Below are 57,671 nucleotides of genomic sequence, written 5' to 3'. Positions count from 1 at the left end.
ACCCCGGCCACCAGGATCGCCGGCCAGATCTCCAGCATCTTGCGCCAGCCGGCAAAGGCCCAGATCAGCCAGAACGGCACCAGCACCGAGAAGAAGGGCAACTGCCGACCGACCATCATCGACAGCTCCATCTCATCCAGCCCGGTGACCTTGGCCAGGGTGATGATCGGCGTGCCAAGGGCGCCGAATGCCACCGGCGCGGTGTTGGCGATCAGCGCCAGCCCCGAGGCGGCAAGCGGAGAGAAGCCGAGCCCGATGAGAATCGCCCCGGTCACTGCCACCGGCGTACCGAAACCGGCCGCGCCTTCGAAAAACGCACCGAAGCAGAAGGCGATCAGGAGCAATTGCAGACGCCGGTCATCGGTGATGCGCGCCAGGGAGTCCTGCAGCACCTTGAACGAACCGTTCTCGGTGGTCAGGCGGTGCAGGAAGATGATGTTCAACACGATCCAGCCAATCGGCAGCAAACCGTTGGCTGCACCGAACAGCGCCGCGGAACCGGCCATGTTCGCCGGCATGCCGAAGGCGAAGATCGAGATCAGCAAGGCCGAGACCAGGGCGAGCAGCGCCGCCAGGTGCGCCTTGATATGGAAAAACGCGAGGGACGCCAGCATCACCACCACCGGCACAGCCGCCATGAGCGTTGAAAGCACCGGGTTACCGAACGGATCGTAGACTTGCTGCCAGACCATGTTCCACCTCTGCTTTTTATTGTTGGACGTGCAGATCCCCTGGAGGGGAGGTGGCCTTGAGTATAGGAGGCATTGCGCCGCTGTCAGGGCCGGCCTTCGGTCCTGCCAATCGGCGAACTCCAGAGGGCTGGGCTAGCATGGCCAGTAGGGTTCGAATCCAGTCAAGGGAGCAAAGCAGTCATGACCGAGCGCCATATAGAGCACAAGGAGACTTTATCGAACGGATGCAAAATCAAAGTCACCGCCGAGATATTGAAAGACGGTTCGTTGGGCATGTTTATCGGTGTCTACAAGCCGGACGGCTCGGTCATCGACGAAAACCACGACCCACGGCCGCACATGCTGGACATGGAGGCGGCGATGGATTGGGGAATCGATATTGCGAGGGGCACTGGCAATAGCCAGCGAACGTTGTGAGCGGTTGTGCTGACGTCATCCTTGTGTCTGCGGAAAAGATCGCAGCCTGCGGCAGCTCCTACAGGGTGTACGGCGCTCTTTGTAGGAGCTGCCGAAGGCTGCGATCTTTTCGCTGTTAATGCTTGAACATCACATGCCGCACGACGGTGTAGTCCTCCAGCCCGTACATGGACATGTCCTTGCCATACCCGGACAACTTCTGACCGCCATGAGGCATTTCGCTGACCAGCATGAAGTGCGTGTTGACCCAGGTGCAGCCGTACTGCAAGCGGGCCGACAGGCGATGGGCGCGGCCGACGTCGGCGGTCCACACTGAAGAGGCCAGGCCGTAGTCCGAGTCGTTGGCCCAGCCCAGCACCTGCGCTTCATCGCTGAACCTGGTCACCGACACCACCGGCCCGAACACTTCGCGCCGCACGATTTCGTCATCCTGCTGGGCGTCGGCCAGCACCGTTGGTTCGAAGAAGAAACCATTGCCGTCCACCGCTTTACCGCCGGTGATCAGGCGAATGTGCGGCTGGGCGATGGCGCGTTCGACGAAACCGGCGACGCGGTCGCGGTGTTGTGCGGTGATCAGCGGGCCGAGTTCGGTCGACGGATCGTCCTGCAAGCCGTACTTGATGCTGCTGACGGCGGCGCCGAGTTTTTCGACGAATTTCTCGTAGATGCCTTCCTGCGCGTAGATGCGGCAGGCGGCGGTGCAGTCCTGGCCGGCGTTGTAGAAACCGAAGGTGCGAATGCCTTCGACAGCGGCGTCGATGTCGGCGTCGTCGAAGATGATCACCGGGGCCTTGCCGCCCAGTTCCATGTGCATGCGTTTGACGCTGTCGGCGGTGCTGGAAATGATGTTCGAGCCGGTGGCGATCGAACCGGTCAGCGACACCATGCGCACTTTCGGGTGGGTGACCAGTGGGCTGCCGACGCTAGGACCACGGCCGAACACCAGGTTGAGCACGCCGGCCGGGAAGATGTCCGACGCCAGTTCGGCCAGGCGCAGGGCGGTCAGCGGGGTTTGTTCCGACGGTTTGAGCACCACGGTATTACCGGCGGCCAGGGCCGGGGCGATTTTCCAGGCGACCATCATCAGCGGGTAGTTCCACGGCGCGATGGAGGCGATCACGCCCACCGGGTCGCGGCGGATCATCGAAGTGTGGCCGGGCAGGTATTCGCCACCGGCCGAACCGCTCATGCAACGGCTGGCGCCGGCGAAGAAACGGAACACGTCGGCAATCGCCGGGATCTCGTCGTTCAGCGCGGCGCTGTAAGGCTTGCCGCAGTTGTCCGATTCCAGTTTGGCCAGTTCTTCGCCGTGGGCCTCGATGGCATCGGCGAGTTTGAGCAGCAGCAGCGAACGCTCTTTCGGCGGGGTCTGCGACCAGCTGTCGAAGGCGGCGTCGGCGGCACGCACGGCGGCATCGACCTGGGCTTCGCTGGCTTCGTTGATTTCCGTCAGTACACGACCCAGCGCGGGGTTGAACACCGGTTGGGCGGGGCCTTCGCCGACTTGCAGTTGGCCGTTGATCAAGAGTTTGGTTTGCATGGCGTTGTCCTCTTCGGAACTGTTGTTTTTTCTCTGTGGAAACCGGCCAAAATGTGGGAGCGGGCTTGCTCGCGAAAGCGGTTTATCAGTCGCCATCATTGTTGAATGTGATGGCCTCTTCGCGAGCAAGCCCGCTCCCACAGGACTCGGTTTCCATATTGGAGATTGAGATGTCAGTCAGGTGTCACGGCTGTTGCAGCGACGCGCCGGAAACCTTGGCCGCCTTGGTGTTCGGCCTGGAAAACTTCCACGCATCGCCCGCCGGCGCCGTGCCTTTGTCGTAAGGCTTGCCCAGCAGCATGTAGACCAGGCCGGCACCCATCACCACCAGGGTGGTCAGGATCATCGAATAGTTGATGTACCACGGTGCGTCCGGCGAACGCGGCCAGACCATATTGATGATGGCGCACACGCCATAGACCAGCGCGGCGAGGTTCACCCACAGGCCCCAGGCACCGAGGGTGAACTGGCCGTTCGGGCGCCAGCCCTTGGCGCGGGCGATCAGGGCCGCCACCACGATCAACTGGAACGCCACATAGATACCAATCGCTGCGAAGCCGACGATGGTCGCCACGGCATCGGCCATGAATATTCCCAGGCAGACGATGGCGGCGGGCACCAGGCCGCTGACCACCAAGGCAAACGACGGCACATGGTTAGCCGAGAGGCGTTTGAACAGCGAACTGCCAACGATCATTTCGTCCCGGGCATAGGCGAACAACAGTCGGCTGGCCGCCGCTTGCAGGCTCAACACGCAGGAAATGAACGAGACCATCACCACGGCCATGACCAGGCGCGAGCCCACCGGGCCGAACGCGTTGGCGAGGATGGTGGCGACCGGATCGGTGTCTTCACCGGCCAGCACCTTGGCCATGTCCGGCACCGAGAGAATCAGTGCCAGGCAGGCGAACATCGCTGCCGCGCCACCGATGTAGATGGTCATGCGCATGGCCTTGGGAATGCGCTTGCCCGGGTTCGGGGTTTCCTCGGCCACATCGCCGCAGGCCTCGAAGCCGTAGTACTGGAACAGACCCGCCAGGGACGCCGCGAGGAACGCTGGCAGGTACGAACCGTTGACTTGCAGGTTGAAGGTGTCGAACAGCACGCTGAACGGCTGGTGGCGCTCGAAAATCAACAGGTAGCCGCCCACCAGAATTGCGCCGACCAGTTCGCAGAGGAAACCGAACATCGCCACCCGGGCCAGCAGCTTGGTGCCCACCAGGTTGAGCGCGGTCGAAAGCAGGATGATGCCCAGGGCAATATAGATATTCGCCTCGGGTCCGGGGTGGAAGCCCATCATGATTGCCAGGTACGGTCCGGCACCCACGGCGACGCCGGCGATGGTCGCGCACAGCGCCCAGGCATATACCCAGCCAACCATCCACGCCCAGCGCTTGCCCACCAGGCGACGGGCCCAAGGGTAAACACCACCGGAAATCGGGAACTGCGAAACCACTTCCCCGAAGATCAGGCACACCAGCATTTGCCCGGCGCCGATCAACAGGTACGACCAGAACATCGGCGGGCCGCCGGCAGCCAGGCACAGGCCGAACAGGGTGTAGACGCCGACCACCGGCGACAGGTAGGTAAAGCCCAGGGAGAAGTTCTCCCACAGGCTCATGCTGCGATTGAAATCCGAGCTGTAGCCGAGGGCGCGCAGTTGTTCGGCGTCTTGATCGGCGCCGCTGCTTGCACGCGTGTTGGATGAGCCACTCATGTTATTTCCTCATTATCAATGGCAGTGGATGGCAAGGTGGGCGGGTTGAATCGCCCGTGCCCGTTTCGGGCTTTTTGTTGTAGGTACTGCGCAGATCCAGTGTGTGAGCGAGCGGGCTCGCTCCCACAAAAGCGTGCACTCAAGCCTGTTTGCGCGGCTCGCTGTCACGCCCGTCGTCATACTGCGAAAGCCACGCCACCGCCGCATCGCGGTAGCGGCTGAAGCCCTTGTAGTCGACCAATTGCTGATTCAGGTCGCGCAACACCCGGTGCATGCGCCGGGCCCATGCCGGGTTGGTGGCGATGTCTTCAAGGCTGAGCAGGTAGGTGCGGATCGGGAATACGATCGCGTTGCTGCGGGGCAAGCGGTGCAGCGGTTGTAGCTCGATGCGCAGGTACACCAGCTTGCCGGCGTTTTCGGCGGTCACGAGGGTACGGTCCGGTGCCCATTCCGGCAGGCTTTCGGCCGAGACTTCAAGGCGCGGGTTGACGGTCAGCGACCAGTTCAGGCGACGCACCGGGTGGCCGGTGCGCAGGCGCAGAAGGAACTTGAGGGCACGGTCGAGCATGCCGATTTCCTTCACCAGCGGCACCGGGCCGTGGAATTCTTCCCAGCTCATGCCGAGGTTGAAGCGCAGCGAATAATCGGCGCGCTGGGTGGCGATGCCTGCGCCCCAGTAGAGGGTGCCGTCGCGTTCTTCCTGTAACACCCAGTCGCCCTGGGCCTGGCGGGTCACGTACTCCATCGGCTCATAGGGCAGGGTCACCGTGTCGCCGAAGGTGAAGTGGTCGTCGATGTTCAGCAGCCGGTTGGTCCAGTGCCACTGCCGGCCTTCACGGGCCAGGCTGAAGTACTGCGGATAGTCGCGGGCGTAGGACTCCATGATCAGTTCGAGCAGGTCCCACTGCGCCTCCATCATGTGCGGCGCCGAGACGTAGTGCATGCCCGGGTCCTTCTCCAGGGTGATGGCGCGATCACGGCATTCGCTGATGTAGTGCTCGTCGATGTCGAACGCGGCACGGAACGCGCCGTCGCCCACCGAGACATGCGGCTCGAGGTTCATCGAGTACATGTAGTCGTCATCGGGAAACGGGAAGGGCGCGCGGGCGATGGTTTCCGGGCGGTTGGCGAAGGTGTAGTCGTCGCGATAGGTTTCGTCGCGGTTGAAGGTGATTGTCATTGTTATGTCTTCCGTCGATCAGAGGTCGATGACCAGGCGATTGCATTGGGCGCGGGATACGCAGGGCATGATTTTCTTGCCGCTGGCCTTGTCTTCGTCGGACAGCCAGTCGTCGGTGTGGAGCAACTCGCCGTCCAGTTCCAGGACGGTGGTTTCGCAGTGGCCACAAGCGCCGCCGCGGCACAGGTAAGGCATGCTGAAACCGGCGGCTTCCACCGCTTCGAGCATGGTCTGGTCAGGCGAGACTTCGATGGTCGTGCCGCTACGGCCGAGGGTGAAGCTGAAGGCCTCGCCGCCGCTGCTTTGCTCAAGGAAACGCTCGTAGTGCACGTGGCTTTCGGTCCAGCCCAGATCGCGGGCACAGGCCAGGGTGGCGTCGATCATGCTGTCCGGGCCACACACGTAGACATGGCTGCCCAGCGGGCGGTCAGCGAGAATCCGGCCGATCTCCATGCGCGATTCCACGCCTTTGCGGTACAGGTGGACCTGCTCGCCATAGGTCGCCTGCAGCTCCTTGCCCAGTTGCGCATGTTCTTCACCGCGCACGGCGTAATGCAGTTCGAACGGCACGTTGCTCAGGCGCAGTTCTTCCAGTTGGGAAATCACCGGCGTGATACCGACACCGCCGGCAATGAACAGGTGCAGGCGCGCTTGCTTGATCAGCGGGAACAGGTTGACCGGTGGCGTGACCTCGATCAGGTCGCCTTCGTTGACGTTGTCGTGCAGCGCCACCGAACCTCCGCGACCGCTGTCGACGCGGCGCACGGCAATCTGATAACTGCTGGTGTCGTAGGGCGAACTGAGCAGCGAATAGGGGTTGCGCAAGGTCTTGTCAGGATTGGCGACCAACACCACCACATGGCTGCCACCGGAGAATGCCGGCAGGTGTTCGCCGCTCGGCGAGACCAGGGTGAAGCGCTTGATTTCCGGGGTTACCGATTCGATGCGGGTCACGCGCAGGTTCAGGGTTCCGTTGTTCTGGCTCATGTATCGAGCTCCTCGGCTGGCGGCAATTCTCCCGGTACTTCGGCGTCGGCCTTGACCGCCTGAAACGCCGCCAATCGCCGGGAATAGTGATCGCGCACCACCAGCGTCAGGCTGCAACCGGGGCAGTCATAGACGCGTTGGGTGACGTTTTCGGTGTAGGTGTCGCAGTGCACGCACCACACTCGCCGCACCAGCGTGCCGGAGTGCTCGCGCAGCACTTCATCGCGATTGAGGTCGAAGCGGGTGGCCACTTGCATGGCGCTGCCCAGGAAACTTTCGGAGCCTGCGAGGTACAGTCGGGTGCCCATGTGCGCAGCAGACAGCAGGTCGTTCAGGTCATCGATCAATGCCTGGTTGCTGGCATACGGACGCAGCTCGTGGTCCGGGTAGCGCTGCAGGTCGGTCAGAAAGTCCTGGCCGGAAAACGACTCTTTGGAGTACAGCAAGGTGATGGGGCCATCCAGCCCGGTCATCTCGTCCAGCAAGCGCAACATGGCGCGACCGCCACTGCCTTGACCGGCGATGATGTGCCGCCTGCCTCCCGGCAAGGGTTGCAGCCGGTCATAGACTGGCCGGCTTTTGATCCCGGTGATCAACATTATTATTTTTCCTCCTGGCTACCGGCGCGGCGAATGAACGTCGGCCTTGATGCAAAAGCCCAATAACGATGGGTTGCCGATAGCAGGAGCACAGGTCGTGCCAGTTATTCAACTTGTTGAATTAAAAGGATTTATTTTGGTTTGTTGGTTGGAAGATAGGCAAGAGTAGCCAGGTGTGTAGGCGTTTTTGCAGCAGTCAGGCGAAATCGAACAACCCACAATCCTTGTGGGAGCGAGCCTGCTCGCGAAAGCGCCAGACCTGACGACGCGATGCCGACTGACACTGCCTCTTCGCGAGCAGGCCCGCTCCCACAGGTTTTCCCACAGGGCTGAATGCCGGGCGTATCAATCGCGCTGCAACTTACGGATCAGCGTGCCGATGTCGATTCCCAGATGCTGAGCGGCCTTGCGCTTGCTGCCGCACAAGCCGACCGCCTGGAGGATGACCTGGCGCTCGAACTGTTGAACCTGAAGTTTGAGATTCTGCTCGGGGTTGTCTGGCGTGCTGTCGTCGATGACCGACGGTTGCGACCTCTGTGGCGGGCGAGGTGCCTCGAGCAGTTCCGGCGGCAGATGATGTTCCTGCGCTTCATCGTCGGCGAGCACCGCCAGCCGTTCGAAGATGTTCACCAGTTCGCGAATGTTGCCCGGGAAGTCGTAGCTCAGCAGGCGTCGGCGGCAACCGGCGGACAGGCTCAGCGAGGGCTCGCGATCACCGTTGATGCGGCTCAGCAGGATATCGATGAGGAAGGGTAAATCATCGCGATGCTGGCGCAGCGGAGGAATTTCCACCGGCAGCACCGCCAGGCGATAGTAAAGGTCGGCGCGGAATTCGCCGGTGCTCACCAGGTGTCGCAAGTCCTTGTTGGTGGCGGCAATGACCTGCACCTGTACGGTTTTGCTCAGGGGCGAGCCGACCGACTGGATCGTGCTGTCTTCGAGAAACTTCAACAGCTTGGCCTGCACGTGCAAGGGAATCTCGCCGATCTCGTCGAGAAACAAGGTGCCGCCCGAAGCCGCCTCGATGTAGCCCTGTTTGCCACCCTGCAACGCACCGGTAAAGGCGCCGCGCTCGTAGCCGAACATCTCCGACTCGAACAGGCTCTCGGGAATGCTGCCACAGTTGACGTGAATGAATGGCCTGTCACCCCAGCCCGCGGCGCGATGGATATGCCGGGCGATGGCGGTCTTGCCGACGCCGGGTTCACCCAGCAACAGCAACCGCGCGCGTCGGCGGAAAGCACGCACGCCGGTATCGGCGATGTTCGACAGCTGGGGTGACAAATGCAGGGCATTGTCCTGTGGGTCTCGCAGCCCCTGGGGCTCCGGCGGACGACTGCCCAGTGTCGGACGTCGTTGTGGCTGAGTGCCGTCGAAGTCTTTCTGGGTGAGCATCCTGAAGGGCTTTTCATAGGCTCCGGTGGGTATGGCGTGGGTGCTGCTGAGCAGCACCCGACCTTCCCGGGAGCGGGTCAGGGCACTGTTGCCGCCGCGATTGAGCGCTGTTTGCAGATCGTCGTAGTTCAAGGCCGAGCGCTGGAAAAACTCGCTTTCGGCCAAGCCTGTCGCTTGCTGTCTGGACAGCCGGTTGACGCGCTCGGCCGCCAGGTTGAGAAAGCGCACCCGGCCTTCGCTATCGGTGACGATCAGCGCCTCGCTGAAGCTGTCGAGCAGGGCGTGCAATGCCGGAGTCTCCAATAAGGCGCTGAGCACTTCGCTACTGACATTGACCGACGAGCGCATGCCCATCTGCATCGTCGGGGGCAGGTTCTTGTCTTTCATGGATGCAGCTCTTCGACGCGGCGCACACCCTGGCGGCTTTCGCGCAGCACGGCGACGCGCCAGGCCACGCCTTCGCGAATCAGGATGCGCGAACAATGCACATTGAAGCTGCGTTCACGACCGCTCAGGTCCGGCAGCGGCAGCGTATGCCAGGTGCGCTCAGGTAGCCCGTTGTCCAGCAACAGGCGTGCGATACCGGCGCCATGGGTGATGCCAAAGGTTTCCTCGAACGCTGCGTTGCGCCATTGCGGTTGCAAGTGTTCATCGATCACCAGCACCGCATCCGGCACGGCGTCGAACACGCGGCGCAAGGCATCGATGCGCTGCTCTGCATCATGCTGCATGCGCAGTTCCTGACTGACGTCGCGGATGCTGCCCCACATGCGCAGCAGGTGACCATTGACGATGGTCGCCCGCACATCGTTCTCGACGTAGGCCGGCGAGCCGTCGTGGCGGCGATCCACCGACAGTGCGCAGTCGACATGGAAGCCGGCCTCGATCAATCGCCTCACGAACTCTTCATTGGCGGGGCTGCGAGGCCAATACAGGCGAACCGGTTGCTGGTTGAAATCGACGTCCGATGGCATCTCGTAGACGTCGGCCATGGCACGGTTGCACAAGCGCCAGTGGGAGTCGTTTTCGAACACCTGGCGGACAATCTCGTCCGGTGAATAGTTGATGTCCACCGCCTCGGCGAACTCGATGCACCAGTACGCGACCTTGGCGCTTTGCAGCATCTGGCTCATCACTTCGTTGGCGTTGTGCATTTCCCGCAATCGATGACCCAGGGCGCCTAGCGGAACCTTCAGCAAATGCAAGCGCGCCGGCTGTACCGAGCGCCATTCCAGCAGGCCACAAGCAACCACGTGCAGCAGACCGCCGTTGTGGCGAATCAGGGTCAATTCCAGGCTGGGTACCTGCTCGTCCGCCGGTGGGTTGGCGAACAACGCCTGCAAGGTACGAACGGAATCGACGTTGAAAATGCGTTCAATCGGTTGATTGAGCAGTTCTTCGGCTGCGTAGCCCAACTGATCGCTGAGGCTGGCTGACAAGTGGACAAGGTGCCCGTCCATGCTCAGGGTGCTGGTCAAGGGGTGCGCTTTATGGGCCAGTAAATTCAGGATGTCCATCGGTCGATCGGCTCGATTTGGCTTAAGGGCGAATACAGGCACTGGCATATCGCGTGCCAACAAAAAAGCCTTCAAACAGTGATGTTTGAAGGCTTCTGGATATTAGATGCTGTGAGAATGCAGCAAAGTGTGCGTTTTTGCAGCGTATGGACAAGCTTAGTTCGTGCGCAGCGACGCGGGCTTACCGGTGGTCGCCGTCAGAATCCGAAGACGCGGGCCGAGCTTTTTGCCAGCTCGACATCCAGCAAATGCTCGGCCAGCACGTCATTCAAAAAGCGGAACTGATCATTGAGCCCGACCACTTCGTTACTGAAGTGATGATCGGCTGAAGGGATCAACAGCGCTTCGAACTTCTCGTCGAACAGCAGAGTCAATTCTTTACGTGACTCGAATTTCTGCGCGTAGAAATTGTTGCCGAACAGCGGAAAACGCACGGCGAGGGAGACGGTGTGCATCATGAAGTTTGCTCCTCGCTCAGGACGTACCAGGCAAACACACTCAATGTGAACGCCGTCAGGGCCAGGCAGGTCAGCAGATGGATCAGCATGAGGTTTCCCTCCGATTCGGGGTTTCGTGTTGGCTTGGGATCGATCCTACGCTGACGGCGTTCAAGCGGAAGGCAATCGCGGCGATGGTGAATATCGACGCAAGTGATGGTGGTTTTTGTGCTGTCTGCTCTGGCCCCTTCGCGAGCAAGCCCGCTCCCACAATGTTTTGTGCTTGCCACATGATCCGGGCACGACACGCAACCTGTGGGAGAGGGCTTGCCCGCGAAGAGGCCCCCAAAAGTGCCGCCGGTTGTCGGCCATGCACATGCCGCGACCTATACTTGAATCATGGTTTTCGAGTGCTGGACATCCCGCCCGGTGCACACTTCAGGAAGCCGCCATCTTGAACCTGCGTTCACTGATCATTGCCGTGCTGGTGGTGCTGGCAGGGTGCGCCACGCCGCCCCGTGCGCCAGTGGAAGTGGCGCCGGTCATCGTTCCCGCCAGCACCTGGCAACAGGTGGACCGGGAGATCGTCGCCGCGTCGCAGTCGGCCACCGAACAGACCCGAATCTATGCCCGTGGCGCCATGGAATACTGGCGTACGCGGGTCTATGAACTGACCGAAGAAAATTTCATTCCGTGGTTCAGCAGCTACTGGACCCAGGAATGGCTGTCGATGAAGGTCAGCTGGTACAACATCAGCGCCAAGGGTGAGCAGGATGCCTCGGCCAAGCGCCTGGCGGCGTATCTGCTCGAAGCTTATCAGGAGAAGGTCCTGGCCCCGGTGGCGGCGGAAATCGATCCCGATGCGATTCTTGGCCTGGCAGCGGCGTTCTACGTCGACATCCTCAAGGAAGAGCTGCAGAAAATCTCCACCCGCCACGGCGTGCCTATGGCCCAGCTCAACGGGCGCATCCAGAAAATCCCGGCCATTGCCCTCGGGCCACCGCCGGCGCGGGACGCCTCGTTGTACCAGATCGTGCACACCGAATCGTTGACCACATTGCCGGCTTACGCTGCGTTGCTCGACAAAATCCACAAGGCCGGCGGTGACAAGGGCGTGGGTTCGACCGACACCGCGATGGCTCCGGTGGCCAAGCGCGCCAGCCAGCGCATGGAAGCCGAGATGGCCCCGCGCGGGGCCGCCAGTGCCGTGGCCGCCGCGGCCGGGAGACTCGCCGGCGGCTTGATCACCGTCGGTGTGGCGGCCATTCGCGCGATGATTCAGGCCAATGACAGGCCCGACAGCGAGGCGCTGATCCGCAGCAGCCTGGGCAACACCTTCGACAAGGCCTGGATCAAGCTGGTGCAGAACCCGACCACCGGCGTCATGGCCGGCACGCTTTACATGGCGGGGCAGATCGAAGGGAGTCTGGGCGGCGGTGCACAACCGCCGGTCGGTTTGAGTGCCGGCACTGTCGATTGGACGCCGGCGCAAACGACTACCCGGCAGAACACCCCATGATCCAAGGAGAAACACTCATGTCTTATGTCGATGGTTTTATCGCTGCCGTACCCACCGCCAACCGTGGGCAATACCTCAAGCACGCGGAAATCGCCGCCTCGATCTTCAAGAAAAACGGTGCCTTGAGCGTGGTCGAATGCTGGGGCGAGGATGTGCCGGAAGGCAAGGTCACCTCGTTCCCGATGTCGGTGAAGCTCAAGGAGGGCGAAACCGTTGCCTTCGGCTGGATCATCTGGCCGGACAAGGCCACCCGCAATGCCGGGATGGACAAGATGATGCAGGACCCGCGCATGAAGCCGGAGGTCAATCCGATGCCCTTCGATGGCCAGCGCATGGTGTACGGCGGGTTTGAAGTACTCCTCACGGCTTGATGCCGGACGCGGGATCACTCCGGCGTCGGGGTGATCCTGCAACTCTTGCGCTCGCGGATCTCGTCATCCGTCGGCCGCTCGCGGATGAACTCGAAGCGCGGCTCACCTTCGCTGTAATGCACCAGCCAGCCCCATTCCAGCTGGAGTTCATCCTGGCCTGGCGTGGGCGGTCTGGCCCACCATGGCTCTTTGCTGATGATCTGTCGCATGGTCCCCCCCTCCGGTTTTGGGATGCCAGAACTATAACGCGCCTAGAGGACGTTGCCAGAAATCCGCTGGCCGGCAGGCGGGTGTTGAGTACACTCAGACAGTCTTCCCACAAGGAGTGCGGCATGAACGACGAAACCCGCGAGCCGATCAAGCGTCTGTTCTTTGCGCTGGACTGCGCCCCGGCCCAGCGCCGGGAAATCGCCCAATGGCGCAGTGCGCTGCAGCTGCGCAACGGACGACCGGTGCCGGCGGAGAACTTTCACCTGACGTTGAAGTTTTTGGGCGCGGTGGGTGTGGCGCAGATCGCCGAGCTCTGCACCGCAGCGGCGTCCATCCGCACGCCGGGCGAGCGCTTGACGGTGGAGCTTGACCGGCTGGACGTATGGCGCAGGGCAGGGGCGTTGGTGCTCGCACCACAGCAGGCACCCCCGGCATTGCTGCGTCTGGTCTATGCCCTGGAACAGGCGATGTTGCCGTTCGGGCTGGAGCAGGCCCCAAGGGAGTATCGCCCGCACCTGACCCTGGCGCGCGATTATCGGGCACCGGTGCCGGAGTCCCCGACCGCGCCGCAATTCTTCCTGCATGCCGAGCGCCTCACCCTGTTCGAATCCCACAAGGGCCGTTATCGGGCGCTGGCCGAATGGCCGTTGATTGATCCATAAAAAAAGGCGCCCGAGGGCGCCAAATTCACCTGAACCGAGGGAGCCAGGTGAGGCCGTTCTACTTGCAGGAGAGGCAGCGGTGGTAAGGCGCTGCGTGAACGGAAATTGTTGAACACCCACCTGCCCAATGTGGGAGCGGGCTTGCTCGCGAATGCGATGTGCCAGCCAACATCAATGTTGAATGTGATGGCCTCTTCGCGAGCAAGCCCGCTCCCACATTAGGTCGGTGATGTCCTGAATTACTGGCCGAGTTTCACCTTGGTCCAGCCTCGGGTCATGATCCGCTGGGTGGCGATCGGCTGGTCCGGTACGGCATAGAGCGTGGCCATCACCGCTTCCGACGGGTAGGAACCCGGTTCGTTGCGGATCGCTTCATCGACCAGTGGCGTGGCCGCCGCGTTGGCGTTGCTGTAGCCGATGTTGTTGGTGATGTCGGCGATCACGTCGGGGCGCATCAGGAAGTTCATGAACAGGTAAGCGTTCTCGACGTTGGCGGCATCGCGCGGCATCGCGAGCATGTCGTAGAAACTGGCGGCGCCTTCTTTCGGGATGCTGTAGTCGATCTTCACCTTGTCCCCGGCTTCCTGGGCGCGGGCCTTGGCCTGCAGCACGTCGCCGGAGTAACCGACGGCCACGCAGATGTTGCCGTTGGCCAGGTCCGAGATGTATTTCGACGAATGGAAGTACGCCACGTTCGGGCGAATCTTCATGAACAGCGCCTGGGCTTGGGCGATGTGCTGTTTATCCTGATCGTTCACCGGGTAGCCCAGGTAGTGCAGGGCGGTCGGGATCATTTCGGTCGGCGAGTCGAGGAAGCTGATGCCGCAGGCCTTGAGCTTCTCGGCGTTTTCCGGTTTGAACAGCAGGTCCCAGGAGTTGGTCGGGGCGTTGGCGCCGAGCACTTCCTTGACCTTGGCCGGGTTGAAGCCGATGCCGATCGAGCCCCACATGTACGGGATGGCGTGAGCGTTGTCGGGATCGCTCGCGGAGGCGTTTTTCAGCAGCACCGGATTGAGGTTGTTCCAGTTCGGCAGCTTCGACTTGTCCAGCGTCTGGTAGACGCCGGCCTTGATCTGCTTGGCCAGGAAACTGTTGGACGGCACGACGATGTCGTAGCCGGATTTGCCCGCCAGCAGGCGAGCTTCGAGGGTTTCGTTGCTGTCGAACACATCGTAGGTCACCTGGATGCCGGTCTCGTCTTCGAACTTCTTGACGGTGTCCGGGCCAATGTAATCCGACCAGTTGTAGACGCGCAGAACCTTGTCATTGGCCTGGGCGCCAGTGGCGATCTCGCCCAATAAGGACAGTGTCAGCAGAGTCCTGCCAAACATTTTCATCGGTACAACTCCATTTCTTTTTTATTCAAGATCACAAAACAGTGAACACAAAACCTGTGGCGAGGGGGCTTTTGTGGCGAGGGGGCTTGCCCCCGTTCGGCTGCGCAGCAGTCGTAAAACCAGCGAGTGCGGTGAAACTGAAACACCGCGGTTTCCGGTTTTGGGGCCGCTTCGCGACCCAACGGGGGCAAGCCCCCTCGCCACAAAAGCCCCCTCGCCACAGTTAATTCAGCAGCGGCTTAGGCGGTGGCCGCCGCCATCTGCTTTTTCGGTTGTTGCCAGGATTCGCTGGCGGTCTGGTCCATGGCTTCCTGGATCGCGCGTTTGCGGGTGGCTTCGGCACGGCGGCTGAAGTACCAGACCATGAAAGTCACGATCGACACGGCCAACAGGATCAGGCTGGCCACGGCGTTGATCTCGGGCTTGACCCCCAGACGTACCGCCGAGAACACTTCCATCGGCAGGGTCGTGGAACCCGGGCCGGAGACGAAGCTCGCCAGCACCAGGTCATCCAGCGACAGGGCGAACGACATCATGCCGCCGGCCGCCAGTGACGGCGCGATCATCGGGATGGTGATCAGGAAAAACACCTTGAACGGTTTCGCACCCAGGTCCATGGCCGCTTCCTCGATGGACAGGTCCAGCTCGCGAAGGCGGGCGGAGACTACTACCGCAACATAAGCGGCACAAAACGTGGTGTGGGCGATCCAGATCGTCACGATGCCGCGTTCCATCGGCCAGCCGATCAACTGCGCCATGGCTACGAACAGCAGCAACAGCGACAGACCGGTGATCACCTCAGGCATTACCAGCGGCGCGGTAACCAGGCCGCCGAACAGGGTGCGACCCTTGAAGCGGGTAACGCGGGTCAGCACGAACGCGGCCAACGTCCCGAGTGCCACTGCTGCGATGGCGGTGTAGCAGGCGATCTCCAGCGAGCGCACTACCGAACCCATCAGTTGCGAGTTGTCGAGCAAACCGGCGTACCACTTGAACGACCAGCCACCCCACACCGTCACCAGCTTCGAGGCGTTGAACGAGTAGATCACCAGGATCAGCATCGGCAGGTAGATAAACGACAGGCCGAAAATCAGCATGAACTTTGAAAATCCGAAGCGTTTCATCCCCGTGCCTCCATCTCTTTGGCCTGACTGCGGTTGAACAGCAGAATCGGCACAATCAGGATCAACAGCATCACCACCGCCAGGGCAGACGCCACCGGCCAGTCGCGGTTGTTGAAGAACTCTTGCCACAACACACGGCCGATCATCAGGGTTTCCGGACCGCCCAGCAGTTCCGGAATCACGAACTCACCGACCACAGGAATGAACACCAGCATGCAGCCGGCGATGATGCCGTTCTTGGCCAGCGGCACGGTGATTTTCCAGAAGCTGTTGAAGGTGCTCGAACCCAGGTCCGACGCGGCTTCCAGCAGGCTCTGGTCGTGCTTGACCAGGTTGGCGTACAGCGGCAGCACCATGAACGGCAGGTACGCATACACCACGCCGATGTAAACAGCCATGTTGGTGTTGAGGATCTCGATCGGCTGCGACGTCAGCCCGGTCCACATCAGGAACCCGTTGAGCAGGCCGTTGTTGCTCAGGATGCCCATCCACGCATACACGCGGATCAGGATCGCGGTCCAGGTCGGCATCATGATCAGCAGCATCAGCACGTTCTGCGCTTCCTTGCTGGCCTTGGTGATGGCGTAGGCCATCGGGAAACCGATCACCAGGCACATCAGGGTGCTGAACAGCGCGACCTTCAACGAACCGAGATAAGCCGAGAGGTACAGTTCGTCCTGGCCCAGCAAGGTGTAGTTGCCGATGTTGAGCAACAGCTGGAATTTCTGCTCGGCGAAGGTGTAGATCTCCGAGTAGGGCGGAATGGCCAGGGCCGCTTCCGAGAAGCTGATTTTCATCACCAGGAAGAACGGCAGCATGAAGAACAGGAACAGCCAGATGAACGGAATCCCGATGACGAACTTGCGCCCGCTGGGGACCCACCTGAGGAATTGCTGATTGAAGGTTTTCATGCGCGCAGTACCACGCCGCTGTCGTCTTCCCACCACACGTAGACCTGATCGTCCCAGGTCGGACGTGCACCACGGCGTTCGGCGTTGGCCATGAACGACTGGACGATCTTGCCGCCAGGCAGCTCGACGTAGAACACCGAGTGCCCGCCCAGGTAGGCGATGTCATGCACCTTGCCGCTGGACCAGTTGTAGCGGTTGTCCGGCTTGACGGTGCTGACCAGCATTTTTTCCGGGCGGATCGCGTAAGTGATCGACTTGTCCTGCACTGAGGTGCTGACGCCGTGACCGACGTAGATCTTCTGTTCCAGGTCCGGGCTGTGGATGATCGCGTGACCTTCCAGGTCTTCCACCACGGTGCCTTCGAAAGCGTTCACGTTGCCGATGAATTCGCAGACCATGCGGCTGACCGGTGCTTCATAGATGTCGACCGGGCTGCCGATCTGGGCGATCCAGCCCAGGTGCATGATCGCGATGCGCTGGGCCATGGTCATGGCCTCTTCCTGGTCGTGGGTCACCATCACGCAGGTCACGCCCACGCGCTCGATGATTTCCACCAGCTCCAGCTGCATTTGCGAGCGCAGCTTTTTATCCAGGGCGCCCATCGGTTCGTCGAGCAGCAGCAGCTTCGGACGCTTGGCCAGGGAACGGGCCAGGGCCACGCGCTGACGCTGGCCTCCGGACAGTTGGTGCGGCTTGCGCTTGGCGTACTGGGTCATGTGTACCAGGCGCAGCATCTCCTGCACCCGGGCTTCGATCTCGGCCGCTGGCAAACGGTCCTGCTTGAGGCCGAAGGCGATGTTCTGCGCCACCGTCATGTGCGGGAACAAGGCGTAGGACTGGAACATCATGTTGATCGGTCGTTCGTACGGCGGCATGTCGGTGATGTCGACACCGTCGAGCAGAATCCGGCCTTCGGTCGGGCGCTCGAAACCGGCGAGCATGCGCAGCAGGGTCGATTTGCCTGAGCCGGAACCGCCGAGCAGGGCGAAGATTTCACCCTGGTGGATTTCCAGGGACACATCGTCCACTGCGGTGGTTTCGTCGAATTTCTTGGTGACGCGATCGACTTTCACCAGGACCTTTTTCGGTGCCTGGTGACCTTCAATAGCCTTCCTGTAAATGCTGGAGGCGTTTGCCATGTGAAACTCCCAACAGGTTTCAGTCGCCAGGCCAACACGGCCCGGCTTAATAGTGGATTGCAAACCCGTATCGATGCGGCCCCCTGTAGGAGCTGCCGAAGGCTGCGATCTGTTGATCTTGATTTTGAAGAGCAAAATCAAAAGATCGCAGCCTTCGGCAGCTCCTACAGGAGAACCCCGTTGGCTCGGGTTTATTCGGCGCCGCCGTCCTGGCTGCCTGGTAGTACTTGTTGTTATTGCAGTGTGTTGTTTTCGCGAACGGGGCACGCAAAGGCGCCTGCCCGCTCGCGTTGGGCAGTTAATCGTTGAATGTGGGTATCAGTTCGTCAGCGCGAGTGACGCAGCGCCGCCCGTTGCCGGCAGGCTTCGCCGAACGCCTGGAAAATACTCAAGTAAGGCGGGTTGTTCAGAACCTGCCATTCCGGGTGCCATTGCACACCGAGGGCGAAGGCCTTGCTGTGCTCGACCGAGATCGCTTCGATCAGGCCATCGGGTGCGACAGCTTCGGCGCGCAGGCCGGGCGCGAGGCGGTCGATGCCCTGGCTGTGAATCGAATTGACCTGGAACTCCGGTGGCAGGTCCAGGGCTTCGAACACACCGCCGGGCTGCACATTCACCGCATGGGCGGGAGCGTATTGCACGGCCAGGTCCGGGTGGTTGGCCTCGCGGTGGTCGAGGAAGCCGGGAAGTTCATGGACTTTCTGATGCAGGCTGCCACCGAACGCCACGTTCATTTCCTGGAAGCCGCGGCAGATGCCGAGCACCGGAACGCCGGCAGCGATGGCTGCGCGGATCAGTGGCAGGGTGGTGCGGTCCCGTTGCGGATCGTGTTCCGTACCGGGGGCGCTGTCGGGGCCTTGATAGTGGAAGGGTTCCACGTTCGACGGCGAGCCGGTCAGCAACAGACCGTCGAGCTGCGGTAGCAGGTCATCGATTTCGGTCAGGTCGCCCAAGGAAGGAATAACGACAGGCAGCCCCAGCGCTGCAACGCTGACAGCACGCAAGTACTTGTCGCCGCTGATGTGGTAGGGGTGCAGGCCAATCTGTTTGACGCACGCAGTAACGCCGATCAATGGCTTGAATGCCATTTTTATCACCTCGAAGTTTCACACTTGAACGAGCTTTTCTGGAGCTTAGCCTTGTTGATTTTAATTAACAACTCCCATGTAAAAAATTCTAAACGCCGAACGTCCGATCTTCAGGATTTACGCGTGTTTGAGGGCGTATCTGGCACTCTCTTCCTTCTGAGAGGCCCGAAAATAAACGTTGAAAGGCCAGGTGTTCGCTATTGACTTCACTTTGCCTTTCGGATTGACTGGGCTCGTGAAAGGGCGGTGAACATAATAATTAACAGTAAAAAATAGGTGCATCATGTCGGTCCCTCTGCGTACCGTTCAACTCAACGAAGCAAACGCATTCCTTAAGAAATATCCTGAGGTTTTGTACGTCGACCTTCTGATTGCGGATATGAACGGTGTGGTGCGCGGCAAGCGCATCGAGCGCACCAGTCTTCATAAGGTTTACGAGAAAGGCATCAACCTGCCGGCGTCTCTGTTCGCTCTGGACATCAATGGCTCCACGGTGGAAAGCACCGGCTTGGGTCTGGACATCGGCGACTCCGACCGGATCTGCTACCCAATCCCGGGCACCCTGAGCATCGAACCCTGGCAGAAGCGCCCGACTGCGCAACTGCTGATGACCATGCACGAACTCGAAGGCGAGCCATTCTTCGCCGACCCGCGTGAAGTGCTGGCCAATGTCGTGCGCAAGTTCGACGACTTGGGCCTGACCATCTGCGCCGCGTTCGAACTGGAGTTCTACCTGATCGACCAGGACAACGTGAACGGTCGTCCGCAATCGCCGCGTTCGCCGGTTTCCGGCAAGCGTCCGATGTCGACCCAGGTGTACCTGATCGACGACCTCGACGAATACGTCGATTGCCTGCAAGACATCCTCGAAGGCGCGAAAGAGCAGGGCATCCCGGCTGACGCGATCGTCAAGGAAAGCGCCCCGGCGCAATTCGAAGTCAACCTGCATCACGTGGCTGATCCGATCAAGGCCTGCGACTACGCGGTCCTGCTCAAGCGTCTGGTGAAGAACATCGCCTACGACCACGAGATGGACACCACCTTCATGGCCAAGCCGTATCCGGGCCAGGCGGGCAACGGTCTGCACGTGCACATTTCGATTCTCGACAAAGAAGGCAACAACATCTTTGCCAGCGAGGATCCCGAGCAGAACGCCGCGCTGCGTCACGCGATCGGCGGTGTGCTCGAGACCCTGCCGGCGCAGATGGCGTTCCTCTGCCCGAACGTCAACTCGTACCGTCGTTTTGGCGCGCAGTTCTATGTACCGAACTCGCCGAGCTGGGGCATCGACAACCGCACCGTGGCCGTGCGCGTACCGACCGGCTCAAAGGACGCCGTGCGCATCGAACACCGCGTGGCCGGTGCCGACGCCAACCCGTACCTGCTGATGGCCTCGGTATTGGCCGGCGTGCACCACGGCCTGACCAATCAGATCGAGCCGGGCGCCCCGGTGGAAGGCAACAGCTACGAGCAGAACGAGCAGAGCCTGCCGAACAACCTGCGCGATGCCCTGCGCGAGCTGGACGACAGCGAAGTCATGGCGCGCTACATCGACCCGATGTACATCGACGTGTTCGTGGCGTGCAAGGAAAGCGAGCTGGCCGAGTTCGAGAACTCCATCTCCGACCTTGAGTACAACTGGTACTTGCACACCGTTTAACGGCCTCGTGGATGGGTGGTGTACACAGAGTCTGTGACACCACCAGTCCCCTGTGGGAGCGAGCTTGCTCGCGATGAGGCCGTCACATTCAACATTAATAGTGACTGTTGCACCGCTATCGCGAGCAAGCTCGCTCCCACAGGTACTGCGGCAATCTGATCCATGACCGAATGGCATCAGTCCGACGATCACTTATCGAGTCACAACCATGACAAACACTCGCAGCGATTGGGAGCAACGCTTCCAGTCCCTAACAATCGAAGGTCGTGCCTTCATTGACGGCCAATACTGCGCGGCCGCCAGTGGCGCCACGTTCGAATGCATCAGCCCCGTGGACGGCCGCTTCCTGGCGAACGTCGCCAGCACCGACGAAGCCGACGCCAATGCGGCAGTCACTGTCGCACGCCGCACCTTCGAATCCGGTGTGTGGGCCAACCTGGCCCCGGCCGAGCGCAAGCGCATCCTGATCCGTTTCGCCGACCTGATCCTGGCGAACCAGGAAGAACTGGCCCTGCTCGAAACCCTCGACATGGGCAAGCCGATCAGCGATTCCATGAGTATCGACATTCCGGCGACCGCCAACGCGATCCGCTGGACCGCCGAAGCCATCGACAAGATCTACGACGAAGTCGCCGCCACGCCCCACGATCAACTGGGCCTGGTGACGCGCGAAGCGGCCGGTGTGGTCGCGGCCATCGTGCCGTGGAACTTCCCGCTGATCATGGCCAGCTGGAAATTCGCCCCGGCCCTGGCGATGGGTAACTCGTTCATCCTCAAGCCTTCGGAAAAGTCGCCGCTGACCGCGATCCGCATCGCGCAGCTGGCACTCGATGCCGGCATCCCGAAAGGCGTGTTCAACGTCCTGCCGGGCTACGGCCACACCGTGGGCAAGGCGCTGGCCTTGCACATGGATGTCGACGTGCTGGCCTTTACCGGCTCCACGGCGATTGCCAAGCAGCTGATGATCTATGCCGGGCAAAGCAACATGAAGCGCGTCTGGGCCGAAGCCGGGGGCAAGAGCGCGAACGTGGTGTTCGCCGATGCACCGGATCTGCGCGCGGCAGCACAGGCAGCGGCCAGCGCCATCGCCTTCAACCAGGGCGAAGTCTGCACCGCCGGTTCGCGCCTGCTGGTGGAGCGTTCGATTCGCGAGCAGTTCATTCCATTGTTGGTGGAAGCCTTGCAAGCCTGGAAGCCGGGCCACGCACTCGATCCTGCGACCACCGTTGGCGCGGTCGTCGACCAGCGTCAACTGGACAACGTGCTGCGCTACATCGCCATCGGCAAGGAGCAGGGCGCCGAACTGATCGCCGGCGGCAGCCGCACCCTCGAAGACACCGGTGGCCAGTACGTGCAGCCGACGATTTTCGACGGCGTGACCAATGCCATGACCATCGCCCGGGAAGAAATCTTCGGCCCGGTGCTGTCGGTCATCACCTTCGACACTGCTGAAGAAGCCCTGGCGATTGCCAACGACAGCATCTTCGGCCTGGCCGCTGGCGTCTGGACCCGCAACCTGAGCAAGGCCCATACCTTCGCCCGTGGCTTGCGTGCCGGCAGCGTCTGGGTCAACCAGTACGACGGCGGCGACATGACCGCGCCGTTCGGCGGGTACAAGCAGTCGGGTAACGGTCGGGACAAATCGCTGCACGCGTTCGACAAGTACACCGAGCTCAAAGCGACCTGGATCAAGCTCTAACAACAATAAAGCGGCGGTCGCCGGCAACCTGCGGCGGCCATCGGAGAAATTTATGAAACACAGCTCCAGCAATCAACAGCATGTAAACAGCTACTACGCCGCCACCCGCAACTTCACCGGCGATTTCCCGGTGCTGGAAGGGGCGGTGGACTGCGACGTCTGCGTGATCGGCGCCGGCTACACCGGCCTGTCCTCGGCACTGTTCCTCGCCGAAGCGGGCTACAGCGTGACCGTGCTCGAAGCGGCAAAAGTCGGCTTCGGCGCCAGCGGTCGCAACGGCGGCCAACTGGTCAACTCCTACAGTCGTGACGTCGATGTCATCGAAGAGCGCTACGGCGACAAGACCGCCGAAGTGCTCGGCAGCATGATTTTCGAAGGCGCCGACATCATTCGTCAGCGCATACAGCACTACGACATCCAGTGCGACTACCGTCCCGGCGGCATCTTCGCGGCGATGAACAAGAAGCAACTCAAGGGCCTGGCCGAGCAGAAGAAAAGCTGGGAGCGCTACGGCAACAAGAACCTGACGCTGCTCGGCGAAGCCGACATCAAGCGCGAAGTGGGTTCCGATGCGTACGTCGGCGGCTTGCTGGACATGCAGGGCGGACACATTCACCCGCTGAACCTGGCCCTCGGCGAAGCCTCGGCGATCATCGGCCTGGGCGGCAAGATCTACGAGCAATCGGCTGCGGTGGAAATCACTTACGGCGAGCCGATCACCGTGCGTACTGCCAAGGGCGTGGTGAAGGCCAAGTACCTGCTGATCGCCGGTAACGCCTACCTGCCGCAAGGCCTGGACAACCGCGTGACCAGCAAGAGCATGCCGTGCGGTTCGCAAATCGTCGTCACCGAGCCGTTATCGGAAAAGCAGGCCCGCAGCCTGATCAAGAACAACTACTGCGTCGAAGACTGCAACTACCTGCTCGACTACTACCGCCTGACCGCGGACAACCGCCTGCTGTACGGCGGTGGCGTGGTCTACGGTGCGCGCGAACCGAATGACATCGAGCAACTGATCCGCCCGAAAATCCTCAAGACCTTCCCGCAATTGAAGGACGTGGAGATCGACTACCGCTGGACCGGCAACTTCCTGCTGACCATGTCGCGCATGCCGCAGTTCGGCCGTATCGAGAAAAACGCCTACTACATGCAGGGCTACAGCGGCCACGGCGTGACCTGTTCGCACCTGGCCGGCAAACTGATCTCGGAAATGATCCGTGGCGACGCCGAACGTTTCGACGCGTTTGCCTCCTTGCCGCACATGCCAATGATCGGCGGGCGCACCTTCTCGGCACCACTGACCGCCCTGGGCGCCGTGTACTACTCGCTGCGCGACCGTTTCGGCATCTAAGCCTTACCTCGCCGGCGGCATCTCCCCAAAGGGTGCCGCCGGTTTTTTAATCCCGGAAATACCGCGGTCCCCTGTGGGAGCGGGCTTGCTCGCGAAGAGGCCATATCAGCCAAAACAGATGTCGCCTGACACACCGCTTTCGCGAGCAAGCCCGCTCCCACAGGTTGTGCAACTTCATTGCAAATGGCTATTTTTCCAGCCGTTTATCGAACCTGCTGAGCATTACCAACAAACGTGATTTAATAGCCGCCTTTCACGTTTCCGGGACCGGAAAACGGCGTGATCCGCGCCTGTACTCCACCCATCCATTATCCCTGTAGGAGCGAGCTTGCTCGCGAAAGCGGGTTGGCACATAAGGCTGTCATGGACACGGGCTCACGACTCAAATTAGTACGCGAAAGCTACAAACTGTCCCAGCGTGAGCTGGCCCGGCGTAGCGGCGTCACCAATGCAACCATCTCCCTGATCGAACAGAATCGGGTCAGTCCCTCCGTCAGCTCCCTGAAGAAATTGCTGGAGGGCATCCCCATGTCCCTGGCCGACTTCTTCACCTTCGATCAGCCACCCCGCGAACACCAGTACGTCTTCCGTGCCAACGAACAGCCCGACCTCGGCCGCCACGGCCTGCGCCTGCTGCTGATCGGCGCGTCCGTACCGAGCCGGCAGATGCGCCTGCTGCGCGAGCAATACGCACCGGGCGCAAGCTCCGGCGAAGAACCGATCGTGCATTCCGAAGGCGAGGAGTGCGGGCTGGTGACCCGTGGCACGGTTGAGTTGACAGTGGATGGCCAGGTGAGCGTGCTGAACGCCGGGGATGGCTATTACTTCCCGACGACCTTACCGCACAGGTTTCGCAATATCGGGGCGGATGAAGCGGAAATCATCAGCGCCAACACCCCGGCCAACTTCTGATCCCTCATTGGGGCAATGGTCACACATAACCTGTGGGAGCGGGCTTGCTCGCGAAAGGGACATTAGCTTCAACATCAATGTTGACTGACACTCCGCTTTCGCGAGCAAGGCAGTGGCGGCAAACTGGCTGGCGGTCAGGATACGACTCTGTTTGCATAAAAGTGCCCGGCCTTGTGCCGGGCTTTTTGTATCGAGCTATTGAGTCCGGCAGGCTGTTTGGGTCATTAACCGTCTTGGTAACCGAATCGCTCGTCCATTCATTTGTCGTTTGTGTAGACAGAAATGAGGCCTATTGCCATCATTGTGGCACTTGAATCTCAAATGGATTTTATCAATGCGTAAGCTACTTATTCTGGTCATGCTGGCTGTGGTAGTCACAGGCTGTTCCACTCGTAAAAACTTCTACGCAACCGGCGGTAGCCGTGCGGACGGTTCGATTGATATGGCTTACGACTTCAAACCTTTTGAGACACCGGTCGTTGATTACAATCAAGCTGTATCCATTGCAAACAGCAAATGTGCGGTGTGGGGTTATGAACGCGCAGAACCTTTCGGCGGGCAAACTCAGAATTGCCAAGCGCGGGATGGCTGGGGTAACTGCACCGCAGGCCAAATGATCGTTAAATATCAATGCATTGGTAACATTACACCGTCGAATCAGGCTTCGGCTGCTACAAGCACGTCTGTACCAGTTGGAATGCTGACGCCTGCGCAGTACAAAGAAGCACGGCTCAAAGCACTGATGGATCAAAAGCTGCCTTATGCGGAGTACCAAAAGCAGTACCAGGCGATCATGGCCGAGTAGTTCGAACGGCGTTATTTTCGTGGCCCAGTTTCAATTATTTGAGACATACCAGAGCGGCGAAGAGTGCGCAGTGGAGCGACAAAAAAACCGCGGTTACGCGGTTTTTTGTTGTCCGAAGATGATCAGCGATGCTTTGGTGCCTCAAACCCCCGCTGCTCGATTACCCCAAACACATCCCGCACATCCTGCAGCAGAATCCGCGAGATGTTGCTGACGGTATTGATGTCGTTTTCGGCGTAGTCGGGGAGGCTGGTGCAGGCCATGAGGTTGAGGTATTGCAGGACCGCGTTGAGGCGTTCGGCGACGCAGTTGTGGAGTTCACGCAAGGGCGCGTCGCTGTCGATGAGGAGGACGGGGTAGCTGGTGGCGATTTGTTTCATTGGGGTGAAGCGGCGGGGCGGACTGTTAGTCGTCATAAGTAAAACTTCCTCGTATCTGTAAGAAGAGCTACTCCCGATCGCTGCGAATCGAATGGGGTGGTAGCTATGTGCGGGTTCGCAGACCGAGGATACGAGGAACCCGGCAGACCCGAAGATCTCCCGCACACAGCCACCATAAAACGACATGCGGGCGCAGACGCGACCGTCAGTGGTTTGGTGGGCGGCAAGGTTACTACACGTATCTACAGGGCTGCGAAACCCAATCGCCAATTCAAGTCAGCGACGGGCGCACATTAGGCATCGACTTCGACGGCCGCAACCGGCCTGTAGGACGCCAAATACCCCCTGTGGCGAGGGAGCTTGCTCCCGTACGGCGGCTCTGGTGCCGTAAAACCGGGCACTGCGATGTGTCTGAGGAAATGAGTTGCAAGGTATGAGGGCCGCTTCGCAGCCCGGCGGGAGCAAGCGCCCTCGCCACAAAGGGGCAAGTCCTACAAGTTTTTCGGACGTCAAGATTGAACGTTCGTCGGATGGCGGGTTGCTACCATCGCAATTGCCTGCCGATATCAACACGGCTGCTAAGCTTGGTCGTTGCAGTGCCCGAGCGCCGATCCTGCTCACGCTGCGAGGGTAATCACGGAGTGCGACATCCATTCCTGTCGGCAACCTGCACGGAGGCAGGCGATGGTGATCATGAGCATGAGCATGACCGATTCGACGGCGGCGGGGGGTCCCGAGCCGCTCGATCGGGAAGAAATCGAGCGGGTGCTGGCGCTGTTGCTGGTCAGCCCGTTGTTTGCCAAATCCAGGCGCATGGGCAGTCTGTTGCGCTTTCTGGTCGAGCACGACCTTCAGGCTTGTAAAACGCCGCTGACCGAACACGCCATCGGCATCGCGGTGTTTCGTCGTGACCCGGCAGTGTATTGCACCGGCGACGATCCGGTGGTGCGGGTGCAGGTGGGGCGCTTGCGGCGCAAGCTCGCAGCGCATTACGCCGGCAACGGCCAGCAGGACCCGGTGCGCTTCAGCATTCCACCCGGGTGTTATCGCTTGACCTATCAGCGGCTGCGGCCCAAGGGCGTCGGCACTCGCCATCCTGTGGTCCAGATCCAGCCGTTTACCTGCCTCACCCGCGATGGCAATGACTTTGCCCGGGGCTTGTGCGAAGAGTTGAGTTGCCGACTGTTCGAGTCGTTCGAGCAGGCGCAGACCGGGACCAATCATGTGTTGATGCGGGTGGCACGCAACAGTGAGCCAGTACCGGACTTCAAGCGTGGCGGGCGTTACAGCTATTGCCTGGAGGGCAGCGTGCGGGTCGAGTCTTCGCGGGTGCGCGCGTCATTGCGCCTGGTGGATGTGGCGCAGGGGCGGATTCGCTGGTCGGCGCAGTTCGATCGTGATCGACCCTATGGCATCGCCACCCAGGAGGACCTCGCGCAGTCGATCTGTCGCTCGCTGACGGGCTACTTCGCCACGGCGGGTAAAGAGAAGTGAAAGGGCAACCGCAAGGTTGCCCTGGCATGACGGTTACACGGTTTTCCACTGACCGCCTTCGTAAAGGCGACCTGCGGTGTTATCGAACGTCAGGTCGATTTCGATCGCCTTGGAGCGTGAGGTACTGAACATGGTGCTGGTCTGTACGTTCTGTTCGAACCACACGAGGATGGTTTCCACCGGCGTCAGCACGGTTTCACCGGTGACCACCTGATCCACCGCAACGTAAATGGGCGTGCTGACCTGATTGCCATCAATGCCGGTAGAGAGCTGGTTGATACCCGGATGGATGGGGGCGTAGTCGTTTACAAAGGTCATGGAAATGCTCGGCCCCCCCGTAACCGCCGAACTCAGCAGACCGTGCTCATCGAGTGTCGATGTTTGCCCCAGGCCGATATTGACGATGTTGGTCGAGACTTTGACCTGCACATTTGCCTTGAACAGGTTGGACGCAAACAGCTGATATTGAGGCGTCCAGCTGAACTCGTTGTTGCTCAGGTAAGCGTCATAGGACTGCCAGACCACGTTGTAGTCGGCGTCACCCACCTTCTTGGCAAAGCACAGCTTGTAGCCGGACTTCTTCAGCTGCGTCAGGTCGCCGGCGGCGATTTCGATGGTGACGGTTTTTTGCGAAGCCGCCAGGGCCGACCTCAGTACCCGGCCGTAATCCGACGCCTTCAGTTGCGTTGCACCCATGATCGACTTGACGGCTTCTTGCACATCATTGTGAAGCTGCTGGCTCTGTTGGCTGACAGCGATTGACTTGCTCATGGTTTCCCTCTTCCTTGGTGGTGTGTTGGGCAAACAATGGCTGCTGACGCTTGGCGCTGCAGTCCATTGACGATGTCACTCTAGGGTCGAGGGGCAGGGCGGCTAAGTGTCTTGGTGTTACAAGCGGGTATCGGGGTTGTATCGGGGGCCGGGTCAGCGGGGCAGCCGATCGGCCGCCCCGCCTTGACCTCAGGCAGCCCGGGCATCGGCCCAGACGAAGTTCCAGCTGGTGCGTTTGCCCCTGGCGATCTCGATCAGCTTGTTCTCGTACACCGTGTGATTGACCGCGCCGGTGTAGGTCAGGGTGCGGGCGGCATTGTTTCCGGTGACCTCGCCCGGCTGGCCGCCCGACTCGACCATGGCTTTTTTCATGTCGGCATCCGACGGGGCGCTGCTCTGGTTTTTTTCCACTTTGACGAAACTCATGATTCACCTCTTCCGTGATGGGGGGATCGGTGCTTGCGCGGGTCGACAAGTCGACGAGCCTGTTCCACACCGACGGCCATACTCTATTGGCCCGTTCGGCGGCGCAGAAGTGACAACTGCTGCGCTGAGGTAACAATCGGGAAACAGCGCCATGCATTGAAGTATCTGCGACGTATCAAGCGGGGACTCACATCGAAGAAGATTGCTTCTCGATAAACCCGCGAATCGCCGCAATCGTCTGCGTCGATGCTTCCTCCATCAGCCAATGCCCAGTTCCCGGAATCAGCACTTCCATGCGCCGGGGCGGGCGTCGAGTTTGGCGTTCGGTGACCCGATGGAACCAACGCCGTCAATGACGTCTAAAATTAAGGGAATATTCCCGCCACGAAGGAACGACTCATGATCAAGTCTCGATCGTTGATTGCAGCAATCACCTGCCTGGCCCTGGCCAGCGGCTCAGTGACTGTGCTGGCTGATCCAGGAAACGGCCAGGGCAACAACAAGGCCAACCATGGCAACCAGGGCAACAAGAACAAGAATTCCGGCGGCGGGGACTGGAGTCATGGCCCCAGCATCAATCGCAGTAGCGTGCTCGAGATCATTGGCGCCAGCACGGGCTACTGGAGTCCCGGGCCTGCCTTGCCACCGGGTATTCAAAAGAACCTTGCCCGAGGCAAGCCGCTTCCACCCGGCATTGCCAAAAAGCTGGATGGCCGACTGGTCGGCAGGTTGCCCCACTATGACGGCTACGAGTGGCAGCAAGTCGGCACGGATCTGATCCTGGTCGCGTTGGCCACCGGGCTCGTTTATGAAATTCTCAACGGTGTGTTCGATTGATGTGTGAAGGAACTTCCAGCCGCCTGTCGTGACGCTTGAACTGTTTGAGGGATATCGCGTCATACGTCACGCGATATCAACCACCTACGGAAGCAATCATGCTTTTCAAAAACAAGAGTCTCGTTGCTGTAATGTCATGCGCCATGATGCTTGCAGCCGCCCCTTTGCTGCCTGATGGCCTGTCGATCATGGGCTCCGCCTACGCGAAGGACGGCGGTGGTGGTGGCGGTGGAAACGGTGGCGGCGGTGGCGGCGGTGGTAATGGCGGCGGAAACGGTGGCGGCCACGGCGGCGGCATGGGTGGCGGACACGCCGGCACAGGCCACTCCGGCAGTAACGGCCGCGGCAACGGGCTGGACAGCGACCATGCCGGCAAATCCGTGCGCGACCATGGCCTGAGCGGCAACCACTACGGTAGTGAGCGCAACGATGACAACGGTCATGGCAGCACGACCTCAGGCATCGCCCACTCCAAGGACACTCGCGGCCTCTCCAAGGCCAGGGCTATTTCGGCCTCGACGCCGGGTGAACACAACACCAAAGGCTTGAGTAAAGCCGGGATGTCGACCTCGAAGAAATCCCATTGAGTTCACAGCAGTAGCGAGCAGATTCAGAAAAGCCAAAAACCCGCTGAAAAGCGGGTTTTTTGCGTCTGGCATTTGACCGGCGGCCATTGCGCAGCACGTTTCCCACCCGGCCTGTCATTGGTTTTCGGCATTGAAGCTGGCCGCACACCGGGCCATGCACGGACAGAAAACGAGCCACCCGGACACATCGCGCAGCGATTTGCGTTTGCAGGCGATTTGTCATGTTCAACGTCAATGCAATGTAGATATTGGTCAGCCCAACGTGACTCCAATGAGGCTGCCCTGTGTTCCAACGACTTGTGTGTTCGCTGTCTGTTTTGAGCCTGTCCATCGCTGCCGCCCAGGCGGCCGAGACAGTCCCCCTCAACACGCCACGCCTGAAGAGCATCGACAATTTCCGCGATGTCGCCGGTCTCACCACGGCATACACCACAGCCAACGACGGCACGATGCGTGGCGGGGTGTTTTACCGCTCCAACGCGTTGACGCCTTCGGCGGCGGATCTGGCGACCCTCAACGGCCTTGGCATCAAGGCGGTCTACGACCTGCGCACGCCCACCGAGATCGCCGCCACGCCCGACACGATGCTCACGGGCGCGACCTACAGCAACATCGACATCATCGGCGGCTCCACGTCTGGCGCGAACGTCACCAACATCGCGTTCCACAGCGCCGCCGAAGCCACCGCGATGATGCAGGACACCAACCGTGATTTCGTCAGGAACGCGGGGATGCGCAGCGAGTTCAACCAGTTGTTCAATGAACTGGCCACGGTCGACGGTGCCGCGCTGTTCCATTGCACCGCCGGCAAGGACCGCACGGGCTGGACTGCCGCTGTGCTGCAAAGCATCGCCGGGGTCGACGATGCCACCATCATGAGCAACTACCTGGCGACCAACGACTACACCGCCGAGCGCATCAGGGCGACCCTGGCGGCGTTGCCACCGAGCCTGGCGACCATCTATGGGCCGCTGATCGGTGTGGAGGCCGGTTACCTGCAAGCCGGGCTGGACCAGGTAACCGCGCAATACGGCACCATGGACAACTACCTCAAGCAAGGCCTGGGCCTGTCCCAGGAAACCATCTACGTGCTGCGCGGCAAGATGGTGTTCTACAACAGCTTGCCTGGCGCAGCGGACCTGGCGGGCAACGCCGCGGCCGGCGCGCAGTTGTTGCAACAACTGCAGAACAGCAACCTGTCAGGCACCTACAGCGCCTATAACTACTACCTGCAATCGGCCATCGATGCGCGCAGCCTCGGGGGCGTCGAGTCCACCGTTGGCGGCCAGGTGCATGCCGACGCTGCCAGCTACCTGCTGCGCCAGGGCGCGATGATCGATCAGGCTGCTGCGCCTTTCACCAGTGGCACCGACCTCAAGACCGGGCAATATCGTCTGTGGAGCACCGCCCTGGCGGGGTATCTGGGCACCGACGGCTCCTCTCAGGCCTCCAGCAGCAACGAGCATAGCCAGGGCCTGATGATTGGCCTGACCCAACGCTTTTCCGAACAGCTCAGCGCCCATGCCGGCTTCGGCTACAGCCGCGGCAATGTCGGTGGCGCGGGTGGCGAGGCCGATACCGACCTGACCTTCTTCAGCGTCGGTGCCCGCTTTGCACCGAGCGGTCTGGAGCGCGGCCTGTTTGTGGATGCCGATGCCAGCGCCGGTTATCTCGATTACGAGAGCAAGCGCGAACTCGGCGGCGGCCTGGGCACGGCCAAGGGCGACAGCCATGGCAACCTCACCGGTGCGACCCTGGCCGTGGGCTACCGGGTTCCGGTGAACGGCGTGACCCTCGAGCCAAGCCTCGGTGTGCGGATCAGCCGCGTCAATCTGTCGGGCTTCCAGGAAAAAGGCAGCGAGCTGGCGCTGGACGTCGATGGTATCCACGAGACCCGCAAGAGCGCGGTGGCCAATCTCAACGCATCCTTTGCACCGGTCAGCCTGGGCGCCTGGCAACTGGTGCCGGGGGTGCAAGTGGGCTACGAGCATGTGCTGGGCGACCCTGAAGTCGACAGCGAAGGGCACCTGCTGGGTCTGGACATCGAGCAGCAAGCCGCCTTCGACAACCGTGACCAGTTCACCGGTGGCGTCAACGTCATGGCCAACCTTGGTCCGTGGAGCGTGGGGGCGGAAATCGGCGCCAGCGGTGGCGGCGACAGCCATGGCTTCAACGGCGGGCTGAAGGCCAGCTATCTGTTCTGACGATCAGTCAAGGCAAGCTGTGGGAGATGGCCTGCGATAGTGATCTGACAGGCACATTGGTATTGAGTCTTGCGGCCCCTTCGCGGGCAAGCCCGCTCCCACAGGTTGTGTGTCGTGCCCGGATCATGTGGCAAGCACAAAACATTGTGGGAGCGGGCTTGCCCGCGAAGAGGCCATGTCAGTCGACAGGGATGTTGAATGTCACTCCGCCTTCGCGAGCGCTCCCGCTAATCCCTCAATGGGTCGCCATCGGCCGCGTTCGCACACCCTTTCTCACGTCTGCGGGGCTGATGCCGTAGGCGCTCTGGAAGTACTGGCAAAACCGCCCGACGTTGCTGAAGCCGTATTGCAGAGCTACGTCTGTCACCGACGGCGACGCCCCCTGGGACAGCGCGGCAAAGGCGCGCTCCAGGCGTACCTGGCGCTGATAGGCAACAATCGAAGTACCCATGAAACGCTGAAAACCTTCCTGCAAGGCGCGCAGGCTGACATGGGTCAGTTGCGCCAGCTCCGAACCACTGGCCAGGTGCTCGGGGTGCGCCTGGATGTACTCGACGGCCAGCTTCACATGCCGCGGCGCTATCAGGGGAGAGGGGCGCCGGAGGGCTTCGGTGAAGTTGTGCGGCCAGGTTTCGAGCACCGCATCGACCAGCATTTCGCGAAGGCGCGAAGGCATCAGCGAACCGCTGTTGATCAGCAGGTCGAACTCGCTGCCCGTGGCCAGTTCGATCAATGCCCGGATGCCCTGCAAGGCCGATGCCTTCAGATCCACCACCGGTTCGAAATGCACCTTTTGCAGAATGGGTTTGCCCAGCAGCGTCGACAGGCGCTCGGTGATCAGCCGACGGCTGATCGATATCCCGTGCTGTGCGTGGTTATCGACAAAGCGCGCCGAGCGGACCTCGGCCTTGTCGATCGCCAGGCCGATCTGCGCGAAACCTACCGACTCGGTGATGTGGTTGAAGATGATCTTGCCGGCGGTAGGAATGACGAAGGTGATTTCATCAAGGGGTGCGGGAAAGTCCACCGTGAAGTCGCCGCGATAGTGCATGCGCCGAAAACTGACACCTTCGTGCCGGCCGTAGACCCCGCCGATGATGATGTTTTTCGGCGGTGGCGGGGAGTCGGCATACAGGTTGCCGAACAGGTTCGAGAACAACGCGCCAAAGTCGTCGCAGCTCATGTCGTTGGACCTGATGATGATTTGCTTGCGCGTCGTGCTTGCGTACACCTGAAGTGTCACCTTGAGCGGAGGGGCAAAGCCCTGGTACAGGGAACTGGCAATCGGAGATCGAGCGGATGCGGTTCGGGAAAGCGTCAGGACGTTATCAGTGAGTAATGACAGGTTTGTTACCGCTTGTTGCTGCTGTCGTTTCCGGCCCCCGTTTCCGTTCACCCGACGCCACCGCCCGCACCGGACAACCGGTGGCACGAGCGGTACCGGGGCGTGGGCTGGTCGGCACTGGCCAGGGCTATTTCACCGGCTCTGTCGCCTTGATGTCCCCGCAAAAGATATCGACGTTGCCATCGGTCGCAGCCGTTCGCACGACCACCGAATATTTGCCGTCAACCAGGGTTTGCAACGGCACGGGCGCGGTTCGGGTAAAAGACCAGCCGCGTATGGGTTGACGTTCGGTGTTGACGGTGTCGTTCATCGCGTAGGCGACTGACCCGGGTTGCTCGCAGGTGCCGTTATTGATGAACGAATAAAGGCGCAGGGGCAGGGTAACCCCGGTTGGAGCACCGCTGATGAAGAAACTGAGCCCGGTTTTCTTGTCCCAGTCGGTCAAGGTGACGGTGCCGATCTGACCGGCGTTTTGCCGGGTGGCGACCAGATTGACGTTCACGCCGTGGTGCGAGGAAGTGGCGCAGCCGAAAAGGCTTGCCGCGACCATGAGTGCTGCCAGAGAGGTCTTGAGCTTCATTGCCAAACTCCTGAGTTGAAGAACTGCAATGGGGGGAATTAGCGGGTATAGCTCATTTATCGCCTTCATGACGTCGTCCATATAAGGCTTTCCATTTTTGCGCGCAGAGGGTAGGGCGTCTGTCTCCTTCTCCAGTCATGTGGCGGCGTAGCCGTGCAAACCGGCTACATTTGTAGTCGAGCCTGCGTGGATTGCCTGCGGGAACGCGCACTTCGATGCCGATGAAGGTCTGCAGTGGTTACGCGTGCAGTTAAAGGATTGTGCGGTCAGTTGAGCCCACTCATCATCCGCACGGACGATTTGTGACTGGAGTGACTGATGAATCAACAAGGCAGCGATCCGCAAGCACGGAACCCTGGTATTCCACAGCGGGGTAGCGTGCGCAGCCTGTTGATCCCGGAGTGGCTCGACTGTTATCGGCCGGACTGGCTACGGGGCGATGTGGTCGCCGGGCTGACGGCAGCGGCCGTGGTCATTCCCAAGGCGCTGGCGTACGCCACGATTGCCGGCCTGCCGGTGCAGGTCGGGCTGTACACGGTGCTGGTGCCGATGGTGATCTATGCCGTGCTCGGCACGTCGCGTCCGCTCAGTGTCAGCACCACGACCACCCTGGCCATTCTCGCTGGCTCCGCACTGGGCCAGATCAGCCCCGATGGCGATGCGGCGACCCTGCTCGCCGGCTCCGCCACGCTGGCCTTGATGGTGGGTGCGATCCTGATCGTCGCGGGGTTGCTGCGCCTGGGTTTCGTCGCCAATTTCATTTCCGAACCGGTGCTGGTGGGTTTCAAGGCCGGCATTGGCGTGGTCATCGTGCTCGACCAGCTACCCAAGCTGCTGGGCACCCACATCGACAAAGGTGGCTTCCTGCACAACCTGGTGGCTACGGTTCAGAGCATCCCTCATGCCTCGCTGCCGACCGCGGCGGTCGGGGTGTTCATGATATTGCTGCTGGTCGGCATGAAACGCTTTACGCCGCGACTGCCCGCACCCTTGATTGCGGTGGCGCTGGGCATCCTCGGCATGAGCCTGCTTGGCCTGGATAGTTTTGGTGTGTCTGCCGTCGGCGTGGTGCCGATCGGGTTGCCGGCGACGACCCTGCCGCTATGGTCGTTGGCCGAAACCCTGTGGCCTTCGGCGATGGGTATCGCGCTGATGAGTTTCACCGAAACCATCGCCGCGGGACGCGCTTTCGCCCGCAGTGACGAGCCTGCACCACAACCGAATCGGGAGCTGCTGGCCACTGGCGTTGCCAACATAGGCGGTGCGTTTCTCGGGGCCATGGTCGCGGGTGGCGGGACCACGCAAACGGCGGTCAACCGCCTGGCCGGTGCCCGCTCGCAACTGGCCGCACTGATTACCGCAGCACTGGCATTGGGCACTTGCCTGCTGCTGGCACCGCTCATTGGCCTGATGCCCAATGCCACGCTCGCCGCCGTGGTGATCGTGTATTCGGTGGGCTTGATCGAGCCGTCGGAGTTTCGCGAGATCCTGTCGGTTCGCCGTACCGAATTCGTCTGGGCCGTGGTGGCCATGATCGGCGTGATGCTGCTGGGCACGCTGCAAGGGATCGTCGTGGCGATCATCGTCTCGTTACTGGCCCTGGCCTATCAGCTCTCGGACCCGCCCGTGCATGTCCTGGCACGCAAGCCCGGCACCAACGTCTATCGCCCGCAGGCCACCGGCAACGCAGATGACGAACAGTTTGACGGGCTGCTGTTGCTCAGGCCCGAGGGGCGGGTGTTCTTCGCCAATGCCGAGCGCATCGCCGAGAAAATCCGGCCGCTGATCGATGCGGCGACACCCAGGGTCGTGGTCCTGGACCTGCGCAGCGTGTTCGACCTGGAATACACGGCCCTGAAAATGCTCACCAGCGCCGAGCAGCACATGAGCGAGAAAGGCATTTCACTGTGGCTGGTAGGTATGAGCCCCAGCGTATGGGACATGGTCATCAAGGCACCCTTGGGCCATACGTTGGGCGAGGCACGCATGTTCCTGAACCTGGAACTGGCGGTTGAACATTACCAGCGCAATCGGCGTTGAATGAGTGCGGCCGGGTGCATCCCGGACGCTGTGTGACGCATTGAAGGAGATTACGGGCATGGCAAAGAAGAAAACGGCAACGAAAAGCAAGCCGGTTGAAAGCGGCAAGCTCAAGAACAAGGTGTATCTCGAGGAGCTGGCGCGCCTGCATGTCGAGATGGTCAAGCTGCAGGAGTGGGTACAGCACTCGGGCGCCAAGGTCTGCATCGTCTTCGAGGGCCGTGATGGCGCCGGCAAGGGCGGGACCATCAAGGCACTGACCGAACGGGTCAGCCCGCGGGTGTTCCGGGTGATCGCGTTGCCGGCACCGACCGATCGGGAAAAAAGCCAGATGTATGTGCAACGCTATCTGCCGCACATGCCGGCGGCCGGTGAAGTGGTGATCTTCGATCGCAGTTGGTACAACCGCGCCGGTGTCGAGCGGGTCATGGGGTTTTGCACCGAAGAGCAGGTGCGCTCATTTCTCACCGTGGCGCCGCGCGTCGAGCATGCACTGGTCGAATCGGGAATCATCCTGATCAAATACTGGCTTGAAGTGAGCCCGCAGGAGCAGACCCGACGCCTCAAGGCGCGCATCACCGACGGGCGCAAGATCTGGAAGCTGTCACCGATGGACCTCAAGTCCTATAACCGCTGGTACGACTACTCACGTGCCCGGGACGACATGTTCGAGGCCACCGACACCGAGTTCGCCCCGTGGCGGGTCGCCAACTCCAATGACAAGCGCCGGGCGCGACTGAACATCATCAGTGATGTGCTCAGCAGCATTCCTTATGAGGAAGTACCTCGGGCGAAAGTGAAACTGCCCAAGCGCCAAAGCCCCGGTAACTATCGGGATCCGAACTATCCATTCAAGTACATCGCGGAAAAATTCTAGAATCCCTCAGCACTGTGCTGCCCGTGCCCGGTCTTCAAGACCCGGGCACGGCAGTCGTGAAATCGCCTCCCCGCTTTTCCGGAATTAACCGACCATCCGCTGTCTCAACGGCCATGCCGCGCCGCAATCAAAACACGCCAATAATCTTCGAGTAGGAAATTTCCTTAGTTGTGTGGGAAATGGCTATTTAGAGGGAAGGTAAATTCTGAGTGCGATGTAAGGCGCGTCTAAATATTAATTTGGCGGTTGGAATGTCTTTGTAAGATAGTTCACTATTACATCTGATAGTGTTTGAGTATTTGTTTCCGTAGTTGCGGTTGCCTTTGAAAAGGCTCATCTTTCGCTGCCGAAGCAAGCTTGCATGTCACGTCCGCTTATGTAATTGCGTATTGTCGACTCAACTCCTGAGTTCGATTATGTCATTGAATTTTTGTAACGCTTTATGTTGTTACAAATATCCAGGGAGATTTTATGGCTTCTGGTAGTTTCCAAAACGAAGTGCCCAAGACACGGGTCAACATCAAGCTCGATTTGCATACGGGCGATGCACAGAAAAAGGTCGAATTGCCGCTCAAGTTGATGGTGATGGGCGACTACAGTAACGGCAAGGAGCAGCGGCCGTTGTCCGAGAGAAGCAAAGTCGCCATCGACAAGAATAATTTCGATAGCGTGCTGGCCGAGTTTTCTCCCGAGGTCAAGCTGGCGGTGGCCAATACCCTGGCGGAGGATGCCGGCGAAGCGGCGGTCAATCTGGGTTTCCGGAGCATGAAGGATTTCGAGCCGGAACAAGTGGCTCGGCAAATTCCTCAACTGCGCGCACTGCTGGCAATGCGTAACCTGCTGCGCGACCTCAAGTCCAACCTGTTGGACAATGCCACGTTCCGTCAGGAACTGGAGCGTATTCTCATGGACGAGGCACTGAGTGACGAACTGCGAGGTGAGTTGGCGGCACTGACTCCGGAACACATTCGTTAATTCACCTCGGCTCGTTTAAAGGGAAGTTTAAAAATGTCTATCGAACATTCTCAAGCGCAATCGCGTGGCACTACAGTGTTGCCTGAAGAAAACCAAGGCGTATATGGCGCGTTGTTTGGCAAGATCAATCTCAACCCGGTAAAAGTGCTGGGCGAAATCGAAGTGTTTCAAAGTTCCGAGGCGCTGTCGGACGTTTCTGCCGATGAGCGAGTGACTGCCGCTGTCAGTGTTTTCTTGAATTTGATCAAACAGTCTTCGCGCAAAGTCCGGCGTCTGGACAAGACACTGCTGGATGAACATATTGCGTCGCTGGATGCACAAATCAGTCGCCAACTGGACGCCGTGATGCATCACCCGGATTTCCAGAGGGTGGAGTCCACCTGGCGCGGTGTGAAATCGTTGATCGATCAGACCGATTTCCGCCAGAACGTGCGCATCGAACTGCTCGATATCAGCAAGGATCACCTGGTCCAGGATTTCGAGGATGCACCGGAGATCGCACAAAGTGGCCTGTATGTGCATACCTACACCCAGGAGTACGACACCCCGGGTGGTGAGCCGATCGCCGCTGCCATTTCCAACTTCGAGTTCGACCGCAGCCCGCAGGACATTGCCTTGCTGCGCAATATTTCCAAAGTCTCGGCAGCCGCGCACATGCCCTTCATCGGCTCCGTCGGCCCGGCCTTTTTTGGCAAGCACTCGATGGAAGAAGTCGCCGCCATCAAGGACATCGGCAACTACTTTGACCGTGCCGAATTCATCAAGTGGAAAGCGTTCCGCGACAGTGATGATGCCCGTTACATCGGCTTGCTCATGCCTCGAGTATTGGGCCGTCTGCCGTATGGCCCGGACACCGTTCCGGTGCGCAGTTTCAACTACATCGAAAGCGTCAAGGGACCGGACCACGACAAATACCTGTGGACCAACGCCTCGTTTGCGTTCGCTGCCAACATGGTCAAGAGCTTTATCGCCAACGGCTGGTGCGTGCAGATCCGCGGTCCGCAGTCTGGCGGCGCGGTCACCGACTTGCCGATCCACTTGTACGATCTGGGCACAGGCAATCAGGTGAAGATCCCTTCGGAAGTGATGATTCCGGAGACGCGCGAGTTCGAGTTCGCCAACCTCGGCTTCATCCCGCTCTCGTACTACAAGAACCGTGACTACGCGTGCTTCTTCTCGGCCAACTCCACGCAGAAACCGGCGTTGTACGATACCCCGGAGGCCACCGCCAATAGCCGGATCAATGCGCGCCTGCCCTACATCTTCCTGCTGTCACGCATTGCCCATTACCTGAAGCTGATCCAGCGCGAAAACATCGGCACCACCAAGGATCGCCGTTTGTTGGAGCTGGAGTTGAACAAGTGGGTCAGCGGGCTGGTCACCGAGATGAACGATCCGGGCGACTCGCTGCAGGCTTCGCACCCGTTGCGGGCTGGCCGGGTCACCGTCGAAGACATCGAGGACAACCCGGGTTTCTTCCGCGTCAAGTTGTATGCCGTGCCGCATTTCCAGGTGGAAGGCATGGACGTCAACCTGTCGCTGGTTTCGCAGATGCCCAAGGCGAAAGCCTGAGTTCTGTGCAAGCCCAACCCATTGCGTAGGGATTCGACCTCATGAAAATCGACCGCCCCTTGTGGGCCGCGGGGGCATTGCTGTCCCCGCAGCAATTCCAGCAGCAGGCGCGCTGGGAAGCCTGGGCCAACGAGTGTCTGGCTCGTTTGTCCCTGGTGCACCCCTGGGGCGTCCAGGACGTCGCGTTTGACCTGCAAGCACTGCGCCTGGGCAAGCTCAAGGCCACTCGCCTGAGCCTGCGCATGCCTGACGGCACCTTCATCGACACTGACCATGTCGATCGACTGCCCCTGGGGCTGGAACTGTCGCGCCTGCTGTCCGACGATACCCAGGCGGCGACCTTGCTCCTGGCCTTGCCACTGGAACAGGCCAATGGCAACAACTGCCTGTTCGACGCCGACAAGGCCGATCGACCCACCCGTTATCGTCAGGACTGGCGTCAGGTGCAGGACATTTACGCCGATGAAGTGCAATCGGTCGGCGTACTGGAACACGTGCTGAGCCTGCGCTTCGATCACGACGAGAACGGCGATTACCTGACCTGCCCGATCGCGCGCCTGGTGCGTGACGGGCAGGGTGCCTGGAGTCCTGATCCTGACTATGTGCCACCGCTGCTCAGTTTCGCGGCGCACCCGGGTCTGTTGACGCAACTGGACAACCTGTTGACCCAGTTGTCCTCCAAGCGTCAGCGGCTGATGGGCATGCGCCGTGAGAGTAACCAGCGAATGGCTGACTTCGCCGTGGCCGACGTGTCGTTGTTCTGGTTGCTCAATGCCTTGAACACCTACCAGCCGGTATTGGCCGATCTCAAGGCCTGGCCGGCGCGACATCCCGAGCAGGTCTATTTGGAGTTGACAAAACTGGCGGGCAGTCTGCTGACTTTTTCGCTCGAACACGATGTCGAGCAGATTCCGCCTTACCGCCACGAACACCTGGAAAGCGTGTTCCCGCCGCTGTTGCGCATGATCTCCACGTTGCTGGAGGCCAGTCTGCCTTCTCGAGTCATCGCCCTGACACTCGAGCAGAGCGCAGCCAACCGTTGGCAGGTCCGACTTGACGACGCCCGTTTGCGCGAGCCCGACAGCGCCGACTTCTATCTGTCGGTGCGTTGCCGCTTGCCCGCCGTGCAATTGCAGAGTCAGTTCCCGCAACTGTGCAAGATCGGCACACCGGACGAAGTCGATCAGCTGGTCAACGCCGCCCTCGATGGCGTGCCGTTGCAGTCCCTCAGTCATGTACCGGCGGCCATCCCCCTGCGCCTGGAAAACCAGTACTTCGCCCTGGATCTCAACCATGCCAAGGGACAAGCCATTCGGGACCAGGGCATCTGTGCCTTGTACGTCCCGAGCACCCTGGCCGAAGTGAAACTTGAACTGTTCGCGGTACTGCGCGCATGAACCAGATCGAAGCGAAAAAACAGGCCGCCATGACGGTCGACATCGACGCGTTGTTGCAAGACAGCTACCTGCTGGTGGTCGAGTTGCGGCAAGGGGCCTCCGCGCAAAGCAGCGATGAGGTCAAGGCGCTTTGCGTAAAGCAGGTCGAGTACGTTCGCCAGCGGCTCATGGATGCCGGCCTGGCCCAACGCAGCATCGACCATATCAGCCACGCTCAATGTGCGCTGCTGGATGAAACCATGCTCAACCGCGCCGATAACGATGCCCATTCCCGGTGGGCCAGTGAACCCTTGCAGGCGAAGTTTTTCAATCGCCACCAGGCCGGGGAGTTCCTGTACGAGGACATGCGCGAGGTACTGCGCGAACCTGCGCCGGACCTTCTGGTGCTGACGACCTTCCAGCGGGTTTTGACCCTGGGTTTTCGCGGCCGTTATCGCGATGACAATGACCCCGAGCGTGAACAACTGCTGGCCGACCTGAATGCCCGGGTCGCACCACTGAAGCTGCGTCAGACATTAACCGCACCCCTCAGCGCCAGCCATGGCGCAATGGCGTTGCGCTGGATGCGCTCGCCGCTGGTCAACGTCCTGGCTGCCGGTCTGTTGCTGGCCGGTGTCTGGTACGGCCTCGACCAGCTGTTGGGTAGTCTGGTTGCGACGCTGTTGGCCGCGCAAGCCTGAGGTGGAGCCCATGACGCTCAAACTCAAACAAGGGCTCTGGTTGTGGGCGGGTGCACTGACCCTGATGCTGCTGGCCATCATCCCGCTTGGCGGATGGGGCCGTGCCGCCGTGGCCCTGATCGTTGTCGGTTGTGTTGCACTCGCCTGTGTCCGGGCCGCGCGTCAACGGCAATTACTCGGCTCGCTCGACAACCTGGCGTTGCCACCGGCGGCGTATCGTCATCCGGTGGTACTGGTGTGTGGTGATGGCCTGGCCGGGCTGTTTGGTGAAACGAGCAGCGACCACCCGGCATTGCGCATGACCGAGCAGGGCTGTTACCTGCGGGTCTCCCGTGGGGAACAGCTGTCGGGGGTGACTGACAGTGTCCTGGCCTTGCGTCCCGAGTGGGCCGGGCAGCTCTGCGTGATGTTCATTGTCAACCCGAGCGAGCACACCGATGCCGCGGTGTTGGCCGGGCACGTGCGTACGTTCAATTACCAGGCCGGGCTGATTCGCCAGCGTGGTATTGCACTGCCGCTGATGCTCGTCAGCTACCTGCAATCATCGGCGAGCAAGGGGACCTGGTTCAGTTGGGAAGCCGGCCAGGATAGCTGCAACATTCGTGAAGGCGGGACGTGCCTTGGCCCCAAGGACTGGTATCGGCTGCCCGCTGAACATGCAACCCACGGTCGGCGGTTGCAGGCCAGCGTCCAGCTCAACAGTGCTGCTGCCTGGCTGGATGAATATGTCCTGGCGCACTTCGCCAGCCGTGAAGGTCGCCATCCTGCCGGCTTGCCGCTGGTTTGCGCCAGCACCTTGGTACCGACACTGCCCGGTATGGTGACCGGCAATCTGTGGGGGCAATGGCTGCGGGGCAAGACCGGGCTGAGGGACGCCGATGCACAGGTACAAGCGCCGGATGCGTCGCTGCCGTTCCCTGACCCTTTGCTGAATCTGCTGCCAGTGCGGGCTCAGCGTTTGCCGATGCGTCGCGCCAGCGTGATTGCGCTGTGGCTGTTCGCGGCAGCCGCCGTTGTCGCCCTGTCCAGCTCGGCCTGGCAGAACACCCTGCTGCTGCGTCAGGTCAGCGATGACCTGCGGCGTTATGCGTCCATTGCCCCGACGGAGCGTCGCGATCAACCCGAATTTGCCCAACGGGAAGAAGCGTTGAACGTGCTGCGCGAAGACGCGGTGCGCCTCGACCATTACTACCGCCGGGGCGAGCCCCTGGCGCTGGGCCTTGGCCTGTATCGCGGTGAGCAATTGCGCGCTGGGCTGCTGTCGACCATCGCCAACCACCGGCAACCGTCGACGAACCCGATGCCGGCACGCGCGGCGCGAACCGTGCGCCTGGACAGCCTGTCGTTGTTCAGCAGCGCCAGCGCCCGACTCAAGCCAGAGTCGACCAGGGTGCTGATCGACGCCCTGGTCGGCATCAAGGCCCAGCCCGGCTGGCTGATCGTTATCGCCGGGCATACCGATGCCGTGGGCAGCGACGAACACAATCTGCAGTTGTCCCGTGCCCGCGCGGCAGCGGTGCGTGAATGGATGCAACGCATGGGCGGCATCCCCGACAGCTGTTTCGCGGTGCAGGGCTTTGGCAAGAGCCAGCCGATCGCGAGCAATGACACCGAGGCGGGGCGTCAGGCCAACCGTCGCGTCGATATCCGTCTGGTGCCGGAAGTGGGGGCCTGCGTGTTTCCCATGGCCGGAGCCGACGTACAACCCCCTGTCGCAAACGCGGCATCTGTGTACTGAAAAAGGAGCTTCACATGGCAATTCCCGTTTACCTGTGGCTGAAAAATGACGGCGGTGCGGACATTAATGGTTCAGTGACCGTGAAAGGTCGCGAAGGCAGTATCGAGGTGGTCGCTCACAACCACAGCGTCTACATCGCCAGCGACGATAGCACCGGAAAATTGACCGGTACGCGGACCCATGCTCCGTACGTGTTCACTAAGGAAATCGATGCTTCCAGCACATACCTCTATAAGGCTGCTACTACAGGCCAGACACTCGAGAGCGCCGAGTTCAAATTTTATCGCATCAACGACGCAGGCCAGGAAGTCGAGTACTACAACACCCTGCTTAAAAAAGTGAAGGTAGTGAAGGTCGAGTCGAAAATGCACGACGTCAAAGATCCGGACAAGGCGAAATTCAACCACCTGGAAGAGGTTGAGTTGCGCTACGAGAAGATCTTCTGGGACTTCAAGGACGGAAACCTCAAACACGACGATGCATGGGACAAACGTAGTAGAGGGTAACGCTGAATAACCAGCAGGCTGGCCTCTGCCTGCTGGTTCCGGTGCACTGGGTTGAGCGTCTGTGCGCGGACGTTCAACCCAGCCCATCCCGACACTTTCCATCGCCCTGACCGACTATCCGCTGACCCTTCAGCACAAGGACGTACCTCCATGACCGACAACTCCACGCGCCTGCTTCGCCGTCTCAACCCCTACTGCGCCCAGGCGCTCAGCGCGGCGGCTTCGTTGTGTCAAAGCCGTGCCCATGGGCGGATCAGCATCGAACACTGGCTGCTCAAATTACTGGAACAGGGCGAGGGCGATCTGACCCTTATCGCCCGTCGCTATGAGTGGGACATGGATGTGCTGTGGCGCGGCTTGCTCGACCATATCGACATGCTGCCGCGCAGCGTGCAGGGCAAGCCGCAGTTGTGCGGAAAATTGCAGAAACTGATTGAGTCCGCCTGGTTGCGTGCATCACTGGAAGGGCATGACAGCCTGCGCTCGGCGCACCTGCTGGGTGCGTTGCAGGACAGTCCGCAGCTGCTGGCATGCGATGCGGCCTGGCCCATGCTAAGCCTCAATGAAATCCAGTTGCAGCAGCTGTCAGGGCTGCTCGATCAGCACTCCGAGGAACGCCCGCACGTCCAACAGCAAAGTGCGTTGGACCAGCCCCCGGCGTTACCTGTCCCCGGCGCAGCCGGGCACGATGCCTTGCAAGCGGTACTGGACAGATTCACCCAGGACATCACCGCTAAGGCGCAGGCCGGGCAGATCGACCCGGTGTTCGGACGTGACGATGAAATCCGCCAGGTCATCGACATCCTCAGCCGCCGGCGCAAGAACAACCCGATCCTGGTGGGCGAACCCGGCGTCGGCAAGACCGCGCTGGTCGAAGGCCTGGCCCTGCGCATCGCCGAAGGCAACGTTCCGGACAGCCTCAAGTCAGTCAGCGTGCGCACCCTCGACCTGGGGCTGCTGCAAGCGGGCGCCGGGGTAAAGGGCGAGTTCGAGCAACGCCTGAAAAACGTCATCGACGCCGTGCAGCAATCGGCCAACCCGGTGCTGCTGTTCATCGACGAAGCCCACACCCTGATCGGCGCCGGGAACCAGGCCGGTGGGGCGGATGCCGCGAACCTGCTCAAGCCGGCCCTGGCCCGTGGCGAGTTGCGCACCATCGCCGCGACCACCTGGAGCGAATACAAACAGTACTTCGAACGTGATGCCGCGCTGGAGCGGCGTTTCCAGATGGTCAAGGTCGACGAGCCTGACGACGCCAGCGCCTGCCTGATGCTGCGCGGCCTCAAGGCGCGCTATGCCAGCCATCATGGTGTGCACATTCAGGATGCGGCGGTGCAGGCCGCCGTCAACCTGTCGCGGCGTTATCTCACCGGCCGCCAGTTGCCGGACAAGGCTGTCGACCTGCTCGACACCGCCAGCGCTCGCGTGCGCATGAGCCTCGATTGTGAACCCCAGGTGCTGGTCCGACTCAAGGCCCGGCACGCCGCCTTGACGCTGGAGCAGCAGGCGCTTGAACAAGACGCGCAACTCAATGGCAGCGCCGCCAGCGAACGTTTGACGCTGATCGCCGAACAACAGGTCGAACTGCAACAAGAGCAAAACGATCTGCTGGACCAATACCGTCATGAACTCGACCTGACCCGGCAACTGCTTGACGCACGTCAGGCCGACCCCCTGTGCACTGACCACTGTGCGCAGCTACAGCAACGGTTGTTGCTGGCCCAGGGCAACCGGCCAATGCTGTCTCTGGACGTCGATGCCCGCAGCGTCGCCGAAGTGATCGCCGACTGGACCGGCGTGCCTCTGGGCAGCCTGCTCAAGGACGAACAGGCCAGCCTGCTGGCCCTGGAACAGCAATTGGCCGAGCGGGTGATTGGCCAGGAGCATGCCCTCGGTGCCCTGGCCCAGCGATTGCGCGCGGCCAAGACCGGCTTGACCGATGAACAGGCCCCGCTGGGTGTGTTCCTGCTGGTGGGCACCAGCGGCGTCGGCAAGACCGAAACCGCGCGGGCGCTGGCGGACTGCCTGTTCGGCGGCGAAAAGTCGCTGATTACCCTCAACCTTTCCGAGTACCAGGAAGCCCACACCGTCAGCCAGCTCAAAGGTTCGCCACCAGGCTACGTCGGTTACGGCCAGGGTGGCGTGCTCACCGAAGCGGTGCGTCAGCGGCCCTACAGCGTGGTGTTGCTGGATGAAGTGGAGAAGGCTCACCGCGACGTGCTCAACCTGTTCTATCAAGTGTTCGACCGCGGCTTCATGCGCGATGGCGAAGGGCGCGAAATCGACTTTCGCAATACCGTCATTCTGATGACCTCCAACCTCGGCAGCGATGAGCTGCAAAACGGCCTGCAGCAACAACCCGACGCAACTGACAGCGCGCTGCACGAATGGCTGCGACCGATTCTGCGCGAGCACTTCCAGCCGGCCTTGCTTGCCCGCTTTCAGACCCTGATCTACCGCCCGCTGCAGGCCGATGCACTCAAGCGCATCGTCGGGCTCAAGCTCGCCCGGGTCGCCAAGCGCCTGCAACGCCACTACGGCCTGGCCTGCCAGATCGACGATGGACTCCACGCCGCGCTGGTCGCTGCCTGCCTGCTGCCCGACACCGGTGCACGCAACATCGACAGCCTGCTCAACCAGCAGATTCTGCCGGTCCTCAGCCAACAGCTCTTGCAACGTCAGGCCGCGCAGCACAAAACCCTCGGCGTGACCCTGGGCTACAGCGACGACGAGGGCATCACGTTGCAATTTACCGACGCACAGGACGCGTCGTCATTCACTGCCACGGAAGCCTGACCATGAGCACCGCACTGCGCACCTTCTTCGACCACAGCCGCCACAAACTCCAGGTCGACGGCCTCGACACCACCCTCGACGTCCTCACCTTCAAGGGCGAAGAACACCTCAGCCAGCCGTTCACCTACACCGTCGAATTCACCACCAGCCACCTCGACCTCGGCGCCGAACAACTGCTCGGCCAATACGCCCAATTCAGCCTGCACGCCGCGCCGTCAACCCTGCCCGTGATGGCCTGGGAAGTACCCAAGCCGGCCAAACCGCTGCGCACGTTTTACGGCGTGATCAGCGGCTGCCAGCGCCTGTCCGGCTCGGTCGACGAAGCGCGCTACGAAATCACCCTGCAACCGCGCCTGGGACGGCTCGCCCGTGGCCGGCAAACGCGCCTCTACCTGCAGCAATCCGTCCCGGAAATCGTCGAAAGCATCCTGCGCAGCCGCCACGATTTTCTCGGCCAGGACTTCTTCTTCCGCCTGCATCGCGAGTACCCGCGCCGCGAGCAGGTGATGCAGTACAACGAAAGCGACCTGGACTTCATCACCCGCCTGCTGGCCGACGTCGGCATCTGGTACCGCTGCACCAGCGACGAACGCCTGAGCATCGACGTCGTCGAGTTCTGCGACGACCAGCGTGGCTACCAGTTCGACGTCGCCTTGCCGATGCGCTCGCCCTCCGGCCTGAGCAGCAGCGGCGAGGACGCCGTCTGGGCCCTGCAAACCCGCCACCAGATGGTGGAACAGCAAGTCAGCGTGCGCGCCTACCACCCCCGCGACGCCCGCGCCTACCTCGACGGCGAAGTCGACCAGACCCGCGGCGAGCCGGCCACCCATGGCGCACCCCACACCTACGGCGAGGCCTACCACTACGCCGAACCCTACAGCGTGCTCGGCAACGCCTACCACCAGGACGAAGACCTGCTCAGCGAAAGCGGCTACTTCTACGCGCGCCTGCGCCACGAGCGCTACCTCAACCAACAGACCCACCTCAGCGGCACCAGCAGTAGCGCCACCCTGGCCCCCGGCCAGGTACTGAACATCAGCGGCGGCGCGCCCCAGGCCTTCGCGCGCGGCGCGGTGCTCACCGGCCTCACCACCCACGCCGCCCGCGACCGCAGCTTCGAATGCCATTTCGAAGCCATGCCCTACGCCGAACGCCTGTGCTTCCGCCCACCGCTCGCGCCCAAACCGCAAATCGCCGGCACCCTGCCGGCACGGGTCACCAGCCCGAAAGCCAACGACCCCTACGCCGACATCGACCTCGAAGGCCGCTACCGGGTCAGATTCCTCTTCGACCGCGACACCCGCAAACCCGGCCAGGACAGCAAATGGCTGCGCCAGGCCCGCGCCTACGCCGGCGATACCCACGGCCTGCACCTGCCGCTGATCTGCGGCACCGAAGTGGCCATCGCCTTCGAACAGGGCGACCCGGACAAACCCTACATCGCCCACGCCCTGCACGACGACCAACACCCCGACCACGTGACCCTGGGCAAACGCGACTACACCCGCAACGTGCTGCGCACCCCGGCCAACAACAAACTGCGCATGGAAGACCGGCGCGGGGAAGAGCACGTCAAGCTCAGTACCGAGTATGGGGGCAAGAGTCAGTTGAATCTGGGGCATTTGGTGGATGCCAAGAAGCAGAAGCGTGGGGAAGGGTTTGAGCTGCGTAGCGATGGTCATGGTGCCATTCGTGGCGGCAAGGGCCTGTTCATCAGTGCCGATGCGCAGACCAAGGCGCAGGGCCCGGTGCTGGGCATGGACGCTGCCGTCGGCCGCCTGCAACAGGCCGGTGAACAGCTGCAACAGCTCTCGGTCGACGCCCAGGCCGCCAATGCCGAACCGGCGGACGTGGCCGCGCAGTTGAACCTGCTGCGCCAGGACCTCGAACAGCTCAAGTCCCAGGTCCTGCTGCTCAGCGCGCCGCAAGGCATCGCCCTCACCAGCGGGAAGCACCTGCAACTGGCAGCGCAACACAACCTGATGCTCAACGCCGGCGGTGAAGCCGACCTCAGCGTGGTCAGGCGCCTGTTCATCGGCGTGGGTCAGGGGCTGAGCCTGTTTGTGCGCAAGCTCGGGATCAAGCTGATCGCCAATCAGGGCGCGGTGCAGATCCAGGCGCAGAACGACAAACTGGAATTACTCGCCCGTCATGGCCTGGATATCACCAGCACCGAAGACGAAATCCACATCACCGCGAAGAAGAAAATCGTCCTCAACGGGGGCGGCAGCTACCTCAGCCTGGAACCGTGTGGCATCGAATCGGGCACGGCCGGGGACTACAAGGTCAAGTCGGCGGATTATCAGTATTTGCAGGGCAAAGCCACCCAGACCCCACTGATCCCAATAGTGCCGCAACGCATCGACCCGCCGCTTGAGTTTCATGAGCAATTCCGGCTATTCGCCAGCGATGGCGAGCAACCCCGCGCCAACGTGCCTTACAAAATCACCGCCGCTTCCGGCAAGGTCTGGAAAGGTACCACCGACAGCCAGGGCTTCACCGAGCGCGTGTACACCGCCAAGCCTGAAGCGCTATCGCTGACCTACGACATGGAAGAAGAGGAGGAGGAAGAGGAGCTCGAAGGTATCACCCTACGCCTGGGGTTGTTCTTTGATGGCACGGGTAACAACTTGGGCAATTCCGCCGCCACAGAACAATGCCGGCGGGACGACCTTGAATTGTTCGATCAGAGTGAACTGGCGAGCATTGTGCAGCTGTGCAAGCAGTATGGGTTTGACGAGTTTGATGGCAGTGGTTTTGCCAGTGCACCGGATAACAGTTATGGCAATGCGCCGAGTAATGTGGCGCATTTGTATGACCTGTACCCGGATAGCACAGCGACACCGCTCAAGGCAGAGGCAGAGATCGGTTACGTAAGGGTCTATCTCTCGGGCATTGGCACTCGCAGTCGAGCCAAAGATTCGCTAGTGGATCAGGCCAGTGGCCGGGGGGAAACCGGGGTGGTGGCGCGAGTTGAGCGGGTGCCTGCGGTATTGGTTGAAAAACTTCGGGATTTTATTGAATCCAACCCCGGCACCTTTATTCGACGCATCGAGTTCGACATCTTCGGTTTCAGTCGCGGGGCCGCCGCCGCGCGGCACTGTGTCAACGAATTGTTCAGGCCCGGGCGGGGAGTGTTCGCCGCGTTGCTACAAGGCGGGCGTTTTGGCCTGCCGGCGAGTTTCGATCCGGCGGTGGATGTCAGCCTCAACCTGGTCGGGCTGTTCGACACCGTTGCGGCGATCTTGGGGATGGACCTGAGCGTAGCCAACGACAACAACCCGGGGGTCAACTTGTACCTGCCCCCCGGTTGTGCCCGCCAGATTATCCAGTTGCAGGCCCGGGACGAGCACCGTCTGAACTTTGCCCTCAACAGCGTGCTGCACGGTCATCGACAAATCAGCCTGCCCGGCGTGCATTCGGATATCGGCGGTGGCTACCTTCCGAATGGCCGGGAGCGCTTGTGGGTCACCCAGCCGCAGCGGATCAGCGTGTCGGCCTACCAGCGGCCGGAGTCCCATCCGCAATGGGCGCAACTCCAGGCCCAGGCGCTGGCCCTGCGTGACAGTGGCTTGTCCGGCAGTGGCACCCTTGAGGTCAAGGCTTGGCCGATCCCCCCGGTCCCGCGCGGTAAGGCTGAATCGAAAGTGGATGAGTATTGGTTAGTGATCGTCCTCGACCGGCCTGTGCGTGGCGAATTGGCGCTGATTGCCCTGCGTTTGATGCGTGAACTGGGTGTGCGTCATGGCGTGCCGTTTGAAGTCATAAGTGACGAAGACAAACGCTTGCGCTTGCCGGATGAACTACAACCCATCGCCGAGCAAATCCTGGAGCAAGCGCTGGCGGGCAACGAAGTTCGACTCGGTCCCGCCGAGGAGTGCTTGTTGCGCAATCGCTACATTCACCAATCCGCTCACTGGACCCCTCGTGCTGGTCTGCTCATCAACAAACCGGCGCCGAACAAAAAGCGCAACGTCTACCCCAACCAGCCGCAAAAGGGGTATCCGCAATGAAGCGTTTGAGTCTGATCACCGGTCTGCTGCTGAGCCTGTGCGCCTGCGCCAGTGAGCCTCGGCCACCCGCACCGCCTAACTTGCCTTATGACAGTTGGTACGTCGGCTTGGCCGCACCGCTTTTCATGGAAGTCTGGGTCGAGACCCTGGATGTGCTCGATCAGCGGGGGCTGGCATTTTTCCGTGTACATGGTGGTGTTGTCAGTTACACCGGTCAGCCGGAGGGCTGGCACAAGGGTGGGGGGGCAACGAAACCGGTCAACAATGTCGATCTGCCGGAGCGGCTCTTTCTGCGCTGGCAATCGCTGGTGGAACCACAGGCTTACAAGATCAGGATCACGATCCCACAGTGGGTGCGTGACGAGATGGTCAAGCCGGAGCGGGCGTTTTGTATAGCGGATCAAAAGGAAGTAACGCTTTATCGCAACAGAGTAAATCTAGGGATGGCTCCCGGCGGTATCGTTAAGGTCTGGGTGGGGTCGGGCTGTCTGGGCTACAAGGAAGTCGGTCGTTTTCAGGCCGAGGTCGAACCACGAGGACCGTATCTGAACGGCAAAGATATTTACTACCGGGCGCTGAAGCCTGAGGCCCAGTTGTATATCGATCAGCATGGGATTCCTTATGGCTCTTGGTAAACGTTAGTTAAGAGTTGTTGCGGCTGGCTTTTTAAGTTTAGGGACTACTACGGGTAAATTTCAAAAGGACAGCGCTAGCATGCAGCAAGTAATACATGCGAGTAGTACCAATAATACTGACGACACCGTCATCAAGGTCGTGTCTGCGGAAAGTACGTTGACTTGGCTGTCACCGGCAGAAAATGCGGTATTCAAAATTACGCAGGACGCGATGTTGCCCGATATTGTTTTTGAGTTTCACACTCAAATCCTCGGGGACTACAAGTGGTCGTGGATGATCGAGTGGGAAGCGAAAGTCAGCGGATTGAGGGAGAGAGTTCGCAAGGACAAAGTTCTGCAAACCTTCAAGGAATCTGGCTCTTTTGTTAGCAGCAATAGAGTATGGAAGGTGAGTCTTTTTGATCAAGTTATTGGCGGTACTCTGACGGTGAGCGTAAGTGTCAGCGATAAGGCCTTGACAAGAACGGTTTTTATAAAAGGGCAGAATCCTACGCAGGAGAGTATCGCCCGCTATATAGCTAGTCTTGATGATATGACCGGCTTCGAAAAGCTGCTTGAGCAAGAGACTCATTCAAGGCACTTCATAAATTTGGATGGCGAGCCAATAGTTGCCTTTGATAAAGGTTTCGGTATCACGCAAATGACTAATCCGGTGCCAAATTACGAGCAAGTCTGGAACTGGAAAGCCAACATTCTGGCGGGATCTTCGATTTATAAGGACAAAGTGCGCATCGCCAAAAAATACCTGGGGCAGGCAGGCAGAACCTATACAGATGATCAGCTGCGCCATGAAGTGTTCAGCCGGTGGAACGGTGGTTCTTATCATGAGTGGGATAGGGTCTCTGCTTCCTGGGTCAGAAAGAAGAACCTTTTGTGTGATGCCAATACCGGAAATATAGGCTGGTCGATGGATAACGAAATGAATAAAGACAAAACGGAAGCGCAATTGCGAGAGCGAGATAAGGATACCTATTCGAAGGGATCTAAGGGACAGTCGGATGATCACCCATGGCAATACCAGGGAGTGTGTTATGCAGATCATGTGCTTGGTAAATAAGCTCGGAAAGTTCCTGGTTTGGTTGTTGCTTGGATTGGCGGCGGTTACCTGCGCGAATGCCGAAACAGTGTGGCTAAAAAATAATGGCGGGCAGGTGCATCTGCAGATGGCCGATGGAGCGGTGTATGACGTGAAGTTATTTTCCGAGGTGGGTGGTGTGTTTTATGACAGAGACAAGCACACGATCGGGGGAAGGGAGTATGTCTCGCTGTTCCAGGTTTTATCTTCGAATTCTGCACGCCCTTCAGGCGCTTGTGGTGCGGGTAACGAGGTCTGGCTTCATGTCTATCACGTGGCTGGCGCAGTTTTGAACGAAAAAATAAAAGTATTGGTGAGTAGTTGTTTGCGCTCGATTTCACTGGCAAGTCAGAACACAGGGGATCAGATGCAAGATTCCGATTTCTCTTCAGTGCAATGGAACTTAAAGGGGTTTTCCATTGAGTGGTTCGAGCATGTCGATGCTGCCGGGCGACCCTTGCAGTTTACGAACTTTGTTTTGCGTGAGGGCGCTTTTTTACCGCAAGACGTATTGAGCCAAGAGAACCCGAACTAGAAATTTTCCGTTCAATAAAAAAAGGATCAAAGCATGAAAGGCATCATCCGTATCGGCGACAAAACCACCGGTGACGGCACCGTACTTTCGGGGTCCACCGATATGCGATTCGAGGGTGTCGGTGTGGCGCGCGAGGGGGATCCGGTGCGCTGTCGAAGCCACGGCCGTACGGTGATTGCTGAGGGGCATCCGGCGTTTCGTGACAATGGTGTCCCGGTCGCTTTCGATGGCCATCGCTGCGCATGCGGTTGTGCGTTGATTTCTTCCTTGCCTGTAGCGGGTGCGAATTAGCCCATGCCAGTCAGATTGGATCGAGTCCCAGCATTAGCGGTGAGACCTGCGCGCCCTCGTGTCTGGCTTTGGGCAGGTTTGCTGCCTCTGTTGTGGCTGATGGGGGCGGGGGTGGCGTTGTTGTTCGGGCCTGCAGACTTGCATCAGCAGCCAGTGAACTTCTGGGCACTGTCCCTGGGGGTACCGTTGGTTGGCTGGTGCGTGTTGGGTTTTGGGAGAGCACTGATTTACATAGGCCAACAAAGTGCTGCCGATGGTTGGGATGAAGCTCGGGAGAACGATTTGATTCGCAAGACCCGGCAAGGGCGTCGCTCCCAACAATTATTGGGTGTGAGTCTGTATACGGCCCTTCGAGAACCAGGTGATCAGCCCACCGCGCAACTGGATGCTTTTCTGAGCGGGACCTCCTCTATTGCGACTCGACCCGTGCGGGAGGGGGCAACACCGTTACGTCATAGTCACTTGTCAGGCGATAGGGAAGACCCCGAACTCCTGCTGCTGGACGTGTTGAAGCAGTTGCTCGGCGATTTGGCGCGAACTCTGGAGCCGTTACCGGACGGTGCGCCAATGGCATTTTTACTGGAGGTCGAAAGCGGATTGCCTGAAGGGGTGTTGCGTCGCGTGTGGCGAGAGGCGTGGAGTGCGTCCGGTATCCGTCAATCGTCGATTCCTGTCGAAGGCAGCGGGTTGGCCGCGGTGGATCACTGGCTTGACCAGCGCATTGACGATCAGGCCTTGCTGATGGTGGTGGCGGTGCAGTTTGCACTGGAGCAGCCCGAAGGCACGGCAGAGGTTGCTGTTGGCTTGTTGTTGGGCAACCGTCTGACGCAAACGACCTTGGCGCCGATCGCCTACCTCCATCGTCCCGAACCGGAGCGCATGCCCACCGACACCGATCTGCTCTACGCCGCACGTCAAGCCCTCGACTGGGTACCACTGGGTGCGCAATCCATCGAGCAGGTTTGGCGCGTGGGTATTGATGCGCAACGTCATGCCGCCTTGTCGATGGTGTCGGCGGAATTACCTCTGCCAGCCAAGCCCGGCCAGGGTTTTTGCAGTCTCGATGATTTGCTTGGGCATCCTGGACCCGCAGCACCTTGGTTGGCCATAGCCGCTGCGGCGCAGGCGATTGAGCGCGGTGGCGGGCCGCAATTCATTTTCAGTGGCGGCGCCGTCGCCGATGGGCTTTGGAGCACGGTGCTGATGCCCGTGTCACCCCTTTCGAAATAGGAATCTCGAATGCAGTTTCGACGCTCTGTAGGGATAGGTGTTTTAGTCAGCGTGCTGGTGGTCGCCGGTCTGGTTTTGGCTGCACAGGTCTGGTATCACCCTGAGTCGCTGGGTATTGAATCCGGCAGCGGCTGGCAAACCCTCTGGTTTTCGGTGGTCTCGGCCAGCACCTTGATCGTGGCGATGTTCCTGGGTGGTTATCCATTGCTGGGACGGCTGTTGGGGCATTCAACTTATGGCCGGCTTGATACGGATGACGTTTACCAGCCTGCGCAAGTGTTCCCGGAAAAAAACGTTGATACGCCGGGAGCACGAACCATCGCGGCGATCAAAGCTTCCTTGCGCAAACGCCACGGCCACCTCTGGCGCCACAAAACCCGCCTCCTGCTCATCGTCGGCGAACCCGAGCAGATCCAGGCCATCGCCCCCGGCCTGAGCAACGACAACTGGCTGGAAGACCATAATACCCTGTTGCTCTGGGGTGGCAGTGTGCAAACCAAACTGGACGCCTCGGTACTCGACCGCTGTCGCGCCTTGACCCGCTGGTGCGCCCTCGACGGCGTGGTCTGGGCGCTGAACGCCGAGCAGAGCGCCGACGACAACCTGATGGGCAACGGCGCACGTCACCTGCAAGATCTGGCGCGCACGCTGGGCTGGTCGTTGCCGTTGCACGTGTGGCAGGTCTGCGCCAGTTCGTGGGCGCAGGACCAGCGCCCAACCCAGGCGGTCGGTTGCGCGCTGCCGTCACGCCTGACGCCGCCGATCCTGGAACACGCGCTGGAAAATTTGCTGGAACCGTTGCGCTACGAAGGCTGGGTGCAGATGAGCATGCGGCCCGATCATGATTTCCTGCTGCGTTTGTCGCGGGATTTGCAGGTCGAAGGTCTGGCCCGTTGGCGCCAGGCGCTGGCGCCGTGGTTCGGGGTCTTCCGGCAGGACCTGCCGTTGCGCGGGTTGTGGTTCAGCTTGCCGCTGACCGGTAAAGCGGTGCGCAAAGATGACCACTTCTGGCCGATGGGCCCGGTCTGGCAGGGCGTGCTGGACGCCCCGAAACCGCGCAGCCGGCGCTTGGGCTGGAGCGCGCCGCGCGTCGCTTATGGGCTGGCGTTGGGCCTGGCCGTGGTCTGGGGCGCCGGACTGCTGCTGTCGTTCGCCACCAACCGCGTGCAGATCGCCCAGGTGCAGACGGTGTTGACCACCCTCGAACAATCGCAAAGCGCTGATGAACAATTCCTCGCGTTCAACGAACTGGTGCGCGAGCTCGGGCGCCTGGATTACCGCGCCGAGCACGGCACACCGTGGTATCAGTGTTTTGGCCTGAATCAAAACGATGCGCTGCTGGCCACGCTGTGGCCGCGTTACGTCGAGGCCAACAATCGCTTGCTGCGCGACCCGGCGGTGGCCCACTTGCAGGCGCGGCTCAACGCGCTGGTCAAACTGCCGCCGGACAGCCCCGAACGCAGCAAGCGTGCTGGTGTGGCCTACGCGCAACTCAAGGCCTACCTGATGCTGGCACGCCCGGAAAAAGTCGACGCGGCCTTCTTGGCCAAGGTCCTTGGCGACACCGAGCCGGACCGGGCGGGACTGTCGCCGGGCCTGTGGGAGTTCTACGCGCAGCAACTGGCGCGCCATCCGCAATGGCGCATCGAAGCCGACCCCCGGCTGGTGGCCCAGGCCCGCCAAGTACTGCTCGGCCAACTCGGCCAGCGCAATGGCGAAACCAGCCTGTACCAGAGCGTTCTCGACAGCGCGGCCCATCACGCGCCGGCGTTGAATCTGCAGCAGATGGTCGGCGACACCGAGGCGACGGCGCTGTTCTCCACATCGGCCGAAGTGCCCGGCGTGTTCACCCGCCAGGCCTGGGAAGGCCAGGTGCGGCCGGCCATCGCCGCTATCGCCGAGGCTCGTCGCGAGGAGATCGATTGGGTGCTCAGCGACAATCCCGCCAGCCTCGCCGTCGAATTGAGCCCGGAGCAACTGCGCGAGCGCCTGACCGAGCGCTACTTCCAGGACTACGCCAACGCCTGGCTGGACTTCCTCAACCACCTGCGCTGGCAACCGGTCGACAGCCTGGGCGAGGTGATCGATCAACTGGCGCTGATGAGCGACGTGCGCCAGTCGCCCCTGATCGCGCTGATGAATACCTTGGCCTGGCAGGGGCAGGCCGGCACGCGCGGCCAGGCCCTGGGTGAGTCGTTGATCAAGTCGGCGCAGAAGCTGATCGCCCAGGACAGCGTGCCGCCGATCGAGCAGTCGCTCGGCGGTCCGGGTGGTCCGCTGGACGCCACCTTCGGGCCGTTGCTGAGTCTGCTGGGCAAGGACGCCGAGCGTAACAACGACAGCGAGCGCCTGAGCCTGCAAGCTTTCCTCAACCGGGTCACGCGGGTGCGCCTGAAGCTGCAGCAAGTGAGCAACGCGCCGAACCCGCAGGCCATGACTCAGGCCCTGGCGCAGAGCGTGTTCCAGGGGCATAGCGTCGACCTCACCGACACCCGGGCCTACGGCAACCTGCTCGCCGCCAGCCTCGGCGCCGAATGGGACGGGATCGGCCAGACCCTGTTCGTGCAGCCGCTGGAGCAGGCCTGGCAACGGGTGCTGCAACCCTCGACGGCGGGCCTCAACAGCCAGTGGCAGCGAGCGATCGTCAAGGACTGGCACGGCGCTTTCGCCGGTCGCTACCCCTTTGCCGCCACCAGCAGCGATGCCTCGCTGCCGATGCTCGGGCAAATGATCCGCGCCGACTCCGGGCGCATCGAACAGTTTCTGCAACAGCAACTGGGGGGCGTGCTGCGCAAGGAAGGCAGCCGCTGGGTGGCCGATGCCCGGCACAGCCAGGGTCTGCGTTTCAATCCGCAGTTCCTCAGCGCGATCAACCAGCTCAGCCACCTCGCCGACGTGCTCTACACCGATGGCGGCATGGGCCTGAGCTTCGAGCTGCGGGGCAAACCGGTGCGTGACGTGGTGCAGACCACCTTCATTCTCAATGGCGAAAAACATGAGTACTTCAACCAGAAGGAACGCTGGCAGCGCTTCAGCTGGCCGGGCTTGAGCCACCATCCGGGCACCCGTCTGAGCTGGATCAGCGTGCATGCCAACGAGCGCCTGTTCGGTGATTTCGAAGGCACCTGGGGGCTGATCCGCCTGCTCGAACAAGCCCGGGTCACCGCGCTGAACGACAGCGACAGCCAGTTCCGCGTGCAGCTCAAGGCGCCGGATGGCCTGGACCTGACCTGGAACCTTCGCACGGAAATGGGCGCAGGGCCGCTGGCGTTGCTCAAGTTGCGCGACTTCAAATTGCCGGCGCAGATCTTTCTCGGCGAGGGCACGCAAGCGCTGCCTGTTGCGCAGAACGGGAGTTACCCATGAGCCTGCTCAAACTGATCGCCCGCTGCCTGGGCGAACGCGACCCGCTGTCCCT

The 57,671-nt window shown here is 60.8% G+C and carries 49 protein-coding genes and 1 pseudogene (2 of these 50 cut by a window edge); 30 read left to right on the top strand and 20 right to left on the bottom strand.

Going from position 1 to position 57,671, the window contains the following annotated elements:
- Positions 1 to 692 carry the start of an L-lactate permease gene (locus KSS91_RS17230; protein WP_217835533.1) on the bottom strand. Its footprint begins 1,072 nt before the window's first position, so only the first 692 of its 1,764 coding nucleotides appear in the window; it begins with the start codon at positions 690 to 692; its stop codon lies off the left edge, out of view.
- A gap of 180 nt (positions 693 to 872) precedes the next feature.
- Between KSS91_RS17230 and KSS91_RS17225 the strand changes: the two genes are divergently transcribed.
- Positions 873 to 1,109, top strand: coding sequence for a hypothetical protein (locus tag KSS91_RS17225; protein ID WP_007975246.1), 237 nt, complete (start codon positions 873 to 875; stop codon positions 1,107 to 1,109).
- A 115-nt stretch (positions 1,110 to 1,224) separates the two neighbouring features.
- Here KSS91_RS17225 and KSS91_RS17220 read toward each other — a convergent pair whose 3' ends face one another.
- From KSS91_RS17220 to KSS91_RS17185, 8 genes are all read right to left on the bottom strand, one after another.
- Positions 1,225 to 2,649, bottom strand: a complete 1,425-nt coding sequence (locus tag KSS91_RS17220) for a gamma-aminobutyraldehyde dehydrogenase (protein WP_217835532.1) — start codon at positions 2,647 to 2,649, stop codon at positions 1,225 to 1,227.
- Positions 2,650 to 2,833: 184 nt separating this feature from the next.
- Positions 2,834 to 4,366: an APC family permease gene (locus KSS91_RS17215; protein WP_217835531.1), complete on the bottom strand. Its 1,533-nt coding sequence runs from the start codon at positions 4,364 to 4,366 to the stop codon at positions 2,834 to 2,836.
- Between the two features lie 139 nt (positions 4,367 to 4,505).
- A complete protein-coding gene (locus tag KSS91_RS17210) occupies positions 4,506 to 5,546 on the bottom strand; it encodes a heme-dependent oxidative N-demethylase family protein (protein ID WP_217835530.1) in 1,041 nt (346 codons plus the stop codon).
- An 18-nt stretch (positions 5,547 to 5,564) separates the two neighbouring features.
- Positions 5,565 to 6,533 carry a PDR/VanB family oxidoreductase gene (locus tag KSS91_RS17205; protein WP_217835529.1) on the bottom strand — a complete coding sequence of 323 codons (969 nt, stop codon included), beginning with the start codon at positions 6,531 to 6,533 and terminating at the stop codon, positions 5,565 to 5,567.
- Entirely contained in the window at positions 6,530 to 7,132 is a 603-nt protein-coding gene (locus KSS91_RS17200) for a dimethylamine monooxygenase subunit DmmA family protein (protein WP_217835528.1), read from the bottom strand. Before KSS91_RS17200 ends, KSS91_RS17205 begins: the two co-directional genes overlap by 4 nt.
- 345 nt (positions 7,133 to 7,477) lie before the next feature.
- Positions 7,478 to 8,914, bottom strand: coding sequence for a sigma-54 interaction domain-containing protein (locus tag KSS91_RS17195; protein ID WP_217835527.1), 1,437 nt, complete (start codon positions 8,912 to 8,914; stop codon positions 7,478 to 7,480).
- Entirely contained in the window at positions 8,911 to 10,044 is a 1,134-nt protein-coding gene (locus tag KSS91_RS17190) for a PAS domain-containing protein (protein WP_217835526.1), read from the bottom strand. Before KSS91_RS17190 ends, KSS91_RS17195 begins: the two co-directional genes overlap by 4 nt.
- 197 nt (positions 10,045 to 10,241) lie before the next feature.
- Complete coding sequence (locus KSS91_RS17185) at positions 10,242 to 10,502, bottom strand: hypothetical protein (protein WP_217835525.1); 261 nt, start codon at positions 10,500 to 10,502, stop codon at positions 10,242 to 10,244.
- Positions 10,503 to 10,935: 433 nt separating this feature from the next.
- Here KSS91_RS17185 and KSS91_RS17180 point away from each other — a divergent pair, with 433 nt between their 5' ends.
- Complete coding sequence (locus KSS91_RS17180) at positions 10,936 to 12,000, top strand: hypothetical protein (RefSeq protein ID WP_217835524.1); 1,065 nt, start codon at positions 10,936 to 10,938, stop codon at positions 11,998 to 12,000.
- Between the two features lie 17 nt (positions 12,001 to 12,017).
- Positions 12,018 to 12,371, top strand: a complete 354-nt coding sequence (locus KSS91_RS17175; RefSeq protein WP_217835523.1) for a DUF1428 domain-containing protein — start codon at positions 12,018 to 12,020, stop codon at positions 12,369 to 12,371.
- Between the two features lie 14 nt (positions 12,372 to 12,385).
- On the opposite strand, the gene KSS91_RS17170 is transcribed toward KSS91_RS17175, so the two are convergent.
- Positions 12,386 to 12,580: a hypothetical protein gene (locus KSS91_RS17170; RefSeq protein WP_217835522.1), complete on the bottom strand. Its 195-nt coding sequence runs from the start codon at positions 12,578 to 12,580 to the stop codon at positions 12,386 to 12,388.
- 123 nt (positions 12,581 to 12,703) lie between these two features.
- Between KSS91_RS17170 and thpR the strand changes: the two genes are divergently transcribed.
- Entirely contained in the window at positions 12,704 to 13,243 is a 540-nt protein-coding gene (gene thpR, locus KSS91_RS17165; RefSeq protein ID WP_217835521.1) for an RNA 2',3'-cyclic phosphodiesterase, read from the top strand.
- Positions 13,244 to 13,482: 239 nt separating this feature from the next.
- On the opposite strand, the gene KSS91_RS17160 is transcribed toward thpR, so the two are convergent.
- The 5 genes from KSS91_RS17160 to KSS91_RS17140 all read right to left on the bottom strand — a co-directional run bounded on the left by KSS91_RS17160 (position 13,483) and on the right by KSS91_RS17140 (position 18,842).
- On the bottom strand, positions 13,483 to 14,580 hold the full coding sequence (locus KSS91_RS17160; RefSeq protein ID WP_217835520.1) for a polyamine ABC transporter substrate-binding protein: 1,098 nt from the start codon (positions 14,578 to 14,580) through the stop codon (positions 13,483 to 13,485).
- A gap of 239 nt (positions 14,581 to 14,819) precedes the next feature.
- Positions 14,820 to 15,704 (bottom strand): ABC transporter permease subunit, encoded by an 885-nt coding sequence (locus KSS91_RS17155; protein ID WP_015095584.1) that lies wholly within the window; start codon positions 15,702 to 15,704, stop codon positions 14,820 to 14,822.
- Positions 15,701 to 16,615, bottom strand: coding sequence for an ABC transporter permease subunit (locus KSS91_RS17150; protein ID WP_095967787.1), 915 nt, complete (start codon positions 16,613 to 16,615; stop codon positions 15,701 to 15,703). The genes KSS91_RS17155 and KSS91_RS17150 overlap by 4 nt, the downstream gene beginning before the upstream one ends.
- Entirely contained in the window at positions 16,612 to 17,754 is a 1,143-nt protein-coding gene (gene potA, locus KSS91_RS17145; RefSeq protein WP_095967786.1) for a polyamine ABC transporter ATP-binding protein, read from the bottom strand. Before potA ends, KSS91_RS17150 begins: the two co-directional genes overlap by 4 nt.
- Positions 17,755 to 18,080: 326 nt before the next feature.
- Positions 18,081 to 18,842: a gamma-glutamyl-gamma-aminobutyrate hydrolase family protein gene (locus KSS91_RS17140; RefSeq protein ID WP_217835519.1), complete on the bottom strand. Its 762-nt coding sequence runs from the start codon at positions 18,840 to 18,842 to the stop codon at positions 18,081 to 18,083.
- 283 nt (positions 18,843 to 19,125) lie between these two features.
- Here KSS91_RS17140 and KSS91_RS17135 point away from each other — a divergent pair, with 283 nt between their 5' ends.
- The 5 genes from KSS91_RS17135 to yecR all read left to right on the top strand — a co-directional run bounded on the left by KSS91_RS17135 (position 19,126) and on the right by yecR (position 25,269).
- Complete coding sequence (locus tag KSS91_RS17135; protein WP_104447513.1) at positions 19,126 to 20,502, top strand: glutamine synthetase family protein; 1,377 nt, start codon at positions 19,126 to 19,128, stop codon at positions 20,500 to 20,502.
- A 208-nt stretch (positions 20,503 to 20,710) separates the two neighbouring features.
- A complete protein-coding gene (locus KSS91_RS17130) occupies positions 20,711 to 22,201 on the top strand; it encodes an aldehyde dehydrogenase (protein WP_217835518.1) in 1,491 nt (496 codons plus the stop codon).
- A gap of 52 nt (positions 22,202 to 22,253) precedes the next feature.
- On the top strand, positions 22,254 to 23,552 hold the full coding sequence (locus tag KSS91_RS17125) for an NAD(P)/FAD-dependent oxidoreductase (protein ID WP_217835517.1): 1,299 nt from the start codon (positions 22,254 to 22,256) through the stop codon (positions 23,550 to 23,552).
- Positions 23,553 to 23,915: 363 nt separating this feature from the next.
- Positions 23,916 to 24,464, top strand: coding sequence for a cupin domain-containing protein (locus KSS91_RS17120; protein WP_007975263.1), 549 nt, complete (start codon positions 23,916 to 23,918; stop codon positions 24,462 to 24,464).
- A gap of 334 nt (positions 24,465 to 24,798) precedes the next feature.
- The gene (gene yecR, locus KSS91_RS17115; protein WP_102701228.1) at positions 24,799 to 25,269 is read left to right on the top strand and encodes a YecR family lipoprotein; all 471 of its coding nucleotides are present in this window, start codon (positions 24,799 to 24,801) and stop codon (positions 25,267 to 25,269) included.
- Positions 25,270 to 25,391: 122 nt separating this feature from the next.
- On the opposite strand, the gene KSS91_RS17110 is transcribed toward yecR, so the two are convergent.
- A complete protein-coding gene (locus KSS91_RS17110) occupies positions 25,392 to 25,685 on the bottom strand; it encodes a fructose-bisphosphate aldolase (protein ID WP_217835516.1) in 294 nt (97 codons plus the stop codon).
- A gap of 663 nt (positions 25,686 to 26,348) precedes the next feature.
- Here KSS91_RS17110 and KSS91_RS17100 point away from each other — a divergent pair.
- Positions 26,349 to 27,143 (top strand): hypothetical protein, encoded by a 795-nt coding sequence (locus tag KSS91_RS17100; protein ID WP_437179759.1) that lies wholly within the window; start codon positions 26,349 to 26,351, stop codon positions 27,141 to 27,143.
- Positions 27,144 to 27,176: 33 nt separating this feature from the next.
- Here the strand turns inward: KSS91_RS17100 and KSS91_RS17095 are convergent, their stop codons facing one another.
- Together KSS91_RS17095 and KSS91_RS17090 are read right to left on the bottom strand one after the other, a co-directional pair.
- Positions 27,177 to 27,914 carry a hypothetical protein gene (locus KSS91_RS17095; RefSeq protein ID WP_015095576.1) on the bottom strand — a complete coding sequence of 246 codons (738 nt, stop codon included), beginning with the start codon at positions 27,912 to 27,914 and terminating at the stop codon, positions 27,177 to 27,179.
- A gap of 189 nt (positions 27,915 to 28,103) precedes the next feature.
- The gene (locus KSS91_RS17090) at positions 28,104 to 28,340 is read right to left on the bottom strand and encodes a hypothetical protein (protein ID WP_217835513.1); all 237 of its coding nucleotides are present in this window, start codon (positions 28,338 to 28,340) and stop codon (positions 28,104 to 28,106) included.
- 399 nt (positions 28,341 to 28,739) lie between these two features.
- On the opposite strand from KSS91_RS17090, the gene KSS91_RS17085 reads away from it, so the two are divergent.
- The 3 genes from KSS91_RS17085 (at position 28,740) to KSS91_RS17075 (ending at position 31,968) form a co-directional block, all read left to right on the top strand.
- The gene (locus KSS91_RS17085) at positions 28,740 to 29,177 is read left to right on the top strand and encodes an anti-virulence regulator CigR family protein (protein WP_217835512.1); all 438 of its coding nucleotides are present in this window, start codon (positions 28,740 to 28,742) and stop codon (positions 29,175 to 29,177) included.
- Positions 29,178 to 29,275: 98 nt separating this feature from the next.
- On the top strand, positions 29,276 to 29,764 hold the full coding sequence (locus KSS91_RS17080) for a hypothetical protein (RefSeq protein WP_217835511.1): 489 nt from the start codon (positions 29,276 to 29,278) through the stop codon (positions 29,762 to 29,764).
- Positions 29,765 to 30,048: 284 nt separating this feature from the next.
- Entirely contained in the window at positions 30,049 to 31,968 is a 1,920-nt protein-coding gene (locus KSS91_RS17075; RefSeq protein WP_217835510.1) for a tyrosine-protein phosphatase, read from the top strand.
- A 235-nt stretch (positions 31,969 to 32,203) separates the two neighbouring features.
- Here the strand turns inward: KSS91_RS17075 and KSS91_RS17070 are convergent, their stop codons facing one another.
- Both KSS91_RS17070 and KSS91_RS17065 read right to left on the bottom strand, forming a co-directional pair.
- Positions 32,204 to 33,151, bottom strand: a complete 948-nt coding sequence (locus KSS91_RS17070) for an AraC family transcriptional regulator (RefSeq protein WP_225923692.1) — start codon at positions 33,149 to 33,151, stop codon at positions 32,204 to 32,206.
- 289 nt (positions 33,152 to 33,440) lie between these two features.
- The gene (locus KSS91_RS17065) at positions 33,441 to 33,893 is read right to left on the bottom strand and encodes a hypothetical protein (protein WP_217835508.1); all 453 of its coding nucleotides are present in this window, start codon (positions 33,891 to 33,893) and stop codon (positions 33,441 to 33,443) included.
- Between the two features lie 318 nt (positions 33,894 to 34,211).
- Between KSS91_RS17065 and KSS91_RS17060 the strand changes: the two genes are divergently transcribed.
- The 17 genes and pseudogenes from KSS91_RS17060 to tssA form a co-directional block, all read left to right on the top strand.
- The gene (locus KSS91_RS17060; protein WP_217835507.1) at positions 34,212 to 35,933 is read left to right on the top strand and encodes a SulP family inorganic anion transporter; all 1,722 of its coding nucleotides are present in this window, start codon (positions 34,212 to 34,214) and stop codon (positions 35,931 to 35,933) included.
- Between the two features lie 58 nt (positions 35,934 to 35,991).
- The gene (gene ppk2 / locus KSS91_RS17055) at positions 35,992 to 36,810 is read left to right on the top strand and encodes a polyphosphate kinase 2 (protein WP_217835506.1); all 819 of its coding nucleotides are present in this window, start codon (positions 35,992 to 35,994) and stop codon (positions 36,808 to 36,810) included.
- Between the two features lie 471 nt (positions 36,811 to 37,281).
- The gene (tssB, locus tag KSS91_RS17050) at positions 37,282 to 37,785 is read left to right on the top strand and encodes a type VI secretion system contractile sheath small subunit (protein WP_217835505.1); all 504 of its coding nucleotides are present in this window, start codon (positions 37,282 to 37,284) and stop codon (positions 37,783 to 37,785) included.
- 33 nt (positions 37,786 to 37,818) lie between these two features.
- Entirely contained in the window at positions 37,819 to 39,357 is a 1,539-nt protein-coding gene (tssC, locus tag KSS91_RS17045) for a type VI secretion system contractile sheath large subunit (RefSeq protein ID WP_217835504.1), read from the top strand.
- A 41-nt stretch (positions 39,358 to 39,398) separates the two neighbouring features.
- Entirely contained in the window at positions 39,399 to 40,754 is a 1,356-nt protein-coding gene (gene tssK / locus KSS91_RS17040) for a type VI secretion system baseplate subunit TssK (RefSeq protein WP_217835503.1), read from the top strand.
- Positions 40,751 to 41,434 (top strand): type VI secretion system protein TssL, short form, encoded by a 684-nt coding sequence (gene tssL, locus KSS91_RS17035; protein ID WP_217835502.1) that lies wholly within the window; start codon positions 40,751 to 40,753, stop codon positions 41,432 to 41,434. The genes tssK and tssL overlap by 4 nt, the downstream gene beginning before the upstream one ends.
- A gap of 10 nt (positions 41,435 to 41,444) precedes the next feature.
- Positions 41,445 to 43,172 carry an OmpA family protein gene (locus tag KSS91_RS17030; RefSeq protein WP_217835501.1) on the top strand — a complete coding sequence of 576 codons (1,728 nt, stop codon included), beginning with the start codon at positions 41,445 to 41,447 and terminating at the stop codon, positions 43,170 to 43,172.
- Between the two features lie 14 nt (positions 43,173 to 43,186).
- On the top strand, positions 43,187 to 43,678 hold the full coding sequence (gene tssD / locus KSS91_RS17025) for a type VI secretion system tube protein TssD (RefSeq protein ID WP_217835500.1): 492 nt from the start codon (positions 43,187 to 43,189) through the stop codon (positions 43,676 to 43,678).
- 150 nt (positions 43,679 to 43,828) lie between these two features.
- Positions 43,829 to 46,474 carry a type VI secretion system ATPase TssH gene (tssH, locus tag KSS91_RS17020; protein WP_217835499.1) on the top strand — a complete coding sequence of 882 codons (2,646 nt, stop codon included), beginning with the start codon at positions 43,829 to 43,831 and terminating at the stop codon, positions 46,472 to 46,474.
- Positions 46,475 to 46,476: 2 nt separating this feature from the next.
- Positions 46,477 to 48,775 (top strand): annotated as a pseudogene (locus tag KSS91_RS28820) (type VI secretion system Vgr family protein); the annotation flags it as partial.
- Between the two features lie 1,708 nt (positions 48,776 to 50,483).
- Positions 50,484 to 51,122 carry a DUF2931 family protein gene (locus KSS91_RS17010; protein WP_217835497.1) on the top strand — a complete coding sequence of 213 codons (639 nt, stop codon included), beginning with the start codon at positions 50,484 to 50,486 and terminating at the stop codon, positions 51,120 to 51,122.
- Between the two features lie 79 nt (positions 51,123 to 51,201).
- Positions 51,202 to 52,179: a hypothetical protein gene (locus KSS91_RS17005; protein WP_217835496.1), complete on the top strand. Its 978-nt coding sequence runs from the start codon at positions 51,202 to 51,204 to the stop codon at positions 52,177 to 52,179.
- On the top strand, positions 52,154 to 52,732 hold the full coding sequence (locus KSS91_RS17000; protein WP_217835495.1) for a hypothetical protein: 579 nt from the start codon (positions 52,154 to 52,156) through the stop codon (positions 52,730 to 52,732). The genes KSS91_RS17005 and KSS91_RS17000 overlap by 26 nt, the downstream gene beginning before the upstream one ends.
- A 33-nt stretch (positions 52,733 to 52,765) precedes the next feature.
- Complete coding sequence (locus tag KSS91_RS16995) at positions 52,766 to 53,023, top strand: PAAR domain-containing protein (protein ID WP_217835494.1); 258 nt, start codon at positions 52,766 to 52,768, stop codon at positions 53,021 to 53,023.
- Positions 53,024 to 53,026: 3 nt separating this feature from the next.
- Positions 53,027 to 54,253 (top strand): KPHS_23130 family T6SS system protein, encoded by a 1,227-nt coding sequence (locus tag KSS91_RS16990; protein ID WP_217835493.1) that lies wholly within the window; start codon positions 53,027 to 53,029, stop codon positions 54,251 to 54,253.
- A 9-nt stretch (positions 54,254 to 54,262) separates the two neighbouring features.
- Entirely contained in the window at positions 54,263 to 57,619 is a 3,357-nt protein-coding gene (locus KSS91_RS16985; protein ID WP_217835492.1) for an ImcF-related family protein, read from the top strand.
- Positions 57,616 to 57,671, top strand: the 5' end (the start) of a protein-coding gene (tssA, locus tag KSS91_RS16980) for a type VI secretion system protein TssA (RefSeq protein ID WP_217835491.1). 1,531 nt of this gene lie beyond the right edge of the window; the window shows 56 of its 1,587 coding nt (coding positions 1-56); it begins with the start codon at positions 57,616 to 57,618; the stop codon falls past the right edge of the window. The genes KSS91_RS16985 and tssA overlap by 4 nt, the downstream gene beginning before the upstream one ends.

This window comes from Pseudomonas azerbaijanorientalis (assembly GCF_019139795.1).
In the GTDB taxonomy this organism is placed as follows: Bacteria; Pseudomonadota; Gammaproteobacteria; order Pseudomonadales; family Pseudomonadaceae; genus Aquipseudomonas; species Aquipseudomonas laurylsulfatiphila.
This window is presented reverse-complemented; position numbering and strand designations above follow the sequence as displayed.

Excerpts from the sequence above, each read along its gene's own strand:
- KSS91_RS17225 (WP_007975246.1), top strand. The coding sequence starts at position 873 with ATGACCGAGCGCCATATAGAGCACAAGGAGACTTTATCGAACGGATGC.
- KSS91_RS17220 (WP_217835532.1), bottom strand. The coding sequence starts at position 2,649 with ATGCAAACCAAACTCTTGATCAACGGCCAACTGCAAGTCGGCGAAGGC.
- KSS91_RS17215 (WP_217835531.1), bottom strand. The coding sequence starts at position 4,366 with ATGAGTGGCTCATCCAACACGCGTGCAAGCAGCGGCGCCGATCAAGAC.
- KSS91_RS17210 (WP_217835530.1), bottom strand. The coding sequence starts at position 5,546 with ATGACAATCACCTTCAACCGCGACGAAACCTATCGCGACGACTACACC.
- KSS91_RS17205 (WP_217835529.1), bottom strand. The coding sequence starts at position 6,533 with ATGAGCCAGAACAACGGAACCCTGAACCTGCGCGTGACCCGCATCGAA.
- KSS91_RS17200 (WP_217835528.1), bottom strand. The coding sequence starts at position 7,132 with ATGTTGATCACCGGGATCAAAAGCCGGCCAGTCTATGACCGGCTGCAA.
- KSS91_RS17195 (WP_217835527.1), bottom strand. The coding sequence starts at position 8,914 with ATGAAAGACAAGAACCTGCCCCCGACGATGCAGATGGGCATGCGCTCG.
- KSS91_RS17190 (WP_217835526.1), bottom strand. The coding sequence starts at position 10,044 with ATGGACATCCTGAATTTACTGGCCCATAAAGCGCACCCCTTGACCAGC.
- KSS91_RS17185 (WP_217835525.1), bottom strand. The coding sequence starts at position 10,502 with ATGATGCACACCGTCTCCCTCGCCGTGCGTTTTCCGCTGTTCGGCAAC.
- KSS91_RS17175 (WP_217835523.1), top strand. The coding sequence starts at position 12,018 with ATGTCTTATGTCGATGGTTTTATCGCTGCCGTACCCACCGCCAACCGT.
- KSS91_RS17170 (WP_217835522.1), bottom strand. The coding sequence starts at position 12,580 with ATGCGACAGATCATCAGCAAAGAGCCATGGTGGGCCAGACCGCCCACG.
- thpR (WP_217835521.1), top strand. The coding sequence starts at position 12,704 with ATGAACGACGAAACCCGCGAGCCGATCAAGCGTCTGTTCTTTGCGCTG.
- KSS91_RS17160 (WP_217835520.1), bottom strand. The coding sequence starts at position 14,580 with ATGAAAATGTTTGGCAGGACTCTGCTGACACTGTCCTTATTGGGCGAG.
- KSS91_RS17155 (WP_015095584.1), bottom strand. The coding sequence starts at position 15,704 with ATGAAACGCTTCGGATTTTCAAAGTTCATGCTGATTTTCGGCCTGTCG.
- KSS91_RS17150 (WP_095967787.1), bottom strand. The coding sequence starts at position 16,615 with ATGAAAACCTTCAATCAGCAATTCCTCAGGTGGGTCCCCAGCGGGCGC.
- potA (WP_095967786.1), bottom strand. The coding sequence starts at position 17,754 with ATGGCAAACGCCTCCAGCATTTACAGGAAGGCTATTGAAGGTCACCAG.
- KSS91_RS17140 (WP_217835519.1), bottom strand. The coding sequence starts at position 18,842 with ATGGCATTCAAGCCATTGATCGGCGTTACTGCGTGCGTCAAACAGATT.
- KSS91_RS17135 (WP_104447513.1), top strand. The coding sequence starts at position 19,126 with ATGTCGGTCCCTCTGCGTACCGTTCAACTCAACGAAGCAAACGCATTC.
- KSS91_RS17130 (WP_217835518.1), top strand. The coding sequence starts at position 20,711 with ATGACAAACACTCGCAGCGATTGGGAGCAACGCTTCCAGTCCCTAACA.
- KSS91_RS17125 (WP_217835517.1), top strand. The coding sequence starts at position 22,254 with ATGAAACACAGCTCCAGCAATCAACAGCATGTAAACAGCTACTACGCC.
- KSS91_RS17120 (WP_007975263.1), top strand. The coding sequence starts at position 23,916 with ATGGACACGGGCTCACGACTCAAATTAGTACGCGAAAGCTACAAACTG.
- yecR (WP_102701228.1), top strand. The coding sequence starts at position 24,799 with ATGCGTAAGCTACTTATTCTGGTCATGCTGGCTGTGGTAGTCACAGGC.
- KSS91_RS17110 (WP_217835516.1), bottom strand. The coding sequence starts at position 25,685 with ATGACGACTAACAGTCCGCCCCGCCGCTTCACCCCAATGAAACAAATC.
- KSS91_RS17100 (WP_437179759.1), top strand. The coding sequence starts at position 26,349 with ATGAGCATGACCGATTCGACGGCGGCGGGGGGTCCCGAGCCGCTCGAT.
- KSS91_RS17095 (WP_015095576.1), bottom strand. The coding sequence starts at position 27,914 with ATGAGCAAGTCAATCGCTGTCAGCCAACAGAGCCAGCAGCTTCACAAT.
- KSS91_RS17090 (WP_217835513.1), bottom strand. The coding sequence starts at position 28,340 with ATGAGTTTCGTCAAAGTGGAAAAAAACCAGAGCAGCGCCCCGTCGGAT.
- KSS91_RS17085 (WP_217835512.1), top strand. The coding sequence starts at position 28,740 with ATGATCAAGTCTCGATCGTTGATTGCAGCAATCACCTGCCTGGCCCTG.
- KSS91_RS17080 (WP_217835511.1), top strand. The coding sequence starts at position 29,276 with ATGCTTTTCAAAAACAAGAGTCTCGTTGCTGTAATGTCATGCGCCATG.
- KSS91_RS17070 (WP_225923692.1), bottom strand. The coding sequence starts at position 33,151 with ATGAGCTGCGACGACTTTGGCGCGTTGTTCTCGAACCTGTTCGGCAAC.
- KSS91_RS17065 (WP_217835508.1), bottom strand. The coding sequence starts at position 33,893 with ATGAAGCTCAAGACCTCTCTGGCAGCACTCATGGTCGCGGCAAGCCTT.
- KSS91_RS17060 (WP_217835507.1), top strand. The coding sequence starts at position 34,212 with ATGAATCAACAAGGCAGCGATCCGCAAGCACGGAACCCTGGTATTCCA.
- ppk2 (WP_217835506.1), top strand. The coding sequence starts at position 35,992 with ATGGCAAAGAAGAAAACGGCAACGAAAAGCAAGCCGGTTGAAAGCGGC.
- tssB (WP_217835505.1), top strand. The coding sequence starts at position 37,282 with ATGGCTTCTGGTAGTTTCCAAAACGAAGTGCCCAAGACACGGGTCAAC.
- tssC (WP_217835504.1), top strand. The coding sequence starts at position 37,819 with ATGTCTATCGAACATTCTCAAGCGCAATCGCGTGGCACTACAGTGTTG.
- tssK (WP_217835503.1), top strand. The coding sequence starts at position 39,399 with ATGAAAATCGACCGCCCCTTGTGGGCCGCGGGGGCATTGCTGTCCCCG.
- tssL (WP_217835502.1), top strand. The coding sequence starts at position 40,751 with ATGAACCAGATCGAAGCGAAAAAACAGGCCGCCATGACGGTCGACATC.
- KSS91_RS17030 (WP_217835501.1), top strand. The coding sequence starts at position 41,445 with ATGACGCTCAAACTCAAACAAGGGCTCTGGTTGTGGGCGGGTGCACTG.
- tssD (WP_217835500.1), top strand. The coding sequence starts at position 43,187 with ATGGCAATTCCCGTTTACCTGTGGCTGAAAAATGACGGCGGTGCGGAC.
- tssH (WP_217835499.1), top strand. The coding sequence starts at position 43,829 with ATGACCGACAACTCCACGCGCCTGCTTCGCCGTCTCAACCCCTACTGC.
- KSS91_RS17010 (WP_217835497.1), top strand. The coding sequence starts at position 50,484 with ATGAAGCGTTTGAGTCTGATCACCGGTCTGCTGCTGAGCCTGTGCGCC.
- KSS91_RS17005 (WP_217835496.1), top strand. The coding sequence starts at position 51,202 with ATGCAGCAAGTAATACATGCGAGTAGTACCAATAATACTGACGACACC.
- KSS91_RS17000 (WP_217835495.1), top strand. The coding sequence starts at position 52,154 with ATGCAGATCATGTGCTTGGTAAATAAGCTCGGAAAGTTCCTGGTTTGG.
- KSS91_RS16995 (WP_217835494.1), top strand. The coding sequence starts at position 52,766 with ATGAAAGGCATCATCCGTATCGGCGACAAAACCACCGGTGACGGCACC.
- KSS91_RS16990 (WP_217835493.1), top strand. The coding sequence starts at position 53,027 with ATGCCAGTCAGATTGGATCGAGTCCCAGCATTAGCGGTGAGACCTGCG.
- KSS91_RS16985 (WP_217835492.1), top strand. The coding sequence starts at position 54,263 with ATGCAGTTTCGACGCTCTGTAGGGATAGGTGTTTTAGTCAGCGTGCTG.